Origin of the sequence: Endomicrobium proavitum (assembly GCF_001027545.1) — a bacterium.
GTDB classification, from domain to species: Bacteria; Elusimicrobiota; Endomicrobiia; order Endomicrobiales; family Endomicrobiaceae; genus Endomicrobium; species Endomicrobium proavitum.
Window position 1 is genome coordinate 288,357 of sequence record NZ_CP009498.1, and the last position, 57,671, is coordinate 346,027.

At 40.5% G+C, this 57,671-nt stretch carries 39 protein-coding genes and 1 tRNA gene (2 of these 40 cut by a window edge); 28 read left to right on the top strand and 12 right to left on the bottom strand.

Annotated elements, in window-relative coordinates; genetic code table 11:
* From hydE to Epro_RS01180, 3 genes are all read right to left on the bottom strand, one after another.
* A protein-coding gene (hydE, locus tag Epro_RS01170; RefSeq protein WP_052569810.1) for a [FeFe] hydrogenase H-cluster radical SAM maturase HydE crosses the window boundary here: on the bottom strand, positions 1-85 show its beginning. 992 nt of this gene lie to the left of the window's left edge; the window shows 85 of its 1,077 coding nt (coding positions 1-85); it begins with the start codon at positions 83-85; its stop codon lies off the left edge, out of view.
* Between the two features lie 74 nt (positions 86-159).
* Positions 160-483: a DUF2752 domain-containing protein gene (locus tag Epro_RS01175; RefSeq protein WP_052569811.1), complete on the bottom strand. Its 324-nt coding sequence runs from the start codon at positions 481-483 to the stop codon at positions 160-162.
* Positions 467-721: a TM2 domain-containing protein gene (locus tag Epro_RS01180; RefSeq protein ID WP_052569813.1), complete on the bottom strand. Its 255-nt coding sequence runs from the start codon at positions 719-721 to the stop codon at positions 467-469. The genes Epro_RS01175 and Epro_RS01180 overlap by 17 nt, the downstream gene beginning before the upstream one ends.
* 137 nt (positions 722-858) lie before the next feature.
* Between Epro_RS01180 and Epro_RS01185 the strand changes: the two genes are divergently transcribed.
* The 5 genes from Epro_RS01185 to Epro_RS01205 all read left to right on the top strand — a co-directional run bounded on the left by Epro_RS01185 (position 859) and on the right by Epro_RS01205 (position 4,436).
* Positions 859-1,569, top strand: a complete 711-nt coding sequence (locus tag Epro_RS01185; RefSeq protein WP_052569815.1) for a PIG-L deacetylase family protein — start codon at positions 859-861, stop codon at positions 1,567-1,569.
* 41 nt (positions 1,570-1,610) lie between these two features.
* Complete coding sequence (gene lpxK / locus Epro_RS01190) at positions 1,611-2,630, top strand: tetraacyldisaccharide 4'-kinase (RefSeq protein WP_052569817.1); 1,020 nt, start codon at positions 1,611-1,613, stop codon at positions 2,628-2,630.
* The gene (locus Epro_RS01195) at positions 2,591-3,181 is read left to right on the top strand and encodes a D-glycero-alpha-D-manno-heptose-1,7-bisphosphate 7-phosphatase (protein WP_052569819.1); all 591 of its coding nucleotides are present in this window, start codon (positions 2,591-2,593) and stop codon (positions 3,179-3,181) included. Before lpxK ends, Epro_RS01195 begins: the two co-directional genes overlap by 40 nt.
* A 153-nt stretch (positions 3,182-3,334) precedes the next feature.
* Positions 3,335-3,457, top strand: coding sequence for a DUF3108 domain-containing protein (locus Epro_RS06950; protein WP_272945918.1), 123 nt, complete (start codon positions 3,335-3,337; stop codon positions 3,455-3,457).
* A 40-nt stretch (positions 3,458-3,497) separates the two neighbouring features.
* Positions 3,498-4,436: a cation diffusion facilitator family transporter gene (locus Epro_RS01205; protein WP_052569822.1), complete on the top strand. Its 939-nt coding sequence runs from the start codon at positions 3,498-3,500 to the stop codon at positions 4,434-4,436.
* A 19-nt stretch (positions 4,437-4,455) separates the two neighbouring features.
* On the opposite strand, the gene Epro_RS01210 is transcribed toward Epro_RS01205, so the two are convergent.
* From Epro_RS01210 to gpmA, 4 genes are all read right to left on the bottom strand, one after another.
* The gene (locus Epro_RS01210) at positions 4,456-5,304 is read right to left on the bottom strand and encodes a deoxyribonuclease IV (protein WP_052569824.1); all 849 of its coding nucleotides are present in this window, start codon (positions 5,302-5,304) and stop codon (positions 4,456-4,458) included.
* Positions 5,305-5,326: 22 nt separating this feature from the next.
* Positions 5,327-5,411: transfer RNA gene (locus Epro_RS01215), tRNA-Leu, on the bottom strand.
* A gap of 788 nt (positions 5,412-6,199) precedes the next feature.
* Positions 6,200-8,359: a Tex family protein gene (locus Epro_RS01225; RefSeq protein WP_052569826.1), complete on the bottom strand. Its 2,160-nt coding sequence runs from the start codon at positions 8,357-8,359 to the stop codon at positions 6,200-6,202.
* A 741-nt stretch (positions 8,360-9,100) separates the two neighbouring features.
* Positions 9,101-9,847 (bottom strand): 2,3-diphosphoglycerate-dependent phosphoglycerate mutase, encoded by a 747-nt coding sequence (gene gpmA, locus Epro_RS01230; RefSeq protein ID WP_052569828.1) that lies wholly within the window; start codon positions 9,845-9,847, stop codon positions 9,101-9,103.
* 249 nt (positions 9,848-10,096) lie between these two features.
* Between gpmA and Epro_RS01235 the strand changes: the two genes are divergently transcribed.
* Positions 10,097-11,305 (top strand): hypothetical protein, encoded by a 1,209-nt coding sequence (locus Epro_RS01235; protein ID WP_052569830.1) that lies wholly within the window; start codon positions 10,097-10,099, stop codon positions 11,303-11,305.
* Between the two features lie 74 nt (positions 11,306-11,379).
* On the opposite strand, the gene Epro_RS01240 is transcribed toward Epro_RS01235, so the two are convergent.
* Positions 11,380-13,356 (bottom strand): peptidase U32 family protein, encoded by a 1,977-nt coding sequence (locus Epro_RS01240; RefSeq protein WP_052569832.1) that lies wholly within the window; start codon positions 13,354-13,356, stop codon positions 11,380-11,382.
* A gap of 65 nt (positions 13,357-13,421) precedes the next feature.
* Here Epro_RS01240 and Epro_RS01245 point away from each other — a divergent pair, with 65 nt between their 5' ends.
* From Epro_RS01245 to Epro_RS01345, 21 genes are all read left to right on the top strand, one after another.
* On the top strand, positions 13,422-14,384 hold the full coding sequence (locus Epro_RS01245; RefSeq protein ID WP_052569834.1) for an ATP-dependent 6-phosphofructokinase: 963 nt from the start codon (positions 13,422-13,424) through the stop codon (positions 14,382-14,384).
* Positions 14,385-14,409: 25 nt separating this feature from the next.
* Positions 14,410-15,558, top strand: coding sequence for a tyrosine--tRNA ligase (tyrS, locus tag Epro_RS01250; RefSeq protein WP_052569835.1), 1,149 nt, complete (start codon positions 14,410-14,412; stop codon positions 15,556-15,558).
* A 15-nt stretch (positions 15,559-15,573) separates the two neighbouring features.
* Positions 15,574-16,179, top strand: a complete 606-nt coding sequence (locus tag Epro_RS01255) for a penicillin-binding protein activator LpoB (RefSeq protein WP_052569837.1) — start codon at positions 15,574-15,576, stop codon at positions 16,177-16,179.
* A gap of 5 nt (positions 16,180-16,184) precedes the next feature.
* Positions 16,185-17,636, top strand: coding sequence for a COG3014 family protein (locus Epro_RS01260; protein WP_052569838.1), 1,452 nt, complete (start codon positions 16,185-16,187; stop codon positions 17,634-17,636).
* Between the two features lie 132 nt (positions 17,637-17,768).
* On the top strand, positions 17,769-18,626 hold the full coding sequence (locus Epro_RS01265; RefSeq protein ID WP_052569840.1) for a sulfide/dihydroorotate dehydrogenase-like FAD/NAD-binding protein: 858 nt from the start codon (positions 17,769-17,771) through the stop codon (positions 18,624-18,626).
* Entirely contained in the window at positions 18,611-20,026 is a 1,416-nt protein-coding gene (gene gltA / locus Epro_RS01270) for an NADPH-dependent glutamate synthase (protein WP_052569841.1), read from the top strand. Before Epro_RS01265 ends, gltA begins: the two co-directional genes overlap by 16 nt.
* Complete coding sequence (gene hydF / locus Epro_RS01275; RefSeq protein WP_052569843.1) at positions 20,023-21,249, top strand: [FeFe] hydrogenase H-cluster maturation GTPase HydF; 1,227 nt, start codon at positions 20,023-20,025, stop codon at positions 21,247-21,249. Before gltA ends, hydF begins: the two co-directional genes overlap by 4 nt.
* 106 nt (positions 21,250-21,355) lie before the next feature.
* A complete protein-coding gene (tpiA, locus tag Epro_RS01280; RefSeq protein ID WP_052569844.1) occupies positions 21,356-22,108 on the top strand; it encodes a triose-phosphate isomerase in 753 nt (250 codons plus the stop codon).
* 37 nt (positions 22,109-22,145) lie between these two features.
* Positions 22,146-22,607, top strand: a complete 462-nt coding sequence (gene rpiB / locus Epro_RS01285; protein WP_052569846.1) for a ribose 5-phosphate isomerase B — start codon at positions 22,146-22,148, stop codon at positions 22,605-22,607.
* The gene (locus Epro_RS01290; RefSeq protein ID WP_052569847.1) at positions 22,595-23,026 is read left to right on the top strand and encodes a tetratricopeptide repeat protein; all 432 of its coding nucleotides are present in this window, start codon (positions 22,595-22,597) and stop codon (positions 23,024-23,026) included. Before rpiB ends, Epro_RS01290 begins: the two co-directional genes overlap by 13 nt.
* Complete coding sequence (locus tag Epro_RS01295) at positions 23,026-23,634, top strand: hypothetical protein (RefSeq protein WP_052569849.1); 609 nt, start codon at positions 23,026-23,028, stop codon at positions 23,632-23,634. Before Epro_RS01290 ends, Epro_RS01295 begins: the two co-directional genes overlap by 1 nt.
* A complete protein-coding gene (locus Epro_RS01300; RefSeq protein ID WP_052569850.1) occupies positions 23,631-24,974 on the top strand; it encodes a DUF4139 domain-containing protein in 1,344 nt (447 codons plus the stop codon). Before Epro_RS01295 ends, Epro_RS01300 begins: the two co-directional genes overlap by 4 nt.
* Before the next feature lie 23 nt (positions 24,975-24,997).
* On the top strand, positions 24,998-26,743 hold the full coding sequence (locus Epro_RS01305) for a GAF domain-containing protein (protein ID WP_052569851.1): 1,746 nt from the start codon (positions 24,998-25,000) through the stop codon (positions 26,741-26,743).
* 30 nt (positions 26,744-26,773) lie between these two features.
* Positions 26,774-27,601 (top strand): transketolase, encoded by an 828-nt coding sequence (locus Epro_RS01310; protein WP_052569852.1) that lies wholly within the window; start codon positions 26,774-26,776, stop codon positions 27,599-27,601.
* A 41-nt stretch (positions 27,602-27,642) separates the two neighbouring features.
* Positions 27,643-28,590 carry a transketolase family protein gene (locus tag Epro_RS01315; RefSeq protein ID WP_052569854.1) on the top strand — a complete coding sequence of 316 codons (948 nt, stop codon included), beginning with the start codon at positions 27,643-27,645 and terminating at the stop codon, positions 28,588-28,590.
* A 338-nt stretch (positions 28,591-28,928) separates the two neighbouring features.
* Positions 28,929-30,110: a phosphopentomutase gene (locus Epro_RS01320; RefSeq protein ID WP_052569856.1), complete on the top strand. Its 1,182-nt coding sequence runs from the start codon at positions 28,929-28,931 to the stop codon at positions 30,108-30,110.
* Between the two features lie 56 nt (positions 30,111-30,166).
* Positions 30,167-30,970 carry a purine-nucleoside phosphorylase gene (locus Epro_RS01325; protein ID WP_052569858.1) on the top strand — a complete coding sequence of 268 codons (804 nt, stop codon included), beginning with the start codon at positions 30,167-30,169 and terminating at the stop codon, positions 30,968-30,970.
* The gene (locus Epro_RS01330; RefSeq protein WP_052569860.1) at positions 30,967-32,274 is read left to right on the top strand and encodes a thymidine phosphorylase; all 1,308 of its coding nucleotides are present in this window, start codon (positions 30,967-30,969) and stop codon (positions 32,272-32,274) included. Before Epro_RS01325 ends, Epro_RS01330 begins: the two co-directional genes overlap by 4 nt.
* The gene (recJ, locus tag Epro_RS01335; RefSeq protein WP_052569862.1) at positions 32,274-34,298 is read left to right on the top strand and encodes a single-stranded-DNA-specific exonuclease RecJ; all 2,025 of its coding nucleotides are present in this window, start codon (positions 32,274-32,276) and stop codon (positions 34,296-34,298) included. The genes Epro_RS01330 and recJ overlap by 1 nt, the downstream gene beginning before the upstream one ends.
* Before the next feature lie 33 nt (positions 34,299-34,331).
* Positions 34,332-34,715: a cytidine deaminase gene (gene cdd / locus Epro_RS01340; protein WP_052569864.1), complete on the top strand. Its 384-nt coding sequence runs from the start codon at positions 34,332-34,334 to the stop codon at positions 34,713-34,715.
* 13 nt (positions 34,716-34,728) lie between these two features.
* Positions 34,729-36,396: a Na/Pi cotransporter family protein gene (locus Epro_RS01345; protein ID WP_052569867.1), complete on the top strand. Its 1,668-nt coding sequence runs from the start codon at positions 34,729-34,731 to the stop codon at positions 36,394-36,396.
* A gap of 262 nt (positions 36,397-36,658) precedes the next feature.
* Here the strand turns inward: Epro_RS01345 and Epro_RS01350 are convergent, their stop codons facing one another.
* The 4 genes from Epro_RS01350 to Epro_RS01365 form a co-directional block, all read right to left on the bottom strand.
* Entirely contained in the window at positions 36,659-37,087 is a 429-nt protein-coding gene (locus Epro_RS01350; protein WP_052569869.1) for a hypothetical protein, read from the bottom strand.
* 12 nt (positions 37,088-37,099) lie between these two features.
* Positions 37,100-37,492, bottom strand: coding sequence for a zf-HC2 domain-containing protein (locus Epro_RS01355; protein ID WP_052569870.1), 393 nt, complete (start codon positions 37,490-37,492; stop codon positions 37,100-37,102).
* Positions 37,479-38,063: an RNA polymerase sigma factor gene (locus Epro_RS01360; RefSeq protein ID WP_052569872.1), complete on the bottom strand. Its 585-nt coding sequence runs from the start codon at positions 38,061-38,063 to the stop codon at positions 37,479-37,481. Before Epro_RS01360 ends, Epro_RS01355 begins: the two co-directional genes overlap by 14 nt.
* An 85-nt stretch (positions 38,064-38,148) precedes the next feature.
* On the bottom strand, positions 38,149-38,646 hold the full coding sequence (locus Epro_RS01365; protein ID WP_052571550.1) for a deoxycytidylate deaminase: 498 nt from the start codon (positions 38,644-38,646) through the stop codon (positions 38,149-38,151).
* Between the two features lie 299 nt (positions 38,647-38,945).
* Between Epro_RS01365 and Epro_RS01370 the strand changes: the two genes are divergently transcribed.
* Positions 38,946-57,671 carry the 5' portion of a hypothetical protein gene (locus tag Epro_RS01370; protein ID WP_052569874.1) on the top strand. The gene runs 2,421 nt beyond the window's last position, so 18,726 of the gene's 21,147 nt are visible here — the first part of the coding sequence; it begins with the start codon at positions 38,946-38,948; its stop codon lies off the right edge, out of view.

The window sequence follows — 57,671 nt, forward strand, 5'->3', positions numbered from 1 at the left end:
TATCGGTTTTTAAAAGTTCTAAAATTTCATTTTCGGTTAAAGAATTAGTTTTTAAAACTTTGTTTAATATTTCTTCAAAAATCATGAGCTTATTTTAGCAATATATAAGCATAAAAAAAAGTTCGGAGTTTTAAAAAACTCCGAACTTTTTTATTTAAGCTATTTCTTTAATCTTCTTCGTTTTTGAAAAATCCACGCTATTGTGCAAATAACAATCAGCGGGAAAGTTACAATTATTAAGCTGTTAAATTCAAACGCTCTTTCAAATTTGAAATGCAAAACCTGATAAACCGCTCTTGTAGTTCCGCAGCCTATGCATTCTTTGTCAAACAACAGTCTGTAAATACAAAGAACGGGCGCATCGTGTAAAATAAATTTTTCAGGTAAAGCGTAAAATAACAGCGCACAGCCTGCAACAATTAATAATCTGACTTTGTTTATTTTTCCAAAATATTTCTTTAAAAACTTATTTTGAAATAACATGACCTTTGGCGTCTGTAAACTTGTTGGTTGCTATAAGTATAATGTCTATAATCCACCATACTCCGCATCCGCCGCCTGTAAACAATTTCAAAAGACCCGTTCCGATTTTACCGACGTAGAATCTGTCAACTCCAAGAGTTCCGAGGAAGATAGACAAAAGAAAAAGAATAAGCCATTCGTTATTTTCTGCGCTTTTCTTGCTGACTTTTTTAACGGCGTTGTTTGCTTTTTTAGCCATGATAGCTCCTTAATAGAAATTGAAATACTCAAGGATTATATAAAACAAATGATAAAAATGCAAAAATTTTGTAAAATTGAAGAACTTCCGGATATGATATTTACTAAATCCGAACATTTGAAATTAGGAGAAAAACGATGGCGCAACTCCGTTTTAAACATCTTTTCAGAATATTTGAACACATTCGGCCTTTTTTAAGTTACTCTATTGCCGCCGATGATTCTCTCTATGACAGACGTATTTTGGTAATAGCTCCGCACCAATTAGATGAAGCCGTAGGCTGCGGCGGAACTATAATTAAGCACGCGCAAAACGGCGGGCATGCGGAAATTGTTTACTGCACGCACGAAAACCCCGAGAGAATGAAAGAGTCGGAGGCTGCCGCGTCGCTGTTGGGCTCTAAAAGAAATCATTTTTTACAATTTGCCGCCAGAAGTTTAAGCGGAAATAAACGTTTTGAAGAAACGCTGGCTTCAATAATAAAAAGAGTTAAACCTAACGCGGTTTTTCTTCCGTTTTGGTTTGATAATCATAAAGACCACACCGCCGTATCTAAAGCGCTCATAAAAATAAATAAAATTGTAAAACTTAATTTTACGGTTTACGCTTACGGCGTTTGGTCGCCTGTTATGCCTAATGCCATAGTGGATATCTCAAGCGTTTGGGAACAAAAACAGAGCGCAATAGAATGCTATAAAAGCCAGCTTGCTTCAAGAGATTATGTGAAAATTGCGCAGGGCTTAAATTCTTATTGGGCGGAAATAAAAAAACCGGGAATGAAATACGCCGAAACATTTTTTAAATTAAGCGCTCAGGAATACATAAAGTTAGGGCGCAAAATATTTTAACGAGAAAAAGTTTTCGTTATCCTAAAAAACAAGGCTAAACCGTGGCAAAAATTTTATATCCGTTTTCAATAGCGTATCGCGCGTTGTCGGCGCTTGACAGAAAAGTTTCTGCGCCGCGCTGTCTTGATGCGCCTGTTATAAGCGTGGGAAATCTTACATGGGGCGGCACCGGTAAGACTCCGCTTGTTATTGAGTTGTTGAAGTTTCTTGTAAAAAATAATTTAAAACCCGTTGTTTTAACGCGCGGCTACGGGCGCAGCGGTAAAATTCCGTTATTATTAAAAAACGGCGCGCCAAAAGTTAATCCGGCAAACTCGGGCGATGAGCCGCTGTTAATTGCAAAAAGCGTTCCCGAGGCTTGCGTAATTGTTGCGGCAGACAGATATGCGGCGGCGTTGTCGTTTAGAAATAAAATAAATCCTGATGTGTATGTTCTTGACGACGGTTTTCAGCATTGGAAAATAAAAAGAGATTTGGATATTGTCTGCATAAACGCTTCAAACCCGTTTGGAAACGGAATGCTTATTCCCGCCGGAAGTTTAAGGGAAAAACCGTCGGCGTTAAAGAGAGCCGGGCTTATAATTATTACAAACTCGGATACGGTTTGCGCAAAACGTCTTTTGGAATTAAAAAAGGAAATATCAAAATACTCAAAAGCGCCCGTAGCGTTTACGTATTACGGCGGTTTGCAGTATAAAAAAATAGATTTAAAAACAAATTTTAATTTTAAGCTGTTAAAAAATTCTAAAACAGCCGCAATAAGCGGCATAGGTTTTTCCGAAGGTTTTAGAAAGTCCGTGGAAAAAACCGGCATAGTTTGCGAAAAATTTATATCTTTAAAAGATCATAAAAAATACGATAAAAAAATGTTAGAGAAAATTTTTGCGTCCGCGGGTAAAGAAAGTTATTTTATAACAACTTCAAAAGACGCGGTTAAAATAAATGCTGTTTTAGACGAGAAAAACAAAAAACGCGTAGCTGTTCTTACGGCTGCGCCGCAATTTAAAAACGGAAAGGAAATATGGGAAAAAACAATTCTAAGAAAAATAAAAAAACGTTAACGCCGGCCGTGTTTTTAGACCGCGACGGCACCGTAATATTTGACAGAAATTACTTAAGCTCGCCAAAACAGGTGAAACTTTACGCTTATGCGGCAGACAGCATAAATAAGCTTCGCAATGCGGGTTTTAAAGTTATAGTTGTTACAAATCAATCCGGAGTGGGCAGAGGAATGTTTACGCAAAAAGATTTGAAAAAAGTAAACGACAAATTTATATTTCTTCTTAAAAAAAGCGGCGCAAAAATAGACGGACTTTATTATTGTCCTCATATTGACGAAGATAAATGCTTGTGCAGAAAACCAAACACGGGCATGGTTTTGCAAGCCGCTAAAGATCACGGCATAGATTTAAAAAATTCTTATACGGTGGGCGATAGCGTCAGAGATTATCTTTTAGGCAATAATTCCGGAGGCAAAGGCGTTTTGGTGTTAACGGGGCACGGAAAAAAACAGGTTGAAAAAGTAAAAAACGAGAAAATAAAACCTTTATCCGTGTGCAAAACGTTAAAACATGCAACGGAGCTGATAATAAATGATGCTAAAAAAACTTAGTTTAATCGCAATTTTAAGTTTGTTTGTATGTCAGGCTTTTGCGGCTACACAGCGCTCTTTTGTGTCTGAAAAACTTAAAGAAGAAAAAGCGAAACTTGACGCCAAAAGAAATGAATTTCAGTGGCGTAAACATGACGGCAGTCTTTTGCCGGAATTTTTAAAGCTACGGGAAAAATGCAGGTTTGGATTACAAACGACGACAAAAAAATTCCCGTTCACGTAAAAGTAAAAATTCCTATAGGTTCCGCCACGGCGTCGCTGGAAGCAATAGAGTAAAGTTGCCGGTTGTTTAGCGGTTTACGGGAGCATATTTTTTATGCCGCAAAAAAATGCAGCGTCCGCAGCAAAGCTTTCAATGGTTTCAAACACGTGTCTTACGCTTGGAAAGCTTATAACGGGTTTGCTCATAGGTTCAATTTCAATAATATCCGAAGCCGCTCATTCTTTAGTAGATTTGATAGCGGCTTTTATTGCTTTTGCAGCTATTAAAGAATCCGCAAAACCTGCTGATAACGAGCACCCTTACGGGCACGGAAAATTTGAAAATATATCGGGTTCTGTGGAAGCTCTTTTAATTTTTGCCGCTGCTGTGTACATAATTTATGAAGCTGTTTCAAGACTTATTTCGCCAAACCCGGTGCGCATGCCTTTGGTGGGCGCGCTTGTAATGTTTGTATCGGCAGCGGTTAATTTTTTTGTATCGCAAAGGTTATTTAAGATTGCAAAAGAAACAGATTCAATAGCTTTGGAAGCCGACGGCTGGCATTTGCGCGCGGACGTGTGGACGTCTGTGGGAGTAATGAGCGCGCTGTTAATTATAACGCTGTTAAAATTGTTAAAAGTCGGCGGAAATTTTGCATGGATAGATCCGGCGGCGGCGCTTGTTGTTGCCTTAATGATAATAAAAACGGCGGTTAAACTTACCGTAAAATCGGTCAGAGATTTGTTTGACGTTAGTTTGCCCGACGAAGAAGTTGCCGAGATAGAAAATATAATAAGAGCCCAGGCGCACATAATTTCCGGCTGTCACGATTTAAAAACAAGAAAGGCGGGAAACAAAAGGTTTGTGGAGTTTCACATACTTGTAAACCCTAAAATGACGGTTCTGCAGTCTCACGAAATTACAAGAGAGTTGGAAAAACAAATTTCTTTAAAACTGGAAAACTCTACAATAACCATTCACGTTGAACCCTGCGATTACACATGCACTCCAAAATGCCGCACGGGGTGTCTTGTAAAGATAATTGATAATTGAGAATTGATAATTGAGAATTTTACTGCTTTCGCCACTTAAACAACTGTTCTAAATTCAACCTGTCCGCATTCTCCGGTTCTTTCGGAGTTTCTATAATTGCGGCTTCGGCTGTGTTTTTTACTGCCTGCACAAAATGCTTTAATCCTTTAGCGCCTATCAAACCTTTTCCCAAATGTTCATGTCTGTCTTTTTTTGATCCGCATGCCATTTTTGAGTCGTTAAAATGAATTACTTTCAGTTTGTTCAGCCCTATCTTTGCGTCAAAATCCTTTAACATTAAATCTATTTTTTTAGGATCGGATAAATCATATCCGGCGCCGAAAGCGTGAGCTGTGTCAAAACATATCGCAATTTTTAATTTGTCTTTAACATCGTCTATTATTGCGGCAAGTTCCGTAAAATTAGAACCTATTTTTCTTCCTTCGCCGGCTAAATTTTCTAAAAGTAAAATAGTATCTATTTTATTTTGCGAATAAATTTTATTTATGGAGTTTGTAATTTTTTTAATGCCGTCTGCAATATTTGAAAACTCGGAATAAGACCCCGGGTGGACAACGTAATACTTTGCGCCTATTTCATTTGCCAAAAGCAAATCTTTTTGAAAAGCGTCAAAAGATTTTTTGTAGAGTATTTCGTTGGAAGTTGCAAGGTTTTGCAGGTAAAACGTGTGAACTATAAGAGGGAAAAGGTTTGCTTTTTTTAGCGAACGTTTAAAATCTGAAATTTCGTTTTCGGAATATTTTTTGCTGTTCCAAACCCGCGGGCTTTTTGTAAAAATTTGCATACTTTCACAGCCAAGCGACGAGGCTTGGTCTATTGCGTTTTGAAACCCGTTTCGCAAAGATGCGTGTATGCCAAAGCGTATCATAAAAGTTTGTTTGTTTGTGATTTGCCGAGGGCGGGACTTGAACCCGCACGCCGCCTAAGCAACTTGAGATTTTGAGTCTCACGTGTCTGCCATTCCACCACCTCGGCTTTGAGGAGCGAAGAGTATTCTATAATAAAAGGTGTTTTTAGTCAAATTGAAGATTATTTTTTTATATATTATGCCCATCTCATTGTGTGCGCAGTCGCAGAATGTGTAAATTATGCCTTTGTTGTTAATTTCACTTTTAACTTTTAAAGATGTAATGAATACGTCTAATATTTAGTAAACGTGGATTGCCGATTACGGATTTCGGCAATGACACACAAGTGTGTTGCTTTTCACTTTGCCGTTATTAAACACCTTGGGTATTGCATACCCAAACCCGCCTACTTTTTGCAAGCGATCAAAAAGTAGCAAAAACTCTGCCGCTCTCGCTGTGCTCGTTAACGCGGCGGCACGACAAAACGGCGAAGCGCTTGTTTTAGTTGGAATGTTTGATGCGTCTTATATAACACGCATTTCACTGCGAAGATTTTTGGGAAATTTAAAAAACTCGCGCACTACGTGCGCTCAAACACTTTAAATTTCTTATCCAAAAATCTTCTCCGTGAAATAAGCACGCGGCGGAGCGCTTTATGTGGAAGTAACGGCAAAAGCGCGAACGGAAAACAACAACGACAACGGCAAATCCTACGCTTCGCTCGGATGGGGTAAAAGATAACACTCGTCATTTAGCGGGGACAGAGTCCCTCGCAGAATCTACACATATGCTTTTGTCGTTAATTTCACTTTTCACTTTTAAAGATGTAATGAATACGTCTAATATTTAGTAAACGTGGATCCCGGATTAAGGCATTCCGGGATGACACTTCGTGTCACTTTGCCGTTATGCCGTTTACTTTCCTACTGCTTCCAGGCTTATTCTTTTTAATTCTGCGTCAACTTTTAAAACTCTTACTTTTATTGTGTCTCCTACGGAAACAACTTCGTATGGGTTTTTTACAAATTTGGAACTTAATTTTGATATGTGAATTAAGCCGTCTTGGTGAACGCCTATGTCAACAAACGCGCCGAAATTTGTAACGTTTGTTACGGTGCCGTTTAAAACCATGTTTTCCTGCAAATCTTTAATATCGGTTATTTGTTCGCTAAATTCCGCCGTGGAAAAATCTTTTCTCGGGTCAACGCCGGGTTTTTTTAATTCCGCAATTATGTCGTTTAAAGTTAAAAGCCCAATTTCAGGCGTTACGTAGTTTGCTGGGTTTATGTTTTTTATTAACGCGTCGTTTCCTATAAGTTCAGAAATTTTAACGTTTAAATCTTTAGCCATTTTTTCAACGGCTCCGTAGCTTTCAGGGTGGACGGCAGAATTATCCAAAGAGTTTACTCCGTCGGGAATTCTTAAAAAACCTGCGCACTGCGTAAAAGTTTTGTCGCCAAGTCCGGTAACTTTTTTAAGTTCCGTTTTATCTTTAAACGATCCGTTTTTTGTTCTGTAACTTACAATATTTTTTGCCACGGTTTTAGATATGCCTGAAATATACGATAAAAGTTCTGCGGATGCGGAATTTAAATTTGCTCCCACAAAATTTACCGCAGATTCTACCGTGTCGTCAAGCTGTTTTTTTAGCTGCGCTTGGTTTACGTCGTGCTGATACTGCCCTACGCCTATGGATTTCGGGTCAATTTTTACAAGTTCCGCCAGCGGGTCTTGCAGGCGCCTTGCTATGCTTATGGCGCCTCGGACGGTAACATCTAAATTCGGAAATTCCGCCACGGCAAGCGGCGACGCCGAGTAAACGGACGCGCCGGCTTCGCTTACGGTTACAATTTTCGGCTGAATTTTAAAAGTATGATTTTTTAAAACGTTATTTATAAAATTTATTGTTTCCCGCGATGCGGTTCCGTTTCCTACGGCTATAAGTTCTACGTAATACTCTTCTATAAGGTCAACTAAAACTTCTTCGGCTTCTTTTGTGCGAAGCGCGGGTTCGTGCGGAAATATTGCGTGATACTCTTTAAAATTTCCGTTTACGTCGGTAACCGCAACTTTGCAGCCGGTTCTAAAGCCGGGGTCTACGCCCATAATAATTTTATGTCCGGCGGGCGCTGCAAGAAGCAGGTTTTTGGCGTTTGTTGCAAAAACGTTTATTGCGTCGGCGTCGACGGATTCCATTTTGGATAAAAATATTTCAACTTGTAAAGACGGATAAAGATGTCTGTCGTAAGCCGTTTGAACGGCGGTAAAAAGTTCGGGGTAAAAAAGCGAACGGTTATTTTTGGCTACCGACGTTAAAATTAAATCTACGGCTTTATCGTCTTCAACGACTATTTTCCACGTTAAAACTTCTTCTTTTGTTGCGCGCCTTATTGCAAGAAGTCTGTGTCCGGGGACGGTTTTCAACGGTTCGGCGTAATCGTAATACATTTCAAATTTTGTTTTTATATTTGCCGCGGCTTTTGTGGCTTTAGAACGTATTTGCCCCGTGGAAGTTATAAACGTTCTTAATTTTCCTCTTATGTTGGCATCGTCGGAAATTTGCTCGGCAATAATATCTATTGCGCCGATAACGGCTTTTTCAATTGTGTCTATGCCTTTTTCTTCATTTAAGTATTTTTCAAGAAATTTTTGTCTGTCTTCTTTCATAGACAAAGTTTGCGCTAAAATTTCTACGGCTAACGGTTCAAGCCCGGCGGCTTTTGCAACTGTGGCTTTTGTTTGGCGTTTTGGTTTATACGGAAGATAGAGGTCTTCAAGTTTTGTTTTTTCTCTGCAGTTTTCAATTTTGGCTTTAAGTTCGGGGGTGAGTTTTTTCTGCTCTTCTATGCTTTTTAAAATTGTTTCTTTTCTTGCTTCAAGCTCTATATAGTATTGAAGTTTATCGGAAATGTCGCGCACGTTTACTTCGGTTAAATTGCCGGTTTTTTCTTTTCTGTAGCGCGAGATAAACGGCACCGTGTCGCCGTCTGAAAGCATTGAAACGGTATTTTTAACGCCTGCTTCGCCAAGAGATAATTCGGAAGAAATCCATTCTATAATTTGTTTAGCGCTCATCTCTCTTCTCCTATGTTAATTTTACAATGCAATGATTATAGCAAAAAGTCAAAGTCTTGGGTATTGCATACCCAAACCCGCCAACACCTTGGGCGTTGCACCCCAAGCCCCGCCTCACTTTTTGCAAACGATCAAAAAGTAAGCAAAAACTCTGCCGCCAGCAAGCATTCGCTGCGCGTTTTTATCGCAATTTCCGAACTCGCGCAATAACAACACATTAAGGAATGCGCTCAAACATGCGGAAATTTTTAGTGCGATAAAAACTCTCCGCTCATAAGACGCTTGAGGGCGGCAACGACTAACAGCTTACAATAATAAACAAAAAAAACCCTGCGGAGATAGCGCAGGGTTTTTTTGTATATTGAATCTTTAAAAGATTTGTCGTTTGTTTTTAATTTCACTTTTCACTTTAAAAAATGTAATGAACACGTCCAATATTTAGCAACCGTGGATCCCGGATTAAGACATTCCGGGATGACACTTCGTGTCACTTTGTAGTTTTTTTGTCGTTAATTACACTTTTCACTTTAAAAAATGTAATGAACACATCTAATATTTAGCAACCGTGGATCCCGGATTAAGACATTCCGGGATGACACTTCGTGTCACTTTGTAGTTTTTTTGTCGTTAATTTCACTTTTCACTTTAAAAAATGTAATGAACACGTCCAATATTTAGCAACCGTGGATCCCGGATTAAGACATTCCGGGATGACACTTCGTGTCACTTTTCACTTTGTCTTTACTTGGCTTTTCCTTGGTTGGCAACTGCTTCCATGGCTTTTTTTACGGCTTCGGGGTCGCCTATGTAATAGTTTTTAATGGGTTTAAGGTTTTCGTCAAGTTCGTAAACAAGCGGCATTGCCGTGGGGATGTTTAAATTCACAATGTCGTTGTCGCTTATGTTATCAAGATATTTTACAAGCGCTCTTAAGCTGTTGCCGTGGGCTGCAATTATAACTTTTTTTCCGGCTTTAACTTGCGGGGCTATTTCTTTTTCCCAATAAGGAACAACTCTTGCGACAGTATCTTTTAAGCATTCCGTAAGAGGAAGTTCGCTTTTGGAAAGTCCGGCGTATCTTGCATCTTTTCCCGGGTATCTTTCATCATCTTCTGTTAACGGCATAGGGGGGGTATCGTAACTTCTTCTCCAAATTTTTACCTGATCTTCGCCGTATTTTGCCGCAGTTTCGGCTTTGTTAAGCCCCTGAAGAGCGCCGTAATGTCTTTCGTTGAGTTTCCAATTACGGATAACCGGCACCCAGAGCAAGTCCATAACGTCGGTAACTGTCCAAAGGGTTTTTATTGCTCTTTTCAAAACTGAAGTGTATGCCAAATCAAAAGTAAAACCGTTTTTTTTAAGCTGCTGTCCTGCTTTTATGGCTTCTTCTTTGCCTTTTTCGGACAAATCAACGTCTGCCCAGCCGGTAAATCTATTTTCTTTGTTCCAAACGCTTTCGCCGTGCCTTATCAAAACTACTTTATACATTGAAACCTCCAAATAAAAATTTTGCATAAAATATCATATTTTTAAAAAAATTGCAAATATTGCGATGAAAATAATCATTGAAAAATAAAAGCGTTTTAACAAATATATTGACACGGGGGGGGGTATAAAAGCTATAATATCCGCGTTGTTGTAACTTCATAGCAAGGAGGTGAGACCGCTTTTACTTGTAACTACAGAAGCTTGTTTTGAAGTTGGCGTTGAGAAGTTAAAATTACAAAGGGGTAGGAAATGAAAAAACTTTTAGCATTGGCAGCAGTATTGGCTGTTTTCGCATCAGTTTCATCCGCACAGAATTTATCTCTTAAGAATTTCAAATTCTTTGGAGAAGGTCAGATTTTTGGAGCAAATAATACAAGTAAAGGCGCGATAATTTCTCCTGCCGTGAACAATCAGGGAGACATTAACGTTTTTTCAGTTCTCGGATTGACTTTTGACGTTGCAGACAACATTGGCGCTACAGTGGCTTTGGGATACGGCAGCACATGGGGAGCACAGTCATTGGACGGAGATAACCTTAACGGATATCTTAATACAATTAGAGTAGTTCAGGCAAATTTAACTGTTAATAAATTTGCTGATATTGACGGATTAAGCGCAACGTTCGGACGTCAGTTTTACGGTGAAGAAGACAGCTTTTCAGCATACTTCGGAGTTCGTCGTTTGAACGGTGATCAAATTGAAGCCATTACATCTCTTGATGCCGTAACTGTAGGGTATAAGAAAGATGGAATTTCGGCAAAAGCAATTTACGGACAGCTTGACAATGCCGACCATAGCGTTTACGGTTTGGACGTAAAAATTTCCAGCATTGCAGAAGGCGTTGACGCTCAAATTTACGTTTATGACGTAAATAATGATTATGCCAACAACGCCCCCACCCACGATGCAAGAGAATATGTATATGCCGGTATAAAGCCTACCGTTAAAATTAATGACTTGACTATAGCTGTAGAGTTTGCAAAAAGTTTTGCAGGCTACAAGGCTTTCTCAACTGATGTTGCAGACTACAGCTCAATGATTATCAAAGCTGACTTGGGTTATTCTGCAGATGATTTTGGCGCAAGATTAACATATTTCTCATTGCTTGAAAAAAATAAAGATTTTCTGTCTTTTGGAAACTATAATCCGGGACTTATCGGCGCCAACGACCTTGTCCAAGTATTTAATAGCCTAAATTTGATTGGATATAAGAACGTTCAAATTCTTAATGTGGGTTTTGACTATGCGTTAAACAAACAACTTGGTTTGAGCATTGACTATTTGCACTATACTCAAGCTCTTGAATTTGACGATGCTAACGGAGAATTAGACCTTACCGCTAACTATGCTTTGTCTGACAACGTTTCTTTATTTGGCGGAGTTGGAACATGGATTGCCAGCGATATTGACTTCTTTGAAATCAACACGCTTCAGGCAGGACTTAACTATAAATTCTAATATTTGAATTTGAATTTATAAAAATAAAAAGCCGGCGGAGAGATTAATCTCCGCCGGCTTTTGTTTGTAGCAGCTTATTTCAACTTTCTCTCAAAATTAAATTCAAAATCGTTTTGAAGCTGAATTTTGCCGGAATATGCGCCGAGCATGGTTTCAAAATAGGTTTTATTTGGTTTTATGTAAGATAAATCTATTATAAATTTTCTAATGCCCAACTTCTTTAGTTTTGATAATTTATTAAACAACATAACCGGATACTGCGGTAAAATTATTGTCTGCCCGTTTTTGTTTATAACTTTAAAATTATCTTTTTGCGATGAAAAATTTTCTTCCTGCCGCAAATCTTTATGAGGCGTCATTTTAGAAACCGCAAGCTGTGGAAACCCCGATAAGTAAAAAATTCCTTTGTCTGCTAAATTTTCTTTTGCCAAATCTGAAATATTGTAAAAATCATCTTCGTAACTGAAAACAAAATTTTCTATTTTGCGCTTAAACAAAAAATTTGCCGCAAAAGAATTCAACGAGTATAAAAACGCTCCGGCATTTAGTTTTGCCGCAGCCGGACTATTTTTAAAAAACCGGAAATGTCCGATGTTGTTTAGAAAGAAGGTTTTGTTTTTCAGTTTATCAATAGCCGCTTGAAATTGCGGCAAATCCGCTTCGTCAATAAAGGCGGGCAGTTCAAAATAATTTATGTTTTTTAACGCGTCAATTTTAGAGAGGTTTTGTTTAGCCAGTGAAAAAATAGCATTTGTATTACCTGATGGCTGTAATATGTTAAGCCAGTTTAAATCGTCAATTTTTACAAATAATTTTTCTTCGGATTTTGCTTTTGCGTGTTTTGGTTTTGGTATTTCTTTTTCTTTAATCTCAAAATTTTGTTTTTCTATTATGGCTTCGGAAGTTATTTTTTTTAGCTTTTCTTCAAACTTTCCGTCCAGAGTTTTAAATAATTCCATTCCTGTCTTTAAATCGGCGGAGTTTGTTTCTATTTCATAAGCGTTGCCTGTTTTATTTAAGTTTAAAATGTTTACTTTGAAATACTTGTCGTTTTTAGAATCTGCGGCTTTTAATGTGTCGCCGGAGTTTATTTGAACATCCGTTTTAACTTGTATTTTCCCGTTTTGAAATGATATTTTTCCAATATACGCGCCTATTTGTTTGGATGTTTGCGGCGCAAAAATGTCGTCTGATTTCTTTATAAAATTAAACGTTGTTTTTGCTCTTGCAAAATCTTGTTCCAAAAGCGCGCGGGCTTGGTTTGCGGTTTGAATGCCGTCGTCGCTTGCAAGCATTTTATAAGCTTTAACGGTTTTGTAAACGTATTGAGGGCTTTTCATTCTTCCTTCAATTTTTAACGATGAAACGCCGGATTGTTTTAACTCCCTTATATGCGCGGACAAATTTAAATCTTTGGGAGACATGTAAAAACCGCTTTTTGCGCCAATGTCATAACGCCGCCTGCACGGCTGCGCGCACATTCCGCGGTTTCCGCTTGCGCCGCCGATAAAACTTGACATTAAACAAACTCCGGAAACGCTAAAACACAGCGCTCCGTGAACAAAAACCTCAAGCTCTGCGTTTGTTTTTGAAGATATGCTTTTTATTTCCTGAAAAGATAATTCTCTTGCTAAAACTATTCTTTTAAATCCCGCTTTTTGCGCTTCTAAAACGCCGTAGCTGTTGTGTATTGCCGCTTGCGTGCTTGCGTGAAGCTTTAGCTGAGGAAAATATTGCTTAACAATATTTGCAACGCCTAAATCTTGCGCTATCACGGCGTCTGCGCCGCAGGAAGCTATAAAATTTATTTGTTTTATTGCGTCGGAAAGCTCTTTTTGTTTTATAAGAGTGTTGAGGGCAACGTAAACTTTAACGTTATTTTTACGGGCAAAATTAACGCAGTCGTAAAATTGCGAACGCGTAAAATTTTGCGCTTTGCTTCTGGCGCTGAAATTTTCAAGACCAAGATAAATTGCGTCGGCTTGCGCCGCGACTGCAGCAATAAACGTTTCTTTAGAGCCCGCCGGAGCTAAAATTTCTAAATTATTCATAAAATTATTATAGCAAAACGGTTCAAAAACTTATATAATTTAAAAAATATTAATCGGAGAAAGATATGGCAAAAAAAATAGGCATTATAACTTCCGGCGGAGACGCTCCCGGAATGAACGCCGCAGTAAGAGCGGTTGTCAGATACGGCATTTCTCTCGGATATCAAATGGTTGGCATAAGACGCGGGTTTAAAGGTCTTTTAGAGGACGATTTTGCAACGCTTACGCTTCGCAGCGTCAGCGGAATAATAAATACCGGCGGCACGTTTTTACATACCGGAAGATGTCCTGAAACAAAAACAAAAGCCGGAATGAACAGAGCCGTGCGGACAATAAAAGAATTAGACTTGTCCGGTCTTATAATAATCGGCGGAGACGGCTCTCTTGCCGCCGGAAACGCGCTTACAAAATTCGGCGTAAAAGTTGTAAACATTCCCGCATCTATAGACAACGATATTTACGGAACAGACGAAACCATAGGTTACGACACGGCGTTAAACACCGCGGTGGAAGCCATAGACAAAATAAGAGATACGGCGACAAGCCACGACAGAATTTTTGTCGTTGAAATTATGGGAAGAGAACACGGCTTTTTAACTTTAGACGTGGGCATTGCCGCAGGCTGCGAGTTTATAGTTGTTCCGGAAATGAAGCCAAACATGAAAAAACTTGCCTTAGAACTTACCAAAGGAAAAGAAAGAGGAAAAACTTCCGAAATTATAGCTTTTGCGGAAGGTTACGGCTGTTCCGACGATTTTGCCGACGAAATTGCAAAACTTACGGGGCTTGAAGTGCGCGTAAGCAATTTAGGATATATTCAGCGCGGCGGAAGACCTACCGCAAGAACGAGAATTTTAGCTTCAAAATTCGGAGTTGAAGCGATGAAACTTTTCCACGCCGGAAAATACAACAGACTTGTCGGCATAACAAACGGTAAAATTACGTCGGCGCCCATACAGAGCGTAATTAAACGCGAGAAAAAATTTAACGAAGCGGAATTTAAATTGTTGAGAACGCTTTCGGTATAAACGATATTCGGGAGTTAAGAAATTTATGACAGACGCGCTTGATAAAATTAGACGAGGCACAAACGAAATAATATCCGTTGACGAGCTTAAGAAAAAGCTTGCAAGCGGGAAAAAGTTGAGAGTAAAACTCGGCGTTGACCCGACCGCTCCGGATTTGCATCTTGGGCATACGGTTATTATCAATAAGCTTAAAACTTTTCAAGATTTGGGGCATCAGGTTGTTTTTTTAATCGGCGATTTTACGGCAAGTATCGGCGACCCGTCGGGGCGTTCCGAAACAAGACCAATGATGACCGACGAACAAATTGCCGCAAATATTAAAACTTACACCACGCAGGTTTTTAAAATTCTTGACGAAAGCAAAACCGAAGTTGTTTACAACAGCAAATGGTTAAACGAGCTGGGCATAAAGGGTTTGCTTGGGCTGGCGTCAAGAAATACCGTTGCGCAAATGCTTGTTAGAGACGATTTTGAAAAAAGATATAAAGAAGACAAACCCATAAGCATAGTTGAATTTATGTATCCTATGCTTCAGGCTTACGATTCCGTAGCGTTAAAAGCGGACGTTGAGCTTGGCGGAAACGACCAAAAATTTAATTTATTGCTTGGCAGAGACATGCAAAGAGATTACGGACAGGAAGCGCAGGTCGTTATCACAATGCCGCTTCTTGAGGGAACCGACGGCGTAAAAAAAATGTCAAAGTCTTACAATAATTATATAGCTTTAAACGACGCGCCAAAAGATATGTTTGGAAAAATAATGTCGGTTTCCGACGAGCTGATGTATAAATATTACGAACTTTTAACGCAGGCGGATTTAAAAACAATTAAAACTTTACATCCTAAAGAAGCAAAAATAGCCTTGGCTTTGGAAATTACCGAAAGGTATCACGGCAAAGTTGAAGCGCAAAAAGCCAAAGAAGAGTTTGAAAAAGTTTTTGCAAAAAAAGATATTCCCGACGATATTGAAGAGTTTAAAATTAATTTGGCAATAAAACTTGCGGATTTGCTCGTTAATAGCGGTATGGTTTCAAGCAAAAACGAAGCCAGGCGTTTAATTGAGCAGGGCGGGGTTAAAATAGATTCGCAAAAAGTTTCGCAGGACGTTGAAATTAAACCCGGGAAATCTTTCATTTTGCAGGCGGGAAAAAGAAAGTTTAAAAAAATAGTCTAAATTAAGGAGATGAAAATGAATTTTAAAAAAGCTGTCGCGTTTGTTTTTGCAGGTGTTGTCGCATTGTCTCTTGCGTCATGTTCCTCAACAAAAGTTACAAGAGTAGATTCCGGCGAAGTAATTGATTTAAGCGGAAATTGGAACGATACGGATTCTCAGCAGGTTTCGCAGGAAATGATAACGGAATCTCTTACGTATCCGTGGTATGCGCAGTTTGCCGCCGAACATAAAAGCGTAAAACCAAGAGTTATTATAGGGTCAGTATTAAATAAAACCGAAGAACATATTTCTACGGAAACTTTTATAAAAGATCTTGAAAGAAACCTTATAAATAACGGCAAAGTAACTTTTGTCGCCTCAAAAGATCAGAGAGAAGAAATTAGAGCCGAAAGAGCCGATCAGGCTGTAAACTCTAAAAACGCAAAAAAGCAGCAGAACGAATCCGCCGCGGATTTTATGCTTAAAGGGCAGATAAATTCTATTTTTGACTCCAACGGAAAAGATAAACTTAAATACTATCAGGTTGAGCTTGAAATTATAGATATGGAATCAAACGAAACCGTATGGGTAGGTCAGAAAAAAATAAAAAAAGTGATATCTAAATCTTCGTATAAATCTTAAACTAAATGTTAAAAGGTTTTTTTAAAACCATAAAAGCGCATTCGCCGGTTACAGCGTTATTGTTTATTTCAATAATGTTTATCTTTGGCGGGTGCGCTTCCAATATGACGTCTTATTATTCCGATTTAAGAAAAGTTATAGATAAGCAAGATTACGCCGCCGCGGCAAAACTTGTGGATAAATCAAAAAGCGTTTACGGCGACAAAAATATTCTTCTCTATTATCTTGACTACGGAACAGTTCAGCATTTTGCCCGCAATTTTGACCAAAGCAGCAAAAGTTTTGAAAGCGCAAAAAATAAGTTTGAAGAAAATTACACAAAAAGTATTTCCGCCGGCGCTGCGTCTATGGTTTTTAACGATACCGCTTTGCCGTATTACGGGGAAGATTTTGAAAGAGTTTACATATCGGTTTTTGAATCTTTAAATTACGTTTTGTCCGGCGAAGATAACGAATCTGTGGTAGAAGCCCGCCAAACAGATTCGCTTTTTAAAACTTTCGGCGCGCAGTCAAATTATAAAAATTTTTATAAAGACGACGGATTTATAAGATACTTTATGGGTCTTATTTATGAAAACGCGGGTTATTTAAACGACGCGCATATTTCATACTACGCGGCTCTTAAAGCGTATAAAAACGGCGTTGTAAAAATAGCGCCGCCGCAAGATTTGATAAACGACGCGTATAATTCCGCTTTAGCTTTGGGTTTTAGCGACAGGGCCGCAGAAATAAAATCGTCTTATCCGCAGGCTGTAAAAAAGAATGCGCCTAAAGGTTACGGCGAGTGCATAATTATAGATTACAACGGTTTTATTCCAAAAAAAATAGACAACGTCATAGAGTTTGCGTTTTTTGATATATGGCCTTACGTAAGCCAGACAAAAATTGACGACGAAGCGGAAGCTAAAGAATTTCAGACGGCAAAATCCGTTACGTTATCGGCTTTTGCGAAAGATTACGTTAAAGTCGCTTTTCCCGTTTATCAGGATATTCCGAACGAAATTAAAAATTTTATAGTTGTTACCGATGTTGTTGCAGATGACGGTCGCGTGAAAAAATCTTATATGGCGCAGGACATGTCGGCGCTTGCAAAAAAAGTTCTTGACGATCAAAAAGCAAAAACTTACGTAAAAACTCTTGCAAGAGCCGCGGTAAAATATGTAACCGGCAAAGCGGTTTCAAAGGTTGTCCAAGACAGCACTTCTTCCGAAGGCTGGGGCGCTTTAACTCAAATAGTTTTTAACGTTGCGAACTCTCTTTCCGAAACGGCAGACAAAAGAGGCTGGAACACGCTGCCCGCAAATATTCTTATGTCGCGCTTCTATTTGCCGGAAGGCGAAAATAAAATAACAATAAAATTCAGAAATGCCGATGCGGAAATTGTTGAAGAAAGAGAATTTGTTGTAAATATAAATTCCGAAAGAAAAAATTTTATTTATTTAAGAAGCGGGAAATAACGGCAATTAGTAATGAGCAATTGTTGTGTTGCGCAAAGCGCAACTTATAATAGATTTTGCTTCGCAAAATACATAAATTACTAATTACTCATTGCTAATTAATAACTGTCGTTTTTGTGGTATAATAAAAAAATGTTTAAAATCGTAAGCAGAGAAGTTGTCGGTCCAAATTTAATAAGTTTAAGAATTTATGCTCCTCAAATTGCCGAAAGCGCAAGGGCGGGGCAATTTGTGATATTTAGGATAGACGAGTTCGGCGAAAGAGTTCCTTTAACTATCGCCGGCGCAGACGCGCAGACAGGGCTTGTGCGAATTATTTTTCAAACCATCGGAAAAACTACTTTTAAACTTGCGCTGCTAAACGCAGGCGATTGCATAAGAGATTTTGCAGGACCTTTCGGAACGCCTACGGAAATAAAAAAATACGGCGTTGTTGCCGCGGTAGCAGGCGGAGTGGGCGCAGCCGAAGTTCTTCCCGTTATAAACGCGTTAAAGCAGTCTGAAAATAAGGTTATAGCCATAACGGGCGCAAGGTGTAAAGATTTGCTTATTCTTGAAGAAGAAATAAAAGCCGCAAGCGACGAATTTTTAGTTTCCACAAACGACGGCAGCTGCGGTGTGAGGGGAATTGTAACGGACGTCCTTAAAAACGTTTTCAATTCGCAAAAAATAGATATGGTTTACGCCATAGGCCCTGTGCCCATGATGCAGGCTGTTGCGGATATAACGAAAGAAAAAAATATAAAAACGCTCGTCTCTTTAAACCCTATAATGGTTGACGGCACGGGCATGTGCGGTTCGTGCAGGGTAACCGTTGGCGGTAAAACAAAGTTTGTATGCGTTGACGGGCCGGAGTTTGACGGGCATCTTATAAACTGGAACGAACTTATTTCAAGACTTGCGCTTTTTAAAGACGCTGAAAAAACCGCGCTTGAAGAGTTTAAAAAAAGCGGACAACATCATCCGGAGTGCAAATGCCGCCAAGAATAAAAATGCCCGAAAGGGCGCCCGACATAAGAAATAAAGATTTTAAACAGGTAAATACCGGCTACACGGCGGAAGAATCTGTTGCCGAAGCCAAAAGGTGTTTGCAATGCCCAAATTCGTCGTGCGTTAAAGGTTGTCCGGTAGAAATAAATATTCCCGGGTTTATTAAAAAACTTGCCGAAGGAAATGCCCCGGCAGCCATAGAAATTTTAAAGGAAAAAAATAATCTTCCCGCTGTTTGCGGACGCGTTTGTCCTCAGGAAACGCAATGCGAAAAACATTGCATACTTGCCAAAAAAGGCGAAAGCATAGCCATAGGAAATTTGGAAAGATACGCCGCGGACTTTAAACTGCAAAGCTTGCCGCATTGCAGCGGCGAAGCCGCGAAGGCAGAGAAAAATTCTCAATTCTCAACTCTCAATTCTAAATTGCCGTTAAAAGTTGCCGTCGTCGGTTCCGGCCCTGCGGGGCTTGCTTGCGCGGGAGATTTGGCTAAACTCGGTTATGATGTTACTGTGTTTGAATCGCTGCATGATACAGGCGGAGTTTTGCGTTACGGAATTCCTGAATTCAGACTTCCTAAAAAAGTTTTAGATTCGGAAATAGATTATCTGAAAAATCTCGGCGTTCGGTTTGTTTTGAATACTTTAATAGGAAGAACAAAAACGGTTAAAAGGCTTTTTGACGAAGGATATAAGGCGGTTTTTGTAGGCGTAGGCGCCGGGCTTCCCATATTTTTGGGAGTTGAAGGCGAAAATTTAAATCACGTATATTCCGCTAACGAATTTTTAGTGCGCGTAAATTTAATGCGCGCTTATGAATTTCCAAAATATGATACGCCTGTTTATAAAGGCAAAAACGTTGTAGTTGTCGGCGGGGGAAATACCGCTATGGATTCCGCAAGAACGGCTCTTCGTCTTGGCGCGCAAAGCGTTAAGCTTGTTTACAGAAGATCCGAAAACGAAATGCCGGCAAGGCTTGAAGAAAGAATTCACGCAAAAGAAGAAGGCGTTGAATTTATAACTCTTACAAACCCCGTAAAGTTTATAGCCGGTCAAAATCGCTGCGTTGCAGGCGCAGAATGCGTTAAAATGGAACTTGGCGAACCGGATGCGTCCGGAAGAAGACGTCCGAAAAAAATTGAAAACTCAAATTTTATAATAGAAAGCGATATGGTTGTTTTGGCTTTAGGGCTTAACCCCAACCCCGTGCTTGCGTCTCTTACCGACGGGTTAAATACCGATAAAGACGGATACATTGAAATAGACGAAAATTTTATGACTTCGCTTAACGGCGTTTTTGCCGGCGGAGATATAGCCGGCGGCGACACGGTTATCCAAGCCATGGGAATGGGCAAAAAATCAGCAAAAAACATTCACGAATATTTGCAAAGGTTTTTATGAAAGCTCTAACAATTCAAATAGGCATATTCGGCAAAACAAACGTCGGCAAATCTTCGCTTATGAACTTTATGACAAACCAAAGCGCGTCTATAGTTTCTGAGATTGCCGGCACTACTACCGACGTTGTCTGGAAAAATATGGAGCTTAATCCTTTAGGTCCGGTAACGCTTTTTGATACGGCGGGCATTGACGATAAATCCGTGCTTGGCGGCGCAAGAATAGAAAAAACGCAGAGAGCTTTTGACTCGTCGGACGTAGTTATTTTAATGTGCGAAGCGGATAGATTTGATAACTTTGAAGAAGAAATTATTAAAGAAGCGCAAAAAAGAAATACTCCCGTAATAGTTGTTATAAGTAAGACGGATTTAAAAACTCCCGACGATAAATTTATAGAAAAAATACAAAAATACGCTACCGGCATTTTATTTTTTTCCGCGTTAACTTCAAACAGAGATAATTTTCTCAACGCTTTAAAAAAAATTCTTGTTGACGCGCTTCCCGAGAATTTTATTGAAAATTATCTGTCGTTAAGAAATATTGTAAAAAAAGACGATACGGTTGTTTTGGTTATGCCCATTGATTTGGGCGCTCCAAAAGGCAAAATTATTATGCCGCAAATTCAGACGACAAGACATATTTTAGATTTAAACGCCTGCGCTTACACCGTGCAAGACAGCGAATATAAAACCGCGTTAAATAATCTTAAAACAAAACCGGTTCTTGCAATAACGGATTCTCAAGCCGTAAAAAAAGTTGCCGCCGATACTCCGACGGATATTAAACTTACAACCTTCTCAACTATTTATGCAGCGGATAAATCCGACATTGTTGAAATGGCAAAAGGCGCGGCGGTTATTAACAATCTTAAAACCGGAGATAAAGTTTTAATTTCCGAAGCCTGCACGCACCACGCGTCCGCCGACGATATAGGCAGAGTAAAAATTCCAAAATGGCTTAATGAATTTACAAGGCAAAATATTGAAATAAAATACGTTCACGGGCAGGATTATCCCTCAAATTTGAAAGATTATAAACTTATTATACATTGCGGCGCGTGCACGTTAAACAGAAAAGGCATGCTTGCGCGGTTAAATAAAGCCGCAGAAGCCGGCGTTCCCATAACAAATTACGGCATCGCGATATCTGTTTTCCACGGAGTAATAGAAAAAGTTCTTGAAGTTTTCCCCGAAGCGCTTAAAGCTTACAAAGACAGCGTTAAGTAATATTAACTTCACTCTTCAAATCCCGCTCTTTTTTCATTGAAAAACAGCTTGAAATCTGATAGAATTTCACAATAACAAATACACAATATTAAAGGAGAATTTTTGTATGAGAAAACCGTTAATGGCAGGAAATTGGAAGATGAACAAAACCATAGGCGAAGCTGTAACTGTGCTTAAAGCGCTTAAGTCTTCGGTTGCGGATGTTACCGACGTTGAAATTTTAATTTGCCCGGTTTTTACGGCATTGTCCGCGGCAGCCGCAGAAGTTAAAGGGTCTAACATAAATATAGGCGCGCAAAATCTTTTCTGGGAACCTAAAGGCGCGTTCACCGGCGAAATTTCTCCGGCGATGGTAAAAGATACCGGTTCCGCTTATGTCATTATAGGGCATTCCGAAAGAAGACAGTATTTCGGGGAAACCGATGAAACCGTAAATAAAAAAACTAAAGCGGCGTTCGGTGCAGGGCTTATTCCTGTTGTTTGCGTCGGCGAAACGCTTAAAGAAAGAGAAGACAATATAACTTTTAAAGTAATAGAAAAGCAGGTTCGCGACGGTTTGAAAGAACTGACTGCCGAGCAGGCTGCGGCGGCGGTTATAGCTTATGAGCCGGTATGGGCAATAGGCACGGGAAAAACAGCCTCGCCGGATCAGGCGCAGGAAGTTCACGCGTTTATAAGAAAAATTTATTCCGAAATTTATAAAGACGCGGCGCAGAAAACAAGAATTCTCTACGGCGGTTCCGTAAATCCGAAAAACGTTTCGGAGCTTATGAAACAACCGGATATTGACGGCGGGCTCGTCGGCGGAGCAAGTCTTGAAGCAGATTCTTTCGCGCAGCTTGTAAAATACAGCAAGTAATATAAGCGGTAAAAAAATTCAACACAAGGAAATTTATATGGCGGAAATAAAAAAACTTGCTTTCGGAACGGATCACGCCGCGGCGGCTGTGCGCAATACAGTCCGCGAATACTTGTTAAGTTTAGGTTACGAAGTTGAAGATTTCGGTTACGACGGAGAAGGCAGCTGCGATTATCCTGATTTTGCGGTTAAAGTGGCGCAGTCCGTTCGCGATAAAAAAGCCGATAAAGGCGTGCTTATCTGCGGAACAGGAATAGGCATGTCTATTGCGGCAAACAAAGTTAAAGGCGTAATAGCCGCTCCGTGCTGGGACGAAGATACGGCAAAACTTGCTGCGCAGCATAACGGCGCCGACATTTTATGTCTCGGCTCAAGAACCGCAACCGTAAACGAAATATGTTCTCGTATAAAAACATTTTTAAGCACGGAGTTTGAACCCAGACACGCAAAAAGAATAGAAAAAATAAAAGAAATAGAAAATAAACAATGTTCAAAATAAAAAAGTCGTTGTCGGTATTATTTTTTTTAGGCATATCTGTTTCTGCCGCTTTTGCCGGCGCCGCCGAGCTTGAAAAAGCTTTGTCGTTGTTGAATGAAAATAAAACGGATGCGGCGATAGAAATAATTAAAGGGCAGATTCAGGCAAATCCGAATATAAGCGACAACTATCTTGCAATGGGTCTTGCGCAGATAGAAAAAAACGATTACTCCGGAGCAAAAGAAAATTTTCAGCAGGCTCTTAGTATAAATAAAAAAATAGTTGCGGCGCATTATATGCTGGCTATGATTTATGAAAAAGACGGCGATGCCCCGCAGGCAATAGACAAGTGGCAAAAAATAATTAAATACTCAAAAAACGACGTTTTGAAAGATTTGGCGAAAAAGCATATAAAACAGCTTCAAGAGGAAATTAAATAATGAAAAAACTTTCTCTTGCGGCTGTTTTTTTTATTTTTTTGTCGGCGTGCGCGGCAAACAGAGCCGTAGTTAAAAGCGATTATAATTTTTCAGCGGTTAAAGTTATCAGCGTCGGAAATTTTACCGCCGATGCGGCGTATCCATCTTCAGGAAACGCCGTTAAAAATTCAGTTATGAAATATCTGCTTGCAATGGGCTATACTGTTGTTGCAAATAATAAAACTAAAGCGGACGCCGTGGTTTCGGGAAGCGTTACAACTTATCTTCCCAATAAAAAATATTTAGTCCGCATGCCTGATTATGAAAAAATTAATAATCATCACGGGCAAACGGTAATTTACGGCGGCGCCGATATTATGGAAGTCGGCGGATCAAACGTTTACGATTTAGGGACAGCTTTTGGTCTTGGCGAAGACAACAGAGTTATAGCAAGCAATGCCACCGTAGGAATTTCAGCGTATATGACGGACGCCGAAACAGGCGAAGTCGTGTGGTCTGACTCTTACACTTACGAGGGGCTTGATTTGTCTTCAGCTCTTGACGGAGCTGTAAAATATATACTTAAAACGATACCTAAAGTTTCAATACAACAGGAGGGCAGCAAATGAAGAAACGGTTTATATGCGCGTTATCCTTATTGGCTTTTGCAGGGCAGACCGCGTTTGCGGATGTTGCAATAACAATTTATAACAATAACAGAGCGCTTGTTAAAGAAACCAGAGAAGTTTCAATAAAAGAAGGCGTTCAAACTCTTGAATTTGACGACGTAGCCGCATACGTTGACCCTACAAGCGTTTTGCCTAAATTTTTAAAAGACGCGTCTAAAATAGAAATTTTAGAACAGAATTATGATTATGATTTGGTAAGCAAAAATAAACTTCTCAGCAAATATATCGGCAAAACAATAAGCGTTATCAGAGCTTCCGACGATAAAAGACCTAATATAAGCAGCGGAACTTTGTTGTCCGTCAACGGCGGCATAGTAGTGCGCTCGGGAAGTAAAATTATTTTAGAACCTCAGGGCGAAATATCTCTTCCGCAGCTTCCCGACGGTTTAAGATTAAAACCTACTCTTACGTGGCTTGTTTCAAGTTCCATAGATACCGAAAATGTTTTAGACGTGTCGTATCAAACAAGCGGCATAAGCTGGAATGCGGATTATGTTTTAGCTGTTGACGATAAAGAAACTTTTGCCGATATTACCGGCTGGGTAACAATAAATAATCAGAGCGGAACTTCTTACGACGACGCAAAGCTTAAACTTATTGCCGGTGACGTTAATACCGTAAGCGCTGCGCCGTTGAAGTCTTTGAGATATGAGCAAAAAGATAAAGTCGCCGACAATGAAGCGGCTTTCGGCGAGAAATCTTTTTATGAATATCACATGTATGAGCTTAAGAGAAAAAGCACTATAAAAGAAAACGAAATAAAACAAATAGAGTTTATTTCGGCAAATAAAATTCCCGTCAAAAAAACTCTTGTTTTTAACGCAGCCGACAGCGATAACGTTACGGTAAATCTTGAATTTGTAAATTCCGCCGCAAATAATTTAGGACTTCCTTTGCCTAAAGGAAAGATAAGAGTTTCAAAATACGACGCGGATTCTCTTGAATTTGTGGGCGAAGATTTAATAGACCATACGGCAAAAGACGCCGCTGTAACGGTTCTAACCGGGAATTCTTTTGACGTGAAGGGCGAAAGAATAAGAACTAATTACAAATCCGGCTCAAGCAGTTCCGAAGAAAGTTATAAAATAACGTTGAAAAATTCAAAAGACGCCGACGTTACGGTAAACGTTGTTGAAATTATGCAGGGTTATTCTCAGTGGAAAATTACGGATAACTCCGCTAAATTTGAAAAGAAAGATTCTCATCGCATAGAATTTTTAATGAAAGTTCCGGCAAACTCCGAAAGCGTTGTAACGTATACCGTAAAATATAACTGGTAACAAAAATTTTTTAAGCCGGTATAATGACAAAATTTATAACCAGATATTCATTGATTTCTTTTTTAATTTTTGCGGCTGCCGCTTTTGTTTGGCTTGTCGGCGCTTATTTTTTGTTTTATTCCGGGCTTAAAAGTTCTTTCGCATCTTACGTAAACGGAGTGGAAATAAAAATTGCTTCTCCGCAAAATAAATTGTCCGATTTATCAAAAGAACGTTTAAAAACAGTTTTTGCCGATTTGGATAAAAGCAGAAATATCGTAACGTATTCTTTCACAAATCGCGACAGAAGCAAACATTATTACGAAGGCAAAAGAAAAAGAGACGCAATTTTTTGGGGACTTAACGTTACGTATCCGGTAGAGATAAAAGAAGAAATTGTCGGCTGGATAAAAATATGGCCGTCTCCGGAACTTGCCATAACGCTTTTGCTTGCGGAAAAAAATCTTTTGCTGCTTGGCGGTTTGTTTTTATTTTTGCTTTTTGCGGCGTTGTTTGCGTTTAATTCTGCGCTTTATTTAAAATTTATCCGTCCTTGCGGAAAAATTAAAGCCGCCATAAGAAATATTGCCGACGGGAAAGGCGAAAACTTTAGCGTAACGGGAGTTTACTGGCAGGAAGCACGCGTAGATTTAAATAAAATAAACGCAAAGTTAACGGATGCCGACGCAAACCTTGACGCTCTTTTCCAAGTTTCAAAAGCGCTTACGTCTAAATTTGACATAAATCATGTTTTCTCAACTATACTTTCAACAATATGCAAAAAAAATCAGTTTTCAATGAGCGCCGTATTTTTACCGTCTGAAAGCGGAATTTTAAAAATAGCGTCTAAATGCGGATATCCGCACGAATTTAAGAAAAGCTTTAATATACACGAGACAAACCCCGTTACGGATGCGTTTAACGGCTCCAAAATGACCTCGGTAAAAAATTTAAGTCTTTACGGGGAAAAATTTTCTAAAGAGTTTGTTTGCGCGGGAGCTGTTGCGCAAATAAATACTCCTATAACCGACGAAAACGGAAATGCGCTTGGGGTTTTAAACGTAAGCAGCGCTTCGGAGGATATTTTCGGCGCGGATGTTGCCGACGCAATAGCTACGGCGGTAAACTATCTTTCTTTGGCATTGCGTAATTTAAAAATGTATGAGAAAATTTACGATGATAACAGAAAACTTGAATCTGAAGTTAATATTACTTCTACCGAGCTTATACATACAAACGCAAGACTTATAAGAAAAGTCAGAGACATTAAAGCTTTGTCGGATATATCGGAATTTGCTTCCGCACGGTTTGATTTATGCGAGATATCTGATTTTATAATAAAAGAAGCAATAAAACTTTCAGGCGTTGAGTCTGCCGGATTTCTTATGGAAAATTCAAATGCAGGGGATTTTTCTTTTATAAAAGGCGCATTTTCCATAGAAGATTCAAAAATTTCATCAATAGTTTTGTCGTGTAAAAACTCAGAAATTATAAAAGAAATTAAAGAGAAAAAACAAACGCTTGTTTTTACCAACAATGCTCAGCTTAAGCAAAGAGCTCCCGAGTTTGAACGGATACTTCCGATGTCGTCGGCTGTTTTTATTCCGGTGGTAAGCAACGCTAAAGTTTCGGGAATTATGATTTGCATAAATAAATTCGGTTCGGAATTTTCCGATAACGATATAAGCATACTTGAACATATTGCCGTTTTGTTTGCCGCGATAGCGGAAAAAATAAATATCTATGCGGCTCTTGAGAAAAAAGTGGAAGAGCTGTCCGCAAAGAAATAAAATTTTTAATATATATTTAAGGAGCTGGAAATGGAAACTGCTGATTTAAAAAAGACGGCGGCTGAAGTAAGAAAAGACATTATTAAAATGCTCGGGCTTTCGGGTTCCGGACATCCGGGAGGAAGTTTGTCGTCGGTGGAACTTCTTGTATCTTTGTATTTTAACCACATTAATTATAACCCTAAAGACGCTAACGACCCGAAAAGAGATTATTTCATTTTATCTAAAGGGCACGTATGTCCCGTTTTATACGCGGTTTTGGCGCAGCTTGAATGCATACCTAAAAACGAGCTTTGCACGTTAAGAAAAGCCGGCAGCAGACTTCAGGGGCACCCCGCTAAAGATAAAGAACTTCCGGGAATAGAAATTTCCACCGGCTCTTTGGGCTATGGACTATCCATAGCCGCAGGCGCGGCGGTTGGAATAAAACGAGCGGGCAAAAGCAACAGAGTTTACGTTTTAATGGGCGACGGCGAGCAGCAGGAAGGAAGCGTTTGGGAAGCGGCAATGTCGGCGGCTCATTTCAAACTTGATAATTTATGCGCCGTTGTTGACGATAACGGTTTGCAGATAGACGGACCCACAAAAGAAATTATGAACGTTGTCCCTTTGGCGGATAAATATAAATCTTTCGGTTGGAATGTTATTGAGATAAACGGACACAATTTTGACGAGATAGACGCGGCTTACGTGGCGGCAAAAAAAACATCCGGCAAACCTACCGTTATAATAGCTAAAACCGTGAAAGGCAAAGGCGTTTCTTTTATGGAAAATCTTGCCGAGTGGCACGGTAAGGTTCCGTCTAAAGAGCAGGTTGAAAAAGCTCTTGCGGAAATAGATAACTCGCTTAAAAATTAACGCGTTAAAATTAAAATATAAAACTATACGAGGGTAATATAATGGTTGAAGTGTTTGGTAAAAAAGCTACGAGGTTTGGTTTTGGAGAAGCGCTCATAGAACTTGGAAAAAAAGACCCTAAAATTTTTGTTTTGGGCGCAGATACCGCCGCGTCTGTTGCTGTAAGCGGTTTTGGGCAGCAGTTTCCCGAAAGATTTATTAACGTGGGCATTGCAGAAACGAATATGCTTGGCATGGCGGCGGGTTTAGCTGTCGCAGGATATATTCCTTTTGCAGCCACTTACGGAGTTTTTGCCGCGGGCAGACCGTGGGAACAGATAAGAACCACTATTTGCTATTCTGATTTAAACGTTAAAATAGGCGGTTCTCACTCCGGGCTTATGGTTGGTCCCGACGGAGCAACTCATCAGGCGTTGGAAGAAATAGCTATTATGCGCGTTCTTCCTAAAATGAAAGTTGTAGTTCCGTGCGATTTTATAGAAACAAAAAAAGCCACGGTTGCAGGAGCATATGTGCCAGGCCCGCTTTACATAAGATACGGCAGAGAAAATACTCCTATAATAACAAAAGAAGAAACTCCTTTTGAAATAGGAAAAGCAAACGTTTTGCGCGACGGCAAAGATGTCGCTATTATGGCATGCGGAACTATGGTTTACGAGGCTCTTATGGCTGCCGATATATTAGAGAAAAAAGGAATAAACGCCAGAGTTATAAATATGCATACGGTAAAACCTATAGACGAGCAGGCTATTATAAAAGCCGCAAAAGAATGCGGCGCAATAGTTACCGCCGAGGAACATCAGTTAATGGCCGGTTTTGGTTCTGCCGTTGCGGAAGCAGTCGTTAAAAATTATCCCGTTCCGATGGAATTTGTCGGCGTAAACGACAGATTCGGAGAATCGGGCGAACCTTTTGATTTAATGATAAAATACGGTTTAAAAGACGTAAACATTGCAGCCGCCGCAGAAAAAGTTTTAAAAAGAAAATAAAACGGCAAAGCAAAAGGCAAAGTGAAAAGTGACACGAAGTGTCATCCCGGAATGTCTTAATCCGGGATCCAAGTTTGCTAAATATTATACATGTTCATTAAAGTGAAAAGTGGGAAGTGAAATTAACTACAAAGACCATAGACTACAAAGTGAAAAGTGACACGAAGTGTCATCCCGTAATGTTGTTTATAAGAAGTTCTTCCACAGCAGCCTGCACCGTAGTGTCTAAATACGGTGGGATCCAAGTTTACTAAATATTAGATGTATTCATTATATCTTTAAAAGTTAAAAGTGAAATTAACGATAACGGCAAACTATAGTTTAGTTCAAGGAAATAAATGATAAACAGAATAATTTTAATTGTTTTAGACAGCGCGGGGGTTGGCGCGCTTCCCGATGCGGCGCAGTATAACGACGCCGGCACAAATACTATCGGGCATATCTTAGATGTTATGGGCGCGGATTTTTCGCTTCCTTATCTTGAAAAGCTTGGGCTTTATAAAATACTCGGCAGAAATTCTTTAAACGGCAAAAATAAATTTATTTCAGGCTGTTACGGAAAAATGGCTACAAAGTCTCCGGCAAAAGATACGACGGCGGGACATTGGGAACTTTCCGGCATAGTGCTTCAAAAACCTTTTCCGGTTTATCCGAACGGTTTTCCCAAAGACGTTATTGAAGAATTTGAAAAGCGAATAGGCACAAAAATTCTCGGCAATTACAGCGCATCGGGAACGGAAATAATAAAAGAGCTCGGCGCGCAGCATCAAAAAACGGGATACCCTATAGTTTACACGTCGGCGGATTCTGTTTTTCAAATTGCCGCTCACGAAGAAACTTTCGGTTTGGAAAAGTTATATAAAATATGCGAAATAGCCAGAGAAATTCTTACCGGCGATAATGCCGTAGGCAGAGTTATTGCAAGACCTTTTATAGGCTCTAAAGGCGACTATGTAAGAACCACAAACAGAAAAGATTACTCCGTAGATCCCGTTGACGCGACAGTTTTAGACGAAATAACAAACTCCGGCGGAACGGTTTGCGCAATAGGTAAAATTTCAGATATATTTAACGGGCGTGGCATTACAAAATCCGTCCGTACAAAAGGGAATTTAAGCGGCATACAAGCTACGATTGACGAGATAAAAGCGCCGTATAAAGGCAAAAAACTTATTTTTACAAATCTTGTGGATTTTGACATGCTTTGGGGTCACAGAAGAGACGTTTATTCTTACGCAAAAGCTCTGAAAGATTTTGACAATTCTCTTGCGGAAATTATTTCGGCTCTTAAAGACGACGATGTTATTATGATAACGGCAGACCACGGGTGCGACCCTGCGTATAAAGTTCACACAGACCACACGCGCGAATATGTGCCGCTGATGGTTTTTGGAAAAACGTTAAAAGACGGCGTAGATCTCGGCGTGCACGCTACTCTTGCCGACGCGGCGCAAACAACGGCGGATTTTTTTAATCTTCCGAAAATGAAAAACGGAACGTCTTTTAAAGACAGCTTATAGTTTACGCTCGCTTTGAAAACTGATTTCTAAATTCTAATTTTGCTAAGGCCGGACTTATGAACACGCTTCAAAAAATTGCGCGAAGTAAAAAAATAATAGAAAAAACCGTTTTAGGTTTTAAACCTGAAGCTGCGATAATTACAGGCTCCGGCTTTTCGGGTATAAAAAATAAATTCACCGTTGTAAAAACTCTTCCTTATTCAAAAATTCCTTTTTTTCCTAAAACAACCGTAGCAGGACACCCCGGAGAAATAAATTTCTGTTCTTATAAATCAAAAAACGTTTTAATTTTTAACGGGCGCTTTCATCTTTACGAGGGTTTTAAACCTGAAGAAATAATTTATCCCGTAAGAGTCGCCAAAGCGCTTGAAATAAAAAGTTTAATTATTACATGCGCCGTAGGCGGTTTAAATAAAAAATATAAAACCGGCGATATTGTAATTATAAAAGATCAAATTAATTTTACAGGGGAAAATCCTTTCTGCGGCGCGCATTTTGACGGCTTTGGGGAAAGATTTCCCGACGTAAGCGCTATATACGATAAAGATTTAAGAAAAAAAGCGTTGTCGTCGGCAAAAAAGTTTAAAATAAGAGTTCATGAGGGCGTATATTTAGGAGTAACCGGTTCCGCTTACGAAACTCCGGCAGAAGTTAAAGCATACGTTAAGCTCGGCGGAGACATAATTGGAATGTCAGTTGTTTTTGAAGCGGCGGCAGCCGCGCAAACGCATATGAAAGTTTTAGGTTTGTCGTCTGTATCCGACGCGGCGGGAACTTCGGCAAAGCATGACGAGGTATTAAAAAGCGTTGATGAAAATGTTAATGATATTGCAAAAATAGTTCAAGAGTGCCTTTTATGAGAGCATACGATATAATTTATAAAAAAAGAAATAACGGCGCTCTTTCAAAAGAAGAGGTTGAATTTTTAGTATTCAATTACAATAACGGTGAAATTCCGGATTATCAAATGTCGGCTTTTTTAATGGCTGTTTGTTTTACGGGGATGACTGACGATGAGATTTTTTATCTTACGTCAGCCATGATAAATTCCGGAGATGTAATAGATTTATCGTCTTACGGAAAACTTACCGCCGACAAACATTCTACGGGCGGCGTCGGCGACGGAACGTCTCTTATAGCGGCTCCTATAGCTGCGTCTGCGGGAGTAATTGTTCCCATGATGGCGGGCAGGTCTCTTGGGCACACGGGCGGAACTCTTGATAAGCTTGAATCTATACCGGGCTTTAGAACAGACGCTTCAAAAAAAGATTTTTTTGAATATTTGGATTTTGCGGGAGCGGCAATTATCGGACAAACGCAGGAAATAGTTCCGGCGGATAAAAAAATATACGCTTTGCGCGACGCTACGGCAACGGTTGAATCTATACCTTTAATATGTTCAAGCATAATGTCTAAAAAAATTGCCGAAGGCGCAAAATCGCTTGTATTAGACGTTAAATGCGGCGGCGGCGCGTTTATGAAAAATTTGAAAGATGCTAAAACTCTTGCCTCAAAGATGGTTGAAACAGGAAAAAAATTCGGCAAAAATATTTTCACATTTGTTACGGATATGAATACGCCGCTTGGCAGCTGCATAGGAAACGCTTTGGAAGTAAAACAGGCGATTGAAATTTTAAAAGGCAATTTAAGAAACGATTTGTCTGAACTTTCCATAGAGCTTTCCGGAGCGATGATTTTCAGCGCAGGACTTGCGCTATCCGTAGAAGCCGCTAAAGATATCGCGCAAAAGCAAATATCGTCGGGAAAAGCGATTGAAAAATTCAGACAGATTATAAAAACGCAGGGCGGAAATTCTAAGGTTATTGACTCGCCTGATTCCGTGCTGCCTAAGGCGTCGCGCAGCGTAAAAATTAAAACCGCAAAAAGCGGATTTATATCTCAAATGTTTGCAAGAGATTTGGCAATAGCTTCCGCGCTTTGCGGGGCGGGAAGAGAGAAAAAAGAAGATAAAATAGATTATTCCGCCGGAATAATACTTCACAAAAAAGTTTCCGATTTTGTAAAAGAGGGCGAAGTTTTGGCGGAACTTTTATATAACAATTCGGATAAAACTGAAGAAGCGGCGCAAGTAGCGCAAAACGCTTACGTAATATCGGACGTCGCGCCGGCTAAACATAATTTAATAAAGGAAGTTCTTTTCTGATGGTTTTAGAAAATGAAAAAAACTGGAAATTGCCGAAAGAAAATTTCGCGGCAATTTCCGAAATAGCGCAAAAACTTAACATTAACGCTAAAATAGCGTCGGTGCTCTTTAACAGAGGCATTGATACTTTTTATAAAATGAAAGTTTTTCTTTTCGGCGGGCTTGAAACTCTTCACAATCCGTTTTTGTTTGAAGACATACGCATAGCCGTTGAGAGAATAAAAAAAGCCGTGGACGCGCGCGAGAAAATTCTTGTTTACGGAGACCGCGACGTTGACGGTATTACCGCGGTTAATATTATAGTAAATACCGTAAAAGCTCTCGGAGGCATAACGGAATGGTATGTGCCTGCCGACGAAGGTTACGGAATACATAAAGATATTTTAAGCAAATACGCTTCCGACGGCGTTAAACTTCTTATAACCGTAGATTGCGGGATTTCTGCTTTTGATGAAATTGAATATGCCAAAACTTTAGGCATGGATGTAATTCTTACCGACCATCACGAACCTCCGTATGAGGGCGTTCCTAAAGCTTTGGCTGTAATAGACCCTAAAACTTACGATTCTAAATATCCGTTTAAAGATATTGCGGGCTGCGTTGTGGCTTTAAAAACTATGCAGGCGCTTATTTTTTCTTACGCAAAAGATTACGATAAAGATATTCTTTTGTGTCACGGAGAAAACAACGCTTCGGGGTTTTCGGGCGAATATATTTTGGTTCGCAACGGGCTTGAGTCGGAAAAAAAATATTTTGTCAGCGAGCAGGAATTAAGGCGTATCATAAGGGATTCTTACAGAGCGTATTTTGACAACAAAGAGCTTAAAGATTTTTTTGTAAAAAACGACGCGCTTTTAAACGATAAAATAACCGTTTTTGACTGCTTGGGAGTTGAGAATGTTTTTGAAGCTTACAAAGTTAAAAGGTTTTCGGACGACGAAAAATTAAGTAAATTTTTCAGGGATAATTTAGACCTATGCGCTCTCGGCACAATAGCGGATTCAATGCCTCTTACCGGCGAGAACAGAACTATAGTAAGAGAAGGTTTGAAAATTCTTGACGCCGCGCCCGACGCAAAACCGGGCTTGGGTCTTTTGATAGAGGACACGTTAACTTCTAAAAATTTAAAAACGCTTAACGCAAGAGTTGTGTCGTGGAACATTACTCCGGTGCTTAATTCTTCCGGAAGAATGGGGCGCGGCTCTCTTTCCGCGCAGTTTTTAATGACGAGAGATTTATTTCAGGCTAAAAATCTTTATGCGGATATTGTTAAACTTAACGAGGACAGAAAAGGTTTGCAGTCTGAAAATATTGAGCGCTTTAACACTCTTTTAACGCAGCAGTGCAATCCCAAAGACGATAAAGTTTTAATAATAGACGCTTCAAATATGGAACACGGCGTTACCGGTATTGTGGCGTCGCAAATGGTGAAAACTTATTTAAAGCCGGCGTTTCTTCTTATTACCAACGGAGCCGAAGCTACGGGCGCCGCAAGATCCGTTGAAGGCTTTGACATAGTTGCGGCTTTAGAGAGCGTGAAAGATATTCTTGTTAAATACGGCGGACATTCGCAGGCTGCCGGTTTTACCGTGGAGCATTCTAAAATAGGCGAATTTAAAAGAAGAATTTATGAATACGCCGATAAAAATTTTAACTGTTCGTCTAAAAAAGACGAAATAATAATAGAGAGCGAGCTTAAAATTTCAGACATAAGCGCAGACTTTTTTAAACAGCTTGAAATTTTAGAACCTTTCGGCATGGGCAACGTTCGCCCTGTTTTTTGGATAAGGGGTTTAAGCGCTACGGAAGTTTCTGTTTTTGGCGTTAGAAACGAGCATCTGCGTTTTAAGGTTTCCCATAAAGGTTCTAAAAATGTTCAGGCGGTTTTTTGGAATAACGCGGATTTTGCAAATTTTGTGCGCGCGGAAAATCTTATGGATATAGTTTTTAATCTTGACGTTATAGGCAAAGACGATAAAGAAAAAGTTCAGCTGAACGTTATAGATATAAAATCATCTTATTAACGGCAGATAATAAATAACGGGTAAAAGGTAAAAATGGAAAAACAATATATTAAACTTTTGAACGCTGCGAAAGAGGCTGCTGAAAATTCTTATTCGCCTTATTCTAAATTTGCAGTAGGCGCCGCCGTGCTTACAAAAAAGGGGAAAATTTACAAAGGCGCAAACATTGAAAATGCTTCTTATTCGCTTACAAGCTGTGCGGAGAGGAATGCTTTGTATAACGCCGTTTCCGACGGAGCAAAAGATATTGCGGCCGTTGCGGTATGGACGCGCCGCGGAGAAACTTTTCCGTGCGGAGCGTGCCGTCAGGTTATTTTAGAACTTGCCGCAAACGCCGACGTTATTGTAAATAAAAAATCCGGCGGAATTATTATTATAAATATTGCCGACTTGCTTCCGTGCGCGTTTACAAAATAGGTAAAACTTTTCTATGACCTACTCCCAAATTATTTTAATTATTATCAATCTTTCAGGCGGGCTTGCGCTTTTGCTTTTTGCTATGTTCTATATAAACAACGCGTTGCAAAAAGCGGCCGGCGAAAAATTCAGAACCGTTCTTACTTCTTTTGCGTCTTCAAAAACAAGAGGGGTTTTTTCGGGAATTTTTCTTACGTCTTTAAATCAGTCAAGCACAGCGACGATGTTTTTATCCATGGGGCTTGTCGGCGCAGGGCTTCTTTCTTTCGGACAGTTTATGGCTGTGTCGCTTGGCGCGTCTATAGGCTCTACGGTTACCGGTCAGCTTGTGGCTTTCAAACTTGCGGATTATTCTTTGGCAATAGTTGCTGCGGGATATGCTCTTTCGTTTTTTACTAAAGGTAAGAAAATATCGCAGCTTGGCGACGTAATATTTGCGTTCGGCATTTTATTTTTTGCAATGAAACTTATGTCCGACGGACTTTTTCCTCTGTCAGGACATCCTGTTTTTTTAGATTTTATCGAACGCGCGCATTCTCCGTTTATAGGCATTGCCGCGGGTGTTTTAATAACCGTTATTATGCAGTCCAGCGGCGCGGTAGCGGGAATGGTTATAGCGCTTGCGTCGTCTAATGTGTTGGATTTAAATCAGGCGGTTTACATGATGTTAGGCTCGCAGCTTGGCACGTGCGCAACCGTTATTTTAGCTTCGTTTAAACTGCCCAGAACGCAAAAAAGAACGATAATTTGGCAAATATTGCAGCATGTTTTGGCAATAATTTTTGTGTTTCCGTTTCTTGAAATTATAAAAGCGGGCGCGTCGGACGGCGCGTGGTTTGTTTTTATAAAATGGGTTACTAAAACTTTTTTTCTCTCTGAAAATATAGCAAGACAAGTTGCCGTTTCGCATACGTTGGTTGCTGTTTTTGCGGCGGTAATTATGATTCCTTTGTTAAAATATTTTGAGAAATTTATATTTATTTTATATCCCTTTAAAAATCAGGAAATAGCTTTCGGAACGGTTTATATAGACTCAAAAAATATTGAAAAAAATACCGATAAAGCTTTAGAACTTACAAAATTAGAAATACGCAGAACGGGTGAATTTGTTTTAGATATGCTCAATTCTTCCGTCAAGGCGTTTAAAACTAATCGCATAAATTTTGCCCAAAATGTTTCGTCTAAAAGTTTTAAAATAGAAATTCTCGCAAAAGAAATAGCGCCTTATATAGCCAAAACAGGGCAGAGAAAATTAAATCCGCAGCAGTCTGAAAGAGAGATAGAACTGCTGTCGGTTTTGTCGTCTTTCGGGGAGATAGCGGAAATTATTGACAGAAATTTAATGTATATAGCTAAAAAGAAAATAGGCGGATATTTGAAGTTTTCAGACGACGGGCTTGAAGATATTGCAAGAATTCACGCCGTAGTTTACGATAACTCGGCGAAAGTTTTAACGGCTTTTACTTCGGACGATAAACCTTTGGCTCTTGAAGCCGCAAACGCTAAAGCGTCCGTGCGTATTTTGGCTACGCAGTTAAGACAAAAACATATAGCGCGCCTTCATGCAAATTTAAAAGAATCTATTGAAACGTCGGTGCTGCATATGGATGTTTTAGACCAGTACGAAAGAATAAATTCTATTATGTCAAATATCGGCTCTCTTATTGCCGGCGGAGAATAGAATTATTTTATTGTATTGCCATTTTGGATGACAGGCTGAGCAAGGAAGAGTAAAACATAGCACAACTTTGTCATGCTGACTTGGGTCATTGACCCTTGTTTTGGCATATGCTGTTATACTGCGAAAGACAGATCCTGAAACAAGTTCAGGATGATAACGCAAACGGCATAAAAAAAGCCCGTGCTTTTAAAAGCGCGGGCTTTTTTTATCAGGCTGTTAAATTCCACTTTTGTGAAAGGGGCGGCTCGTAGCGACGGAGTATTTATTTTTTATCGTGCTTTTTAAACTCTTTTAATTTTTTTTGTCCGTCGGGGGTTGTAAGAAAATCCACTTTTTTATTTATGTAGCTTTCTTTATCTTTTTCCATTTTTGTAATTTGGCTTTCAAATTTTGCTATTCTTTTTTTTTGCTCGGCAAGCATTGCTTTTCTGTTTGAAAGATCTTTTTCGGTTTGCGCGGTTACGGATTTTTTAATTTCGGCTTTTACGGCGGCTTTGTCTGTGTCCGCGGCTTTGTTGTATTTTTCAACAAGCGTTTCTATGTTTTTAAAATATGCGGCGCGTTCTTTTTTTACTTGTTCAAATTTGGCCTTATCTTCTTTGGAAATTTTCTTGTCAAAATCTTTTGTTGCGGCAAAAGCAAAGCCTGCGGTTAAAAAAATCGCGCAAAGCGCAATGGCTGTTTTTTTCATTTTATTCTCCTTTTAACTTAAGTATATTTGTTCGTATCCGTCTAAATTTGCGTCTATGCTTGCAATTTGTTCGTAACTTGCGTCGGTGTCAAAGTATGAAAGCGAATTGCCGTTTACGGTTGAATATGTAAACACTCCTATAAACAAACACGCGGCGGCGGCAAAACCAAATTCAACGGCTCTTAAAAAATTCCAAAAAGGTTTTTTTCTTGTGGTTTTGTCAAATATGCCGTATATAACGTTTGCCGGCAGATTTTTTTTCTGTTTTTGCGCGCTGATTGTGTGAAAAATTTCAACGTTTTCGGCGCATTCTTTGCATGTAAGTATATGGGCGTTAAATTCTATAATTTCTTTTTCGTTCATTTCGTTATGTAAAAAAAGCGGCAGCTTATTACATGTATTCATGACATACCTCCGGTTCTGTTTCTAAAAGTATTTTTTTTAATTTTCCGAGAGCTCTGTTAAATTTTGAAAGCAAAGTTCCTATCGGTTTGTTTTGCATTTCCGCTATTTCTTTAAAAGTTAAAGAATCTTTCAAAGCTATAAGTTCTCTTTCTTCCGAAGTAAGTTTATCTAACGCTTTACGAACGGATTGACTCTTGCTTTTTATTGCGGCGGCTTCAATTGGAAGAGGGTCTTTGTCGGATAAAACTTCTATTAAAGAAAATTCATCCTCGTCTTTATTTTCAAGCGGCAGCGTTTTGTGCGCGTTTTTTCTGTAGTAGTCCATAGTTATGTTGCGCGACAAAGTAAACAGCCAGTTTTTGAATTTGTTCTCGTCGTTATATTTGCCGAGTTTTTTAAAAATTCTTATAAATACGTCTTGAGCTATGTCCTGCGAAGCTTCTTCGTTTTTTGTTATGGATAAAATGTATGTGTAAACGTGCGACTGGTAGCGCATAACAAGCTCTTCAAACGCGCCCTTGTTTCCTTTTTTAAAAAGAATGATAAGCTCAGAATCATTAAGCTGTTTCATAATTAACTAACGAATGCCCTTATAATTTTATTGCATTATTTTTAGCTCAAGGGGGCGGGTTGCCGTCCCCTGAGCTGAAGAAAAATTATTTTTTTTGCGAGATTGCGAAGTCTTTAATTTGGAGGGTTGTGTATTCTACGCTTGCTTGATTGAAAAGATCTTTGTAGGAATTGTCGGGATATTCTATGCCCGCAACAACTCTTTTGATGCCGGCGTTTACTATCATTTTTGCGCACAAAACACACGGAGAATGCGTGCAGTAAAGCGTAGAATTTTTTATATTTATTCCGTGAAAGCCGCCTTGTATTATAGCGTTTTGCTCGGCATGAATTGCGCGGCATATTTCATGACGGGTTCCCGACGGTATTTTAAGCTCGTCGCGAAGACAGCCGAGTTCCAAACAATCTTTAACTCCCGCCGCCGCGCCGTTGTAACCTGTTGTAAGAATTCTTTTATCGCGAACTATTACAGCGCCGACATGATGACGAACGCAAGTAGAACGTTCGGCAACAAGCCACGCAAGCTTCATAAAATACTCGTCCCAAGACGGACGAATTACTTCTTTAGATATGTTTGTTGTCATAATGTTTAAAATTATAGCAAATTCCCTTCCCACCCGCCAAATTTGCTTCAGGGCATAGTGCTTTTCTGAAGGGCAGAGTGCATTCCTAACCTGAAGTTTTTTTTGTTGAAAAAAAGATTTTTTTAGTATATACTGTATGAAGTAAAACATGACCGAAAATATTCGGGGGGGGGGGGGTATAAATGTATCCCCTAAATCTATTATGTAAAAGCGAGCCCCGCGACACAATGTCCGCGTGGCTTTTTTATTTTGCAAAAAGTAAATACCAACAGTTAATAAATATTTTTTAAGAGGAAAAAATGAAAAACTTTTTGAAGCTTTTACGGAAACTTGCAACGGCACTGTTTGTAAGTTTCTTTTTTATTTTCCCGACGAGCGCGGATGCTCAAACTACCGTTACGGATTCCGACACTTTTAAAACTTTGTGGCAGGCGGGCGGAAGCAACGACATTATTTTGGGAAATAATATTTTATTTGACGGAAATTTCGCGCCAACTCTCGGCGCGGCCGGCGCTTCCTCTATCTTTACGGCAAATTTAAATGCGAAAACTTTGCAGTTTTACAGAAGTTCTGCTGCTGCCAGCGGCGGAGTTTTTAGCCTTTCGGGGGCAGGAAGTGCTGCAACTTTTAATTCCGGAACCGTTTTGTTTACAAGCAACACTTCGGCAAATGCAGGAGGTCAAGGCGGCGGGTTTTATGTATCAGGCGCCGCTGAGGCGGATTTTATAAATGACACCGTTATTTTTTTAGGCAATATAGGCGGATATAACGGCGGAGGGTTTGCCGCAGCGTCAGGCGGTATAGTAAATTTTGAAAACTCCGTCGTAACATTTAGTTTAAATTACGCAACAAATACAAGCGGAGCTTTTTATAATAATGAAGGCACAGTTACGTTTATAAATTCTAACGTAACAATGTCAAGCAATACCGGAGAAAGCCGCGGCGGCGCTATTTTTATTGACGCCAACGGCATAACTTCATTTTCCGTTTCTACTGTAAATTTTATAGGTAACAATACGCTTTTAGATTCGGGAGGAGCCCTTGTAAATAGAGCCGGTCAAGTATATTTTATAGACTCAATTGTAAATTTTACAAACAACACGGCGGCAGTAAACGGCGGCGCAATTTACAGCTATGAAAATACCGGTTCTTCCATAGTTTTTCAAAATTCAAAAGTTAATTTTACCGGAAACCAAGCTGTAAATAACGGCGGAGCGGTGTATTTGGCTTGGGACGGGCAGCTGCAGTTTTCAACTCTTTCTTTTGTAGAAGCTTACAATAACTATGCCGGCGGCAACGGCGGGTTTTTATATTTAAATAATGTTGACGGAGTAGGTTACAGCTATGACCCTAAAACATGGTCTCCCGTATTTGCGGCGGCAAATATTTCAAGCAATACCGCCGGCGGACACGGCGGCGCGCTTTATTTGTTTAGAAGTTCCGCAACGTTTGTTTCAAGCGCAACTTTATACGGAAATACAGCCGGCATTTCCGGCGGAGCAATATCTTTAGAGCTTTCCACGCTTACTTTTAACAATATCGGCGGAGAAATACTTTTTGCAGGCAACACTGCGGCGGGAAATCCTAACGATTTATCTATGAGCAGTTCTGTTGTTAATTTTTGGGGCGACAATAATATAAGGTTTGAAGGCGGTATAGTCTCTCTTACATCTAACAACGCAATTTACAAAACAGGCGGCGCAGATTTATATTTAAGCGGAATAAATTCTATTCAGGGCGCTTTAATCATTACTTCCGGAACCGTTTTTGTTGAAAGGTCAACGTTTACTTACGCAAACGGAAACTGGATAATGCAAAACAGCAAGGGTTTAAGAATTTCAAGCTCAATAGTTAACATTCAAAATTCCGTAACTGCGGGCATAATACAAAACAACGGATACTTATACGGAAACGTCGACGGCGGCGCTATTTCAATAGTTGACAGCGTAGCGCTTTTTGGCGGCTCGCTTACATTTAGAAACAACGCTGCAACGGGCAGAGGCGGCGCGCTATTTATAGACCCCAGCAGCGTAACTTTTACCGGAGATATGTTGTTTGACGCTAACACGGCAGACGCCGGCGGCGCGCTTTACATAACCGGCGGCTCAACTCTAACTGTGGTTAACGGCGCAACTTTAACGTTTACAAACAATCTTGCATTAAGCACAGGCGGAGCAGTTTATATTGACGGATATAACAACATAAATTTTGCCGGAATTTATATAAACGCAACAGGTAACAAAGCCCAAAACGGCGCCGGCGGGTTTATGTATGCGGTAAACGCGGGCACAGTAACTTTTGACAGAGTAAATTTAAGCAGCAATGCGGCGCATTTTGGCGGCACGCTTTATGCCGCTGCCGGCACAACTTACAAGTTTGCGGGAACTACAACGGCTATTTTACACAGCACCGCAATTGCCGACGGAGGCGCAATATATTTGGAAGACGGCGCTTTTGCGGATTTTAGCAACACTTATTTATATGCATACAATAATAGAGCATACGGCAACGGCGGTTTCTTATATTCTACCGGCGCAAAAACAATAGATTTTTATAATGTAGCTTTTATAAGCAACACCGCTTACAACGGCGGAACGCTTTACATTGATAACGGCACGCTTGTTGTTTTCCACGCTGCAACAACAACTTTTGTTAAAAGCTCTGCAACTAATTCCGGCGGCGCAATTTACTTAAACGGCAGCGGCAATTTTGATTTAAGCCAAACGTATCTTAACGCGTCCGGCAGCTGGGCTACTTATGCCGGCGGGTTTTTATATTCTAACGGCGTAAAAACTCTTAACTTTTACGAAGGTAACTTTTCCAGCAATTCCGCGGGAGCCGGCGGCGCAATTTACGCTGTAAACGGCGCGGATTTAATTTTTAATAACGACGTTTCTTTTGTAGGCAATACCGCAGGCGCCGCTTATAACGTTTACGGCGATATGGTGCTTCTGCCCGGCGACGGCGGCGCAATTTATTTATCAAGCGGAAGTTTGCTGTTTAAAGGAAGAGCCGAATTTATAGCAAATAAAGCCGCTACTACCACTTACTATAACGGCGGCTATGGCGGAGCTATAAACACGGACGGCGGCGATGGCGGCGCAATTTGGGCAAGCGCTTCATATATAGATTTAACGCAGTCTCCGGAAATAGTGTTTGCAAGCAATACGGTAAACCCAAGCGCCGGCATTGGGCGCGGCGGAGCTATTTATGTGCAGGCAGGCTCTACAATAAATTTTGTAGGCGCTAATGTTATTACTTACGGTAATACTATGGGCTGGCACAGCTATGGCGCATTCCTTTACGCTGATGATTCTTATGTGTTTTTCAAAGACGGTAATTTTGTTGCAGAACCTTTTGCCGGACAAAATAACTACGGACGTTTATTTGCGTTTGTAAACGGTACAATTGCAGATTTTTCAAGCGGTACTCTTTCATTTACAGTGCGCAATAGGCAATACGATAGGAATAGTTTTGGAAATATATATGTTGCCGACGCGTCGCGTGCGCAGTTTTATAACACAAACGTTTTATTTTCTTCTGCTAATAGCGATATTCTTTCCAGAGGCGGACAAATTTATGTTAAAAACGGCGGTCTTGTAAGTTTTGCGCAAAGCACAATTACAGCTTCTTGGAATTATGCTCAAAGCGGCGGCGGTTTTGCATATTTAGAGCAGTCAACTATGACGCTTGCAAATTCAAGTTTGACTTTTGTAAATAATAGAAATGCCGATAGCGGTCCCGGCGGCGTGTTCTATCTTTCTTCGTCAACGCTTCTTTTTGAAAATACCAGCGCGTTATTTCAAGAAAACGACGCAGTTTACGGAGGAGTTATAAACGCGCAATATTCCAACGTGTCGTTTAATAATTCCAACGCGTTGTTTGAGGGAAACAGGGGCTGGGGCGGCGCGCTTTATTTGCAGTATTCAACGTTTAGCTTTGCAAACGGAACCGTTGATTTCTCCAGCGGCAGCGGTTATTGGAAGACCGACGGAAACGGAAGGTGGTCTAACGTTCCTTATATTAACGCGTTAAATTCAAACGTCAGCTTTACAAACGCGCAGGTGAATATTTCATCTACATACGAGCAGGGCGACGCTGCCGTTTATTCGTCGGGCACATATTTCAGTTTTGAAAATTCTACCGCGGTATTTCAAAATCTTTATTCCGGCGGTAATGCTTACGCTTTTACTGCAGACTGGGGTTCTACGGTAACATTTAACAACTCTCAATTGTTTTTCTTAAACAATACAAGGCGCGGTAATATATCAGCCTCAGTTATTTATATTGCCAACGCTTCAAGCATAAGCATTACAAACAGCGCTTTGGAGCTTGCAAATAGTTACGGAGATGCTTGGACAGGAACAACTTTTCTTATAGACGGCAATTCATACGCTGACATTGTTAATACTAATTTTTATGCTCACGACAATACAATGGCAGCCAACTTCGGCAGCACTCCTTTGGGCATGATGGGCGTAGCTAACGGTTCAAGACTTAATTTTATCGCGGGAACCGCCACTTTTACAAACGCATCCGGCGGACAGGGAATGTTAGGCGCGTGGCAGGGTTCTACCATAACGTTTACAAACGCGCAGCTTCTTTTTCAAAATAATAACAGCGCCGGCGGAACAGTTTCTGCAGACCAATACTCTTTGGTAACCTTAGATTTGTCAACGGTTACATTTGTGTTTAATAACTGGGCTTCAGGCGGAAGAAGCGTTTCCGCAACCAATTTTTCAAGAGTTTTGTTTGACTCAATGACTGTAATTTTATCGTCAAATAATAACGCTATTGCTTTTGCTGCAAACGATTCGGATATTATTTTTAACAATACGCAGCTGGTTGTTTCAAGCGGCAACGGTTCTGCGTTTATGGCGCAATACAGATCAACTATTTCTTTTGTAAACACAACTCTTGCCGGTATGAATAATAATCATGCAGCGTTGTCTAACAGCGGAGTAATGGACGGATTTTCATATTCTGCTTTTATTTTGGATAACGTTACCGGATATTTTGACAATAATTCCGGCAGCCAGTCCGGCGTTATCTATGGCGACGACGCAACAACAAAATTGCATGTAATTAATTCAACAGTTGTGTTCTCAAGCAATTCTTCCGGCAATAATGGCGGCGCAATAAATACTGCAGGCGTTTATTTTGAAGGTTCAAGCTTAACTTTTTATTCTAATTACGCATCTCGCGGCGGCGCGGTAAATATTGGCGGCGGATATTCTCTTATAAGTTCTTCAACGCTTTTGTTTTCAAGCAATACTTCATTAAATGAAGGCGGCGCAATACGCGCTGAAAACGCTTACGTTGACGTTGTATATTCCATTATAAATTTTACAAGTAATACTTCTATTGCAAGCACCGGCGGCGGTATTTGGCTGCAAAACTCTACAATGAATTTTTACAACACCCATTTAAATTTCTACGCTAACAACGGCAGAAATATTGCAGATGCAAGCGGAAATTCATCTTTAAGCTTCGTTAACAGCACAGTAGATTTTACAAGCAATACGTCTTATGTTGGATATGGACTTGGAATGATATCTTTATATCACCAATCATCCGTGCTAATTTCAAGCTCTGTTGTGCGTTTTATATCAAATATAGGAATGGGAATTTATAATTATAGTAATTATTATGATACTGCTGGTATTCAAATCTACGATTCCACAGCTGTGTTTTATAACAATACAACAGATAATTCCGGCGGCGCAATTTTTACCAGATCCGGCACAGATATTAGAAATTCACTTATAGATATTACAAGCAATACCGCGGCACAAGGCGCCGGAATGTATATTGCCGGGTATGGCGGTACAAAATTTACGGACTCTATAGTTAATTTTACAAGCAACACAGCTATAGCAAACGGCGGCGCTATTCATTTTGAAATTGATAATTCCAGTCTTAATTTTGTAAATTCTACGGCAACGTTTGCATATAACGTTGCGCAAGGCGGTAACGATACTAACGGCGGCGGCGCAATATTTACTGCCGGCAGCGGAAATGTTATAGCTTTTACGTCTTCAACGGCAAATTTTGTTAACAACGTTGCCACAGGCGCGGCAGGCAGCGGCGGAACAATGCATTTAAGAGGCAATTACGGCAACAATAATTTCAACGTAACAAATTCGCAGTTTAGCATAACGCAAAGCAGCGCATCTTATCAAGGCGGCGCGGTTTACGGCTATGGCTGGAATATGAATTTTATAGACTCTCTCGTAGAAATTTCAAGCAATTCTGCTGCCAGAGGCGGCGCTTTATACAACGGCGGCAACATGAATTTCTACTTTTCAAACTCGGTTGTAAATTTTATAGACAACTTGTCTTACGGCTGGTCTGGGGGTAACGGCGGCAACGTTTATTTAAGCGTTCCAAATTCAGTGTTAACTTTTAGCAGCAGCGTTGTTACTTTTGCAAATAATACGTCTGTTATAGGCGCCGGCGGCGCAATTTACGCCGAATACGGAACTGTAAACTTTACAAGCGGCGCGGCGGTAAGTTTTTACAATAACGTATCTTCCGTAAGCGCCGGCGGAGCAATATACCTTGGCGCTAGCGGAGGAATGCTTAATATTTCTTCCGACGTTGTAGTAAACGCCGTTGGAAATATTTCCGGCGACAAGGGCGGGTTTTTATATGTTGGCGGCGCAAAAACAATAGATTTTTATGAAACGCATTTTGTAAGCAACACCGCGCAAAGCGGCGGAACTTTATACATTGACGCCGGCGCGAAAGTTGTTTTTAACGCGGCAATAACTAAGTTCTCATACGGCAGCGCAAGCGCAAACGGCGGAGCAATAGCTTTGGGCGCAAACAGCAATGTAGATTTTAGCGCAACGTATTTAGAAGCCATAGGCAACCATGCCGACGGCAACGGCGGCTTCTTATGGGCTAACGCCGCAAGCAACGCAATAAATTTCTACGATACATCGGCTTTCTTGCAAAACAGCGCGCAAAACGGCGGAACGCTTTACGGCGCAAACGGCGCGCAGTTTGTATTTAATTCTGCAACAACAAATTTGTCTTACAGCAGCGCAAACGCAAACGGCGGCGCAATATACCTTGACAGCAACGCCAATATAAACGTTAGAAACTCCTCAATTAAAGCTTACAATAACTACGCGGCGTCTTCCGGCGGATTTTTATTTGCAAACAATGTGCGCGGCATGAATTTTTACGCGTCCGAAATTTCTTCCAACGCGGCAACCGCCGGCGCGGGAATGTATTTGTTAAACAGCTCGGCAACGTTTAATTCTACAACAACGTTTGCAGGCAACGTTGCTGCGTCTTCCGGCGGAGCAATAGCGCTTGATAATTCTACCGCAACTTTCAACAGCGCAAACGGCGCAATGCTTTTTACCGGCAACACCGCTAACGGAATTCTCAACGACATATACATGAAAAATTCGTCGGCAACTTTCAATGCTGTAAACAATTCAATACGTCTTGAAGACGGAATAATTGTTGAAACCGCGCAAAATGCAATAAATAAATTCGGCGATCAAGATTTATATTTAAGCGGAGTAAATTACATTAAGGGAACGGTAAATTTGCTTGAAGGCGCAATAAGCGTTGACCGGGCAACTTTCACTTATTCAAACGGAAATTGGAATATAATAAACAGCAACGGTTTTAGAGTTTCAAGCTCCGTAGTAAACGTTGCAAATACCGTAAATACAACAATACGCAACAACTCTAACGCCGACGGCGGCGCCATGAGCATAATAGACAGCTCCGCAACTTTCGGCGGTGCAATGGTATTTACTTCCAACACGGCAACAGGCAGAGGCGGCGCGCTTTACATTGACCCCAGCGAAGTAATATTTGAGTCAACGGTAACTTTCACTTCTAACACCGCAACGCTTGGCGGCGCGGTTTACATTGAAGGCGGCAGCACGGTAACGTTTGTAGCCGGCGGCACGGTAACTTTTGCGTGGAACAAAGCAACATCTTCCGGCGGAGCGGTTTACATTGACGGATACAATAATATAGATTTTTCAAGCGTTTACGTTAACGCGCAGAGCAACCACGCGCAGTCGGGCGGCGGCGGATTTATGTATGCAGCCAACGCCGGCACGGTAACTTTCGGCGGCGTAACTTTCAGCGCAAGCAGCGCAAGCTACGGCGGAACGCTTTACGGCGACGGAAATACAATATTTAAATTTACAGCCGCAACAACAACTTTCACAGGCAGCAGAGCGTCTGTTGACGGCGGAAGCATATACTTAAACGGCAACGCAAACGTAGATTTCAGCCAAACTTATTTGAATGCAAGCAACGGCTACGCAGGGCGCGACGGCGGATTCTTGTATTTGCAGGGAGCAAAAACGGTAGATATTTATGCTTCTCTTTTTACGCTTAACACAGCCGGCAGATATGGAGGCGCCATAGCATTAGCGGACGGAGCTACTCTTAATTTTGCTTCGCAGAATGTAAATTTCTCAACTAACACCGCAAACGCGGGCGGAGCGTTATCTTTAGACAACACGCAAATAACTTTTGGCAACGGCAGCACGTTTACGTTTGTAAACAACGTAGCAACAAGTTCCGGCGGAGCAATTTTTGCAATTAACGGCTCAACGGTAACTCTTTCAAGCAACGCTTATTATAATGTTGCCGGTAATAACGCTCAATATGGAGGCTTTATTTATGCCGATGACAGCTACATAAATATAGATGGAGCAGTCATCAATAGTTCTACTAATAATATTGTTGGCATGGCAATTGCCGCTTTTAACGGCAGTAAATTAACAGTATCTTCTTCGTCGTTTATTAGTGTCGGTTACACTGTCAGTGGTGGTCAGGGTGAAAAAGGAGCAGTTTATCTTAATGGTAGTACTGCTGATTTTAGTAATGTGATATTTGCTTCTAACACTGCTTCTCATGGCGCAGCAATAACTGCTGAAAACTCGCTTATAAATTTTAGAGGAAGTAATACGTTTATATATGATAATAGAGGAGGTGGTGCTGAAGGAGCTATTGTTCATTTAACCGGCTCTTCTGTAACGTTGGATAATAACGGATTTATTAATGTTGTAAGTAACCCTTCTCGCTTTATATATTCTACAGATTCATATATAGATTTCAGCAGTGGCTATGTTACAGATTCAGGACACACGGTGTATGGTGGCTACGGCAGTTTTGCTTATTTGGTAGATACAAATCTTAATATAGGCAGTGCAACAATTTATAACAATTTAGCAGTCTGTGGTGGCGCAATTTATTTTGCAAACACAAATACTATGACGATAGCTAATGCAACGTTTGCCGGCAATACTTCTTACGAAGGTGGCGTTTTGTATTTTGCGGTAGGGCATAACAGTAGCCTTTATTTAACAAGCGTAACATTTTCCGGAAATGGAAACAGCGGTTATTACTTACCGGTACGCGGCGGCGCAATTTATAATTCTAACGGAGTATTAAACTTTACAGTGCTTTCCGGAGGATTGGTAACATTTACAGGAAATACGGCTACTTCTCTTGGAAACGATATTTACAATGCAGCAGGCGCAATACTTAATTTTAACGGCGAGGGAGACATAGCTTTAAACGGCGGTATTTATAATATAGGGACATTAAATAAAACAAATTCCGGAGATATTTATTTTGGTTCAGGCTCAACAAACACTTTTGGTGGAACTGTTGCAATGTCCAGCGGAAACGTATATTTTGAAAACGGTTCAACAAATGTGGTAACCGGCGCTTGGACTTCTTCCGGCGGCAACACGTATTTTAACGGCGGGTCAAGCAATGCTATAAGCGGCACGTTAACAACAACCGGCGGAAATGCTTACTTTGCGGCGGGCTCTCGAAATAATATAAGCGGAAGATTGCAGCTTAATTCCGGCGGCGCGTATTTCTCAACAAGCGCGTATGTAAATGTTTTAGAAATTACAACCGGCACGCTTGGGCTTGACGTAGATTGGCTTGCCGGCGGGCGCGGAGCGCAGACTGCGTTTATAGAAACGGGCAGCACAACGTTGACAAATGCAAGCAAGCTTGCAGTAACAACGCTTACGCCTACGCTGCAAGTAGTGGGAAGCTCAACGGCAATAATGTCCGCAGATTGGATAAATAATATTGCGTTTAGCACAAACAACATTTCCGGCGGAGATCAATACGGCTACAGATTTGTATGGGGCGGCACAACGGGCGACTACACCGGCTGGTTAGTTTACGGCGCGCTTCCGTGGAACACGTTTGTAAGCCAGTATCAAAATGCAGTAGCGGGAAGCACAATAACATTGGCGCAAGATATTTACGCGGACGCGCTTATAGGCGATGACAATCCGTTTAGCGCCACAAGCGGAAATAACTTTACAATAGACGTCGCGGGGCATGTAATTAATTCGTCCGGGCTTGCAAATAAAATAATTGTTCTTTCAGGTAAAAATATAAATCTTTCAAACGCAACACTTAGAAACTTTACAGGTAGCGCTTACGGCGGAGCAATTTACAATTTAGGCGGCTCAACTTTAACAATAACAAATGTAAATTTCTCATCAAATAGTAATACAAATGGTTCTATTGGCGGCGGCGCAATATATAATACAGACAGCGTTATAAACATAACAAGCAGCGTATTTGCAGGCAATTATGTGGTAAATGACGGCGGCGCAATAGTCAACTATAATACAGTATTGATAGCAACGGATGTGGCATTTATATCAAATAGAGCAAATAGTGGCTCTAATGGCGGCGGTGCAATATACAATGTCGCTAGCTATGTAAATTTAACAAATGCATTGTTTGATAGCAACCAGTCTAATCACGGTGGCGCAATTAATAACAATTTCGTTAATTCAACCGTAACAATAACAAATGCAGTATTTACACAAAACATAGTTACTTTAAGTGGTTCAAGCAGAGGCGGCGGAGCAATATATAATGCAGGCACACTTAATATTTCTTCAGCAGTATTTGAAGAAAATAGCGCACTGAATGCAGACAACCGCGGCGGTGCAATATACAATACGGGGATAATTAACTTCAATACAGCAAGCAGTTCTGTAATATTTACAGGCAACAGAGCAAGTTCAGCGGCAAACGGGCATGATATTTATAATTCCGGAACAATAAGTATAACAGGTAACGGCGATGTAGTAATATCCAGCGGAATTGCAGGTAACGGAATAATCAACAACAGTGCAAATATTTATCTTGCGGGAATAAATAATAGCTATAACGGTTTGTTCAACCAAACAGCAGGCTACACAAAAGTAACCGGCAGCTACTTTACGGGTATATCAAGCATAACAGGCGGCGTGGTAGAACTTGCCAACGGCGCAAGCATAACTAACGGAACAATAGGCTTGTGGAATTCCACGGGAACGTTAGATATAACAACGGCAGATAATTTAACATTTACAGGAAATGTTGCAGGCAATGGATACATATATAAAGAGTTGTCTTCAACGGGAACATTGACATTAATCGGCGACAACAGCGCATTCAACGGCAACTTCACGCAGCTTGCCGGCACAACAACAGTAACAGCGGCTGGCAAAATATTTGGCGGTACAAATACAATATCAAACAGCTTGCTTAACATAACGGGAAGCGATATTTATTACACCGTAAATTTAAGCACAAACGGCATATTAAGAAATTTCAGCAACAGTAACTTGTCGTCGTCAACAATAAACGGAGACATAATAAAATTTATAGCAAGCGGCGCAACGGCAACGTTTAATAATTTAACGGGCGAAAATTACGCATATTACACATTGGCAAACAGATTGGAAAACGGACAAGCAAACACGGTAATATTTAACAACAGTTACGTAGAAATATCATCGGATAATTACGCAGGGGCAACGGCGTATAATTTCAACAATTCAGTGTTAGATATTTCCAATTACGCGTCGCAAAGCACCAGAACAATAACATTCGGCGACGTTTTCGTAACGGGAAACAGCGGATTAAATTTCGGAATAACGTTTAACGAAATAGTTGCAAATTCTTCATACGGTTTTACAAGCGACAAAATTTATACAAGCACGGCAAGCACGGGCAAGTTAGATATGTTCGGAATACGCGTTTACAACGGCGACCAGTATTTGAAGCTGGGCGGTTTGTATTCAACGCAGGTGCTTTTTGGCGGGTTAGAGTTTAGCAACGCAACGTCAAGCGTAACAATATACATGGCAACGCACACGTTTATAGTGTGGTCAATGCCGGACTTGCAGAGCATATATGTGTTAATGGAAGGCGGAAGAAGTTTGTATGACGCCAATTTGGAAACGGGCAACAGGGATTACATAATAGACACATTAGCACCGTATCACATAGACCAGCCGTTTACAGACACAAGCTGGGGCAGATTTATGGTAGAAGGTTACGATGCGGACGCGTCAAGCTGGGTAATATCGGGAGTAATAAACAGCATGGACGCATATAACAATACAAGAAGTTACTTATTTACTTTGTCAAGCGCAACGGATTTTACATTGAGAAACGTAACGGTAACAAGCGCGGCTACAAGTGCGGCGCACAGCGGAAACGGCTCGGTAATATTGCAGACGGCGCCTAATTCAACGGCAACGGTAAGAAACGTATATTTAACGTATAACGCGGCAACATCGTCCGGCGGAGCAATAGCGACGTTCGCAGGAAACATAAGCATAGACAGCGTAACGTTTATAGGAAACACAGCAAACGCTTCCGGCGGAGCAGTTTACGCACAGGGAAATACGATTAATTTTAACGATGTGATATTTACTTCAAACGTTGCGGTTTCAAGCGGAGGAGCAATATCGGCAACGCAAAATTCCGTATTAAACTTTGAAGGAAACGTTTTGTTTGCAGGTAACACGATAGGCGAAGGCGTATCCGGCGGAGCGATATATTTAGATAACTCTACGGCAATATTTAAAAATAACGCTGAAGTAATCTTTGCAGGAAATACTTTGCCAAGTGGCGTTGGTAATCTAGTCGGTGGCGCGGCAATAAGTTTAGTAAATAATTCTTTCGTGGATTTTAGCGGCGCTTATCTTAATGCGTATTCGAATATTGCGCGAAACTACGGAGGCTTTGCATTCGTGGATAATTCGAGCATAATAATTGGCAGCGCTACGTTTGCTTTAAACCAAAGTGCAGAGGGGGGTGGCGCAATATATGCTACATCAGCGTCAAATATAGTTTTTACTTCTTATGTAATTTTTAGCAGTAATGTTTTAACTAGTGGCCCCTATGGCGGCGGCGCAATAAGTAATAGCGGTAATATATATTTTATAGGAAGCACAGCTGTATTTAATGGTAATAGTATAACCAGCGCGGCTGGTGGTTCTGCTATTATAAATAACGGAAATATAAAATTTAGCAGTTCTGTTGTAAGCTTTACTAACAACAATAAATATGCTGTCGTGAATGTATCACCAGGAGGATTCGGAACAGGAACAATAGATTTTACAAGCAGTGAAGTAATATTTAGCAGCAATAATGATGGAGCGCTTAGGAATGAGAGTGCAACTGGCTTTGCTACTGTAAATTTTGGAGCTGTAACTTTTGCTTACAATAGCGGACTATATGGCGGCGCTATTAGAAACGGACAATACGCATATTCAGGCGCTACTATTAACTTCATGGAAGTTGCGGGTTCTACATCTTTGTTTATAGGCAATACATCGCCAATAGGAAATGATATATACAATGTTAATACATTAAAATTCCAAGGTGCGGGCGATGTGATATTTAACGGCGGTATTGAAAATGCAAATTCAGGAATTATACAAAAAACAGGCGCCGGAAATATTTATTTTAACGCAGGTTCTTTAAATAAGTTAAACGGACAAGTTCAAACTTCTTCAGGAAATGTTTATTTTGCAAACGGTTCAACAAGCACAATAGGCAATTGGACAAACGCCGGCGCAAACGTTTACTTTCAAAATGGATCAACAAATACAATTATCGCTTGGAGAAACAACAGCGGCAACGCATATTTTGACGGCGGCTCAATAAATACAATAAATAATTATACAAGCACCGGCGGCGCAACCTACTTTGCGGCAGGTTCTAACGACACCGTAACAGGCACGTTAAGCCTTACAGGCGGCATTGTAAACTTTGCAACAACTGCATATGTAAACAATCTAAACATTACAAACGGCACGCTTGGGCTTAACGTAGATTGGTCTTCGGCATACGGAGCGCAAACAAGCTTTATATATTCAAGCGCAACGTCGCTAACTGCCAATAGTAAACTTTTAGTAACAACCGTAACGCCGGTAAGCGTGGTAGGAAGTTCAACGGCAGTAATATTTGCAGATTACATAAACGGCGTAGTATTTAGTACCAATAATATTTTAGGCGGCGACCAATACGGATACAGATACGTGTGGAGCGGAACGCAGGGCAACTACACCGGCTGGTTAGTTTACGGCGCGCTTCCGTGGAACACATTTGTAAGTCAGTATCAAACCGCGGTAGCAGGAAGCACAATAACATTGGCGCAAGATATCTACGCAGTAATCGGCGACAGCAATCCGTTTGCGCAAACCGCGGGAAATAATTTCACAATAGACGGCGGCGGATACGTAATTAATTCTTCAGCAATGCCAAACAGAGCAATAAACGCAAGCGGCAATAAAAACATAAATATTACAAACGTAACCTTTGCCTATTTCAACGGCGGGGTAATTAACGGCAACAACACTTCAACAACAAACTTTGTAGCAGACGGAACAGTAAACTTTGCAAGCAACACCGCAGTAAACGGCGGAGCAATTAACAACGGAACAATATTTTTCGTAGAAGGCAGCACTGTAAACTTTATAAAAAACACAGCATCAACCAACGGCGGCGCAATATATAACAATGCAACAATTAATATTTACGGCAATGTAAACTTTACAACTAATACTGCGCAATACGGAGGAGCTGTGTATGAAGATTCGTCCGGCATAGTTAATTTTTCTACCGGAGCAATTGTAAACTTTACAAGCAATAGCGCGGTTAACGGCGGAGCGATATATCTTAATTCCAATGGAACACTTGCTTTCTTGCAAGGCAGTGAAGTTAACTTTATAGGAAACGCTGCGTCTGAAAAAGGCGGCGCAATAAGCGGAGCAATTATTAAATTTGCAGAAGGCAGCACAGTTACATTTATAGGAAATAAAGCGCAATACGGCGGCGCAATACAGCACTACAACCCAATGAGCAACGAAGCGCTGGTATTTTCTACGGGAGTGCATTTTGTAACGGGCGGCAACACGGCAGATTACGGCGGATTCTTATCAACATTTATGTCAAGCGTATTGTTTAAATCGGGAGTAGATTTAAGCTTTAGCAACTCGTCTGCGGCAATAGCCGGAGGATTTTTATACGCGCAGGGAACATACGGAAACCTTGGAAGCATAACCTTTGAAGATGGAATCTATGCATCGTCAAACAGCGCAGCATTAGGCGGCTTTATAGCGGCAGTTGAAGGCTATTTGCCCGCAGTAATTAATATAGGAAGCGCAACAATAATAGGCAACGTAGCAACAAGCAGCGGCGGAGCAATATATTTACAAAGCAGCACGGCGAACTTTAACAGCGCAACCGGCGCAATAGTGCTTGCAAGCAACACGGCAAACGGAAAAGCGAATGATATATATGCAGCAGGGTCGTATATAAATTTTAACGCAGAAAATAATCAAATAAGAATAGAAGACGGAATATACATAGGAGCCGGCGGAAATAACATAATAAGCAAAACGGGATTAGGGGAATTGTATATAAGCGGCAACAATTATATACAGGGCGCGGTAAACGTAACGTCTGGCACGGTAAGAATAGACAAAGCAACGTGGACACATGAAAACGGAACGTTCAACGAAACCGGCAGTAACGGTATAACAATAACAAATTCAATTGCAAATTTTGCGGTAACAAATTTTACCGCATCTAATAATGTGGCGGCGTCTTCAGGCGGAGCAATAGCTTTGTATAACAGCACCGTAACATTTTACACGGGTATTTTTAGCTCTAACACGGCAAACGGCGTGAAAAACGACATATACGCGGAAAATTCGGTTATAAATTTTGTTGCAAATAATAATATAACTCTTGAAGACGGAATATATGTGGGCGCGGCAAATAATGTTATAAACAAAACGGGAAATAATTATAGTTTATATTTAGGCGGAGTAAATTATTTGCAGGGAACGCTTAACCACACAGAAGGAAATATACAAATAAATAAAGCGACATTTACGTTTGAAAACGGCAGTTGGAATTCTTCGGGAAAAGGGGTAAGCATAGCAAGCTCTGTTGTTAATGTAGCGGCAAGCGTAAATGTTAACTTGTCAAATAATTCCGGAGCGTATTTGGGCGGAGCGCTTAAAATAGTTGACAGCACGGTAACTTTTAGCGGAACGGTTTTAATTGCCACAAATGCAACTACTATGTATTATTCAAATAATTATCACGGGGGAGGCGTTTACGTTCAAAGCAGCAGTTTAAGCTTTAACGGCGGGGTATTATTTAGTTCTAATAGCGCGCAAACGCCTAATAATCAGGGAGCAAGCGGCGGCGCAGTGTATGCAATAAACTCGCAAATATATTTTAATGAAATATCATCGTTTACAAACAATGCGGCAAATGGATATCAAGGCAGTTATGGTTACGGCGGAGCGATATATGCGGCAAACAGCAATGTTGAGTTTAATAAAAACGCATACTTTGCAAATAACAGCGGTTATGCCGGCGCGGCAATATATTTAACAGGTTCAACTGCGGCTTTTAATAACGGCGCATTTATATTTGACACCAATAATTCGAGCATGCGTCCCGGCGGAGCAATATATGCGGAAAGTTCGCAAGTAGAATTTAACAGCGCGGATGTAATATTTAAAAATAGCGCTGTAGGTTCCGGTTCAAGTATGCAATCCGGCGGCGGAATATATGCAAATAACAGCAGCATAACATTTAACGGCGGCGCAGTAGAATTTTTAAATAATTACGCAAACAGCGGCGCAGGAATGAGCGTGTATAGTTCAACAATAAATTTCAACAACACGGCAGTCTTATTTACGGCAAATGCATCTACCGGCAGTTCTATGGGGCCAGGTGGACGCCGCGGCGGCGCAATAACTAACAACACCGGTGTTGTTAATTTTGTATCCGGCGAGATTTTGTTTTCGTCAAATACTGCGGAAAGAGGCGGTGCAATATATAATGACACAAACGGTATTATAAATTTCAGCAGCGTAACTTTTGACAATAATGCCGCAAGAGACGGAAGCGGAGGAGCAATAAATAACATTGCAACAATAAATTTTAACGATACTGCTATATTTACAAATAACAAAGTAAGCGTTCTTTATAATCCGACAACATTGGGCGGCGGAGCGATATTTAACAGCGGAACAATAAATCTTGCCGGAAATATAATGTTTGTTGATAACAATGTCCAAGGAGCGCAGCAGGCAGCAGGCGGAGCAATATATAATTCAGGCAGCGCGCTAAATTTTGTTGCGGGCAGCACAATAAGTTTTGTCGGTAATATATCGGAATATTTAGGCGGAGCGATATATGCAGATAACGGAGCACAAGTATTATTTTCTTCAGGCATAGCGCAGTTGGTGGTTGCCGGCAACACAGCGGAAAAAGGCGGGTTTATAGCGGTAGAAAACGCAACGGCAACGTTTGACGGCGGGAATTTCAGTTTTAGCAATTCAACGGCGTCAATATCCGGAGGATTCCTGTATGCAACAAATAATGCAATAGCCAATTTTGAAAATGTATATGCATCATCAAACAGCGCAGCATTAGGCGGATTTATAGCAGCGGAAAGCGGCGCAGTAATAAATATAGGAAGCGCAGTAATAACCGGCAACGTGGCAACAAGCAGCGGAGGCGCAATATATTTGCAAACCAGCACGGCGAATTTTAACAGCGCAACCGGCGCAATAGTATTTGCAAGCAACACGGCAAACGGAAAAGCGAATGATATTTACGCAGCGGGTTCGTATATAAATTTCAACGCAGAAAATAATCAGATAAGAATAGAAGACGGAATATACGTAGGAAACGCGCAAAACACAATAAGCAAAACGGGATTAGGGGAATTGTATATAAGCGGAAATAATTATATGCAAGGCAACTTCAACGTAACGGCAGGAAGCGTGACAATAAACAGAGCAACGTGGACATTTGAAACCGGAAGCTGGAACGTAACAACATCGTCAGGGGTAAGAATAACAAGCTCGGTAGTAACGATAGCAAACAGCGTAACAAGCGCGTTTGAACAAAATCAAGGTTGGGCAACAAGTATAATAGACAGCACAATAACATTCAACGCAGCAGTGAGATTTTCAACAAACAGCGGAGCGATATCTGCATTAAATGCGCAGATAACGTTTAATGATAATATTGTTGTAGAAGGACATAGCAATGCAATGGTAGTGACAGGCTCGTCAATGTCATTTAACGGAGCGCTAAAAATGTTTGTAGGAAGCGGAGTAAGTTCTACAGGGGTTGGCGGAGGAGCAATAAGTTCGTCAAATTCAGTGGTGTTGTTTAAAAACGGAACGAGTAATTTTATAAATAACAATGCGTCATATGCCAGCGGAGGAGCAATATATGCAGAAGGCTCAACAATAAGTTTTACAAATGAAAGAGTAACATTTACAAGCAACGCAGTCACAACCGGAGGCGGAGGAGCAATATATTCTGACGGATCTTTAGTAGAGTTTATAACATCAACGGCGATATTTGCAGGCAATGCCGGGGATTACGGAACCGGCGGAATATACGCGTATAATAGCTCTGTAGTAAGATTTATAAATAGCAACGCAGAATTTACCGAAAACAAAATAACTTCCGGCAGCGGCGGCGCAATGAATGTGCGAGGATTATTATATGTTGACGGCGGGAAAATAAGTTTTACAAGTAACACAGCCAACAATTATGGCGGAGCGATATATACATTAAATGACAGCTCAAATGTGTTTGTAAATACGGAAGTAAAATTCACAAGCAATAATGCAACAGAGGGCGGAGCAATATATGCCAATACGAGAAGCACA

Excerpts from the sequence above, each read along its gene's own strand:
- Epro_RS01365 (WP_052571550.1), bottom strand. The coding sequence starts at position 38,646 with ATGACAACAAACATATCTAAAGAAGTAATTCGTCCGTCTTGGGACGAG.
- Epro_RS01255 (WP_052569837.1), top strand. The coding sequence starts at position 15,574 with ATGAATTTTAAAAAAGCTGTCGCGTTTGTTTTTGCAGGTGTTGTCGCA.
- Epro_RS01185 (WP_052569815.1), top strand. The coding sequence starts at position 859 with ATGGCGCAACTCCGTTTTAAACATCTTTTCAGAATATTTGAACACATT.
- Epro_RS01325 (WP_052569858.1), top strand. The coding sequence starts at position 30,167 with ATGAACACGCTTCAAAAAATTGCGCGAAGTAAAAAAATAATAGAAAAA.
- Epro_RS01360 (WP_052569872.1), bottom strand. The coding sequence starts at position 38,063 with ATGAAACAGCTTAATGATTCTGAGCTTATCATTCTTTTTAAAAAAGGA.
- Epro_RS01345 (WP_052569867.1), top strand. The coding sequence starts at position 34,729 with ATGACCTACTCCCAAATTATTTTAATTATTATCAATCTTTCAGGCGGG.
- Epro_RS01235 (WP_052569830.1), top strand. The coding sequence starts at position 10,097 with ATGAAAAAACTTTTAGCATTGGCAGCAGTATTGGCTGTTTTCGCATCA.
- Epro_RS01175 (WP_052569811.1), bottom strand. The coding sequence starts at position 483 with ATGTTATTTCAAAATAAGTTTTTAAAGAAATATTTTGGAAAAATAAAC.
- Epro_RS01260 (WP_052569838.1), top strand. The coding sequence starts at position 16,185 with ATGTTAAAAGGTTTTTTTAAAACCATAAAAGCGCATTCGCCGGTTACA.
- Epro_RS01295 (WP_052569849.1), top strand. The coding sequence starts at position 23,026 with ATGAAAAAACTTTCTCTTGCGGCTGTTTTTTTTATTTTTTTGTCGGCG.
- tyrS (WP_052569835.1), top strand. The coding sequence starts at position 14,410 with ATGACAGACGCGCTTGATAAAATTAGACGAGGCACAAACGAAATAATA.
- Epro_RS01355 (WP_052569870.1), bottom strand. The coding sequence starts at position 37,492 with ATGAATACATGTAATAAGCTGCCGCTTTTTTTACATAACGAAATGAAC.
- Epro_RS01240 (WP_052569832.1), bottom strand. The coding sequence starts at position 13,356 with ATGAATAATTTAGAAATTTTAGCTCCGGCGGGCTCTAAAGAAACGTTT.
- Epro_RS01350 (WP_052569869.1), bottom strand. The coding sequence starts at position 37,087 with ATGAAAAAAACAGCCATTGCGCTTTGCGCGATTTTTTTAACCGCAGGC.
- Epro_RS01305 (WP_052569851.1), top strand. The coding sequence starts at position 24,998 with ATGACAAAATTTATAACCAGATATTCATTGATTTCTTTTTTAATTTTT.
- cdd (WP_052569864.1), top strand. The coding sequence starts at position 34,332 with ATGGAAAAACAATATATTAAACTTTTGAACGCTGCGAAAGAGGCTGCT.
- Epro_RS01245 (WP_052569834.1), top strand. The coding sequence starts at position 13,422 with ATGGCAAAAAAAATAGGCATTATAACTTCCGGCGGAGACGCTCCCGGA.
- Epro_RS01315 (WP_052569854.1), top strand. The coding sequence starts at position 27,643 with ATGGTTGAAGTGTTTGGTAAAAAAGCTACGAGGTTTGGTTTTGGAGAA.
- tpiA (WP_052569844.1), top strand. The coding sequence starts at position 21,356 with ATGAGAAAACCGTTAATGGCAGGAAATTGGAAGATGAACAAAACCATA.
- hydF (WP_052569843.1), top strand. The coding sequence starts at position 20,023 with ATGAAAGCTCTAACAATTCAAATAGGCATATTCGGCAAAACAAACGTC.
- gpmA (WP_052569828.1), bottom strand. The coding sequence starts at position 9,847 with ATGTATAAAGTAGTTTTGATAAGGCACGGCGAAAGCGTTTGGAACAAA.
- Epro_RS01205 (WP_052569822.1), top strand. The coding sequence starts at position 3,498 with ATGCCGCAAAAAAATGCAGCGTCCGCAGCAAAGCTTTCAATGGTTTCA.
- Epro_RS01180 (WP_052569813.1), bottom strand. The coding sequence starts at position 721 with ATGGCTAAAAAAGCAAACAACGCCGTTAAAAAAGTCAGCAAGAAAAGC.
- Epro_RS01225 (WP_052569826.1), bottom strand. The coding sequence starts at position 8,359 with ATGAGCGCTAAACAAATTATAGAATGGATTTCTTCCGAATTATCTCTT.
- Epro_RS01195 (WP_052569819.1), top strand. The coding sequence starts at position 2,591 with ATGGGAAAAAACAATTCTAAGAAAAATAAAAAAACGTTAACGCCGGCC.
- Epro_RS01320 (WP_052569856.1), top strand. The coding sequence starts at position 28,929 with ATGATAAACAGAATAATTTTAATTGTTTTAGACAGCGCGGGGGTTGGC.
- recJ (WP_052569862.1), top strand. The coding sequence starts at position 32,274 with ATGGTTTTAGAAAATGAAAAAAACTGGAAATTGCCGAAAGAAAATTTC.
- Epro_RS01290 (WP_052569847.1), top strand. The coding sequence starts at position 22,595 with ATGTTCAAAATAAAAAAGTCGTTGTCGGTATTATTTTTTTTAGGCATA.
- Epro_RS01265 (WP_052569840.1), top strand. The coding sequence starts at position 17,769 with ATGTTTAAAATCGTAAGCAGAGAAGTTGTCGGTCCAAATTTAATAAGT.
- Epro_RS01330 (WP_052569860.1), top strand. The coding sequence starts at position 30,967 with ATGAGAGCATACGATATAATTTATAAAAAAAGAAATAACGGCGCTCTT.
- Epro_RS01300 (WP_052569850.1), top strand. The coding sequence starts at position 23,631 with ATGAAGAAACGGTTTATATGCGCGTTATCCTTATTGGCTTTTGCAGGG.
- rpiB (WP_052569846.1), top strand. The coding sequence starts at position 22,146 with ATGGCGGAAATAAAAAAACTTGCTTTCGGAACGGATCACGCCGCGGCG.
- gltA (WP_052569841.1), top strand. The coding sequence starts at position 18,611 with ATGCCGCCAAGAATAAAAATGCCCGAAAGGGCGCCCGACATAAGAAAT.
- Epro_RS01210 (WP_052569824.1), bottom strand. The coding sequence starts at position 5,304 with ATGATACGCTTTGGCATACACGCATCTTTGCGAAACGGGTTTCAAAAC.
- Epro_RS01310 (WP_052569852.1), top strand. The coding sequence starts at position 26,774 with ATGGAAACTGCTGATTTAAAAAAGACGGCGGCTGAAGTAAGAAAAGAC.